This window comes from Streptomyces sp. NPDC031340 (assembly GCF_055569945.1).
The window spans coordinates 7,071-64,741 of record NZ_JBVIIE010000012.1 but is presented as its reverse complement, the minus strand read 5'-3'; the positions used below and the strand labels follow the sequence as shown (position 1 = coordinate 64,741).

Annotated in this window: 43 protein-coding genes, 3 tRNA genes and 2 pseudogenes (1 of these 48 only partly in view); 29 read left to right on the top strand and 19 right to left on the bottom strand. The window is 71.3% G+C overall.

What is annotated here, in order from left to right:
- The 7 genes from ACZ5GT_RS11475 to ACZ5GT_RS11445 form a co-directional block, all read left to right on the top strand.
- On the top strand, positions 1 to 1,083 hold the 3' portion of the coding sequence (locus ACZ5GT_RS11475) for an ATP-grasp domain-containing protein (RefSeq protein ID WP_469019184.1). Its footprint begins 210 nt before the window's first position; the window shows 1,083 of its 1,293 coding nt (coding positions 211-1,293); the start codon falls outside the window, past its left edge; it ends in the stop codon at positions 1,081 to 1,083.
- Positions 1,080 to 2,060, top strand: a complete 981-nt coding sequence (locus ACZ5GT_RS11470; RefSeq protein ID WP_469019181.1) for a peptidase — start codon at positions 1,080 to 1,082, stop codon at positions 2,058 to 2,060. Before ACZ5GT_RS11475 ends, ACZ5GT_RS11470 begins: the two co-directional genes overlap by 4 nt.
- Before the next feature lie 3 nt (positions 2,061 to 2,063).
- The gene (gene asnB / locus ACZ5GT_RS11465; RefSeq protein WP_469019178.1) at positions 2,064 to 3,890 is read left to right on the top strand and encodes an asparagine synthase (glutamine-hydrolyzing); all 1,827 of its coding nucleotides are present in this window, start codon (positions 2,064 to 2,066) and stop codon (positions 3,888 to 3,890) included.
- Positions 3,887 to 4,717, top strand: a complete 831-nt coding sequence (locus ACZ5GT_RS11460) for a hypothetical protein (protein ID WP_469019175.1) — start codon at positions 3,887 to 3,889, stop codon at positions 4,715 to 4,717. Before asnB ends, ACZ5GT_RS11460 begins: the two co-directional genes overlap by 4 nt.
- Positions 4,718 to 4,727: 10 nt before the next feature.
- Positions 4,728 to 5,627, top strand: coding sequence for an aminotransferase class IV (locus tag ACZ5GT_RS11455; RefSeq protein ID WP_469019169.1), 900 nt, complete (start codon positions 4,728 to 4,730; stop codon positions 5,625 to 5,627).
- 20 nt (positions 5,628 to 5,647) lie between these two features.
- Complete coding sequence (locus ACZ5GT_RS11450; RefSeq protein WP_469019166.1) at positions 5,648 to 6,598, top strand: AEC family transporter; 951 nt, start codon at positions 5,648 to 5,650, stop codon at positions 6,596 to 6,598.
- 75 nt (positions 6,599 to 6,673) lie between these two features.
- Complete coding sequence (locus ACZ5GT_RS11445) at positions 6,674 to 7,636, top strand: TauD/TfdA dioxygenase family protein (RefSeq protein WP_469019163.1); 963 nt, start codon at positions 6,674 to 6,676, stop codon at positions 7,634 to 7,636.
- A gap of 37 nt (positions 7,637 to 7,673) precedes the next feature.
- Here the strand turns inward: ACZ5GT_RS11445 and nirD are convergent, their stop codons facing one another.
- From nirD to ACZ5GT_RS11430, 3 genes are read right to left on the bottom strand one after another with little or no spacing between them, the layout of a single operon-like run.
- On the bottom strand, positions 7,674 to 8,039 hold the full coding sequence (nirD, locus tag ACZ5GT_RS11440) for a nitrite reductase small subunit NirD (RefSeq protein ID WP_469019160.1): 366 nt from the start codon (positions 8,037 to 8,039) through the stop codon (positions 7,674 to 7,676).
- Positions 8,036 to 10,678 (bottom strand): nitrite reductase large subunit NirB, encoded by a 2,643-nt coding sequence (gene nirB / locus ACZ5GT_RS11435; protein WP_469019157.1) that lies wholly within the window; start codon positions 10,676 to 10,678, stop codon positions 8,036 to 8,038. Before nirB ends, nirD begins: the two co-directional genes overlap by 4 nt.
- Positions 10,679 to 11,950 (bottom strand): NAD(P)/FAD-dependent oxidoreductase, encoded by a 1,272-nt coding sequence (locus tag ACZ5GT_RS11430; RefSeq protein WP_469019152.1) that lies wholly within the window; start codon positions 11,948 to 11,950, stop codon positions 10,679 to 10,681.
- 225 nt (positions 11,951 to 12,175) lie between these two features.
- Here ACZ5GT_RS11430 and ACZ5GT_RS11425 point away from each other — a divergent pair, with 225 nt between their 5' ends.
- Positions 12,176 to 12,808, top strand: coding sequence for a hypothetical protein (locus ACZ5GT_RS11425; RefSeq protein WP_469019149.1), 633 nt, complete (start codon positions 12,176 to 12,178; stop codon positions 12,806 to 12,808).
- Here the strand turns inward: ACZ5GT_RS11425 and ACZ5GT_RS11420 are convergent.
- Positions 12,746 to 13,483, bottom strand: coding sequence for a class F sortase (locus ACZ5GT_RS11420; RefSeq protein WP_469019147.1), 738 nt, complete (start codon positions 13,481 to 13,483; stop codon positions 12,746 to 12,748). The two genes, ACZ5GT_RS11425 and ACZ5GT_RS11420, sit on opposite strands and share 63 nt — an antisense overlap.
- A 119-nt stretch (positions 13,484 to 13,602) precedes the next feature.
- Positions 13,603 to 14,130: a hypothetical protein gene (locus ACZ5GT_RS11415; RefSeq protein ID WP_469019144.1), complete on the bottom strand. Its 528-nt coding sequence runs from the start codon at positions 14,128 to 14,130 to the stop codon at positions 13,603 to 13,605.
- A gap of 389 nt (positions 14,131 to 14,519) precedes the next feature.
- Between ACZ5GT_RS11415 and ACZ5GT_RS11410 the strand changes: the two genes are divergently transcribed.
- The 3 genes from ACZ5GT_RS11410 to ACZ5GT_RS11400 all read left to right on the top strand — a co-directional run bounded on the left by ACZ5GT_RS11410 (position 14,520) and on the right by ACZ5GT_RS11400 (position 16,254).
- Positions 14,520 to 15,182: a hypothetical protein gene (locus ACZ5GT_RS11410; RefSeq protein ID WP_469019664.1), complete on the top strand. Its 663-nt coding sequence runs from the start codon at positions 14,520 to 14,522 to the stop codon at positions 15,180 to 15,182.
- Positions 15,183 to 15,574: 392 nt separating this feature from the next.
- Positions 15,575 to 15,847: a hypothetical protein gene (locus tag ACZ5GT_RS11405; protein WP_469019141.1), complete on the top strand. Its 273-nt coding sequence runs from the start codon at positions 15,575 to 15,577 to the stop codon at positions 15,845 to 15,847.
- Positions 15,844 to 16,254, top strand: a complete 411-nt coding sequence (locus ACZ5GT_RS11400; protein WP_469019137.1) for a type II toxin-antitoxin system VapC family toxin — start codon at positions 15,844 to 15,846, stop codon at positions 16,252 to 16,254. The genes ACZ5GT_RS11405 and ACZ5GT_RS11400 overlap by 4 nt, the downstream gene beginning before the upstream one ends.
- Before the next feature lie 106 nt (positions 16,255 to 16,360).
- Here ACZ5GT_RS11400 and ACZ5GT_RS11395 read toward each other — a convergent pair whose 3' ends face one another.
- Entirely contained in the window at positions 16,361 to 19,846 is a 3,486-nt protein-coding gene (locus ACZ5GT_RS11395; protein ID WP_469019134.1) for a DNRLRE domain-containing protein, read from the bottom strand.
- A gap of 546 nt (positions 19,847 to 20,392) precedes the next feature.
- Between ACZ5GT_RS11395 and ACZ5GT_RS11390 the strand changes: the two genes are divergently transcribed.
- Both ACZ5GT_RS11390 and ACZ5GT_RS11385 read left to right on the top strand, forming a co-directional pair.
- Complete coding sequence (locus tag ACZ5GT_RS11390; RefSeq protein WP_469019131.1) at positions 20,393 to 27,604, top strand: polymorphic toxin-type HINT domain-containing protein; 7,212 nt, start codon at positions 20,393 to 20,395, stop codon at positions 27,602 to 27,604.
- A complete protein-coding gene (locus ACZ5GT_RS11385; RefSeq protein ID WP_469019129.1) occupies positions 27,489 to 27,995 on the top strand; it encodes a DUF5958 family protein in 507 nt (168 codons plus the stop codon). Before ACZ5GT_RS11390 ends, ACZ5GT_RS11385 begins: the two co-directional genes overlap by 116 nt.
- 568 nt (positions 27,996 to 28,563) lie before the next feature.
- Here the strand turns inward: ACZ5GT_RS11385 and ACZ5GT_RS11380 are convergent.
- Positions 28,564 to 28,752: pseudogene (locus ACZ5GT_RS11380) on the bottom strand (helix-turn-helix domain-containing protein); the annotation flags it as partial.
- Positions 28,753 to 29,169: 417 nt separating this feature from the next.
- On the opposite strand from ACZ5GT_RS11380, the gene ACZ5GT_RS11375 reads away from it, so the two are divergent.
- The 4 genes from ACZ5GT_RS11375 to ACZ5GT_RS11360 all read left to right on the top strand — a co-directional run bounded on the left by ACZ5GT_RS11375 (position 29,170) and on the right by ACZ5GT_RS11360 (position 31,233).
- A complete protein-coding gene (locus ACZ5GT_RS11375) occupies positions 29,170 to 29,553 on the top strand; it encodes a type II toxin-antitoxin system RelE/ParE family toxin (RefSeq protein WP_469019127.1) in 384 nt (127 codons plus the stop codon).
- On the top strand, positions 29,550 to 29,888 hold the full coding sequence (locus ACZ5GT_RS11370) for a helix-turn-helix domain-containing protein (protein WP_351892542.1): 339 nt from the start codon (positions 29,550 to 29,552) through the stop codon (positions 29,886 to 29,888). Before ACZ5GT_RS11375 ends, ACZ5GT_RS11370 begins: the two co-directional genes overlap by 4 nt.
- Before the next feature lie 14 nt (positions 29,889 to 29,902).
- Positions 29,903 to 30,139 carry a helix-turn-helix domain-containing protein gene (locus ACZ5GT_RS11365; RefSeq protein WP_469019124.1) on the top strand — a complete coding sequence of 79 codons (237 nt, stop codon included), beginning with the start codon at positions 29,903 to 29,905 and terminating at the stop codon, positions 30,137 to 30,139.
- A 338-nt stretch (positions 30,140 to 30,477) separates the two neighbouring features.
- Entirely contained in the window at positions 30,478 to 31,233 is a 756-nt protein-coding gene (locus ACZ5GT_RS11360) for a DsbA family protein (protein ID WP_469019121.1), read from the top strand.
- Between the two features lie 66 nt (positions 31,234 to 31,299).
- Here the strand turns inward: ACZ5GT_RS11360 and ACZ5GT_RS11355 are convergent, their stop codons facing one another.
- The gene (locus ACZ5GT_RS11355; protein ID WP_469019116.1) at positions 31,300 to 32,949 is read right to left on the bottom strand and encodes a M4 family metallopeptidase; all 1,650 of its coding nucleotides are present in this window, start codon (positions 32,947 to 32,949) and stop codon (positions 31,300 to 31,302) included.
- A gap of 315 nt (positions 32,950 to 33,264) precedes the next feature.
- Here ACZ5GT_RS11355 and ACZ5GT_RS11350 point away from each other — a divergent pair, with 315 nt between their 5' ends.
- Both ACZ5GT_RS11350 and ACZ5GT_RS11345 read left to right on the top strand, forming a co-directional pair.
- Positions 33,265 to 33,918 carry a TetR/AcrR family transcriptional regulator gene (locus ACZ5GT_RS11350; protein WP_469019110.1) on the top strand — a complete coding sequence of 218 codons (654 nt, stop codon included), beginning with the start codon at positions 33,265 to 33,267 and terminating at the stop codon, positions 33,916 to 33,918.
- A 241-nt stretch (positions 33,919 to 34,159) separates the two neighbouring features.
- Positions 34,160 to 35,095, top strand: coding sequence for an alpha/beta hydrolase family protein (locus ACZ5GT_RS11345; protein WP_469019106.1), 936 nt, complete (start codon positions 34,160 to 34,162; stop codon positions 35,093 to 35,095).
- A 31-nt stretch (positions 35,096 to 35,126) separates the two neighbouring features.
- Here ACZ5GT_RS11345 and ACZ5GT_RS11340 read toward each other — a convergent pair whose 3' ends face one another.
- Both ACZ5GT_RS11340 and ACZ5GT_RS11335 read right to left on the bottom strand, forming a co-directional pair.
- Positions 35,127 to 37,274, bottom strand: a complete 2,148-nt coding sequence (locus ACZ5GT_RS11340; RefSeq protein WP_469019101.1) for a molybdopterin oxidoreductase family protein — start codon at positions 37,272 to 37,274, stop codon at positions 35,127 to 35,129.
- Positions 37,275 to 37,396: 122 nt separating this feature from the next.
- Positions 37,397 to 38,083 (bottom strand): SanA/YdcF family protein, encoded by a 687-nt coding sequence (locus tag ACZ5GT_RS11335; protein ID WP_469019096.1) that lies wholly within the window; start codon positions 38,081 to 38,083, stop codon positions 37,397 to 37,399.
- 235 nt (positions 38,084 to 38,318) lie between these two features.
- On the opposite strand from ACZ5GT_RS11335, the pseudogene ACZ5GT_RS11330 reads away from it, so the two are divergent.
- The 5 genes and pseudogenes from ACZ5GT_RS11330 to ACZ5GT_RS11310 form a co-directional block, all read left to right on the top strand.
- Positions 38,319 to 39,125 (top strand): annotated as a pseudogene (locus ACZ5GT_RS11330) (sirohydrochlorin chelatase); the annotation flags it as partial.
- Between the two features lie 269 nt (positions 39,126 to 39,394).
- Positions 39,395 to 40,717 carry a deoxyguanosinetriphosphate triphosphohydrolase gene (locus tag ACZ5GT_RS11325; RefSeq protein ID WP_469019093.1) on the top strand — a complete coding sequence of 441 codons (1,323 nt, stop codon included), beginning with the start codon at positions 39,395 to 39,397 and terminating at the stop codon, positions 40,715 to 40,717.
- 136 nt (positions 40,718 to 40,853) lie between these two features.
- Positions 40,854 to 42,116, top strand: coding sequence for an NAD(P)/FAD-dependent oxidoreductase (locus ACZ5GT_RS11320; protein ID WP_469019089.1), 1,263 nt, complete (start codon positions 40,854 to 40,856; stop codon positions 42,114 to 42,116).
- Positions 42,117 to 42,145: 29 nt separating this feature from the next.
- Positions 42,146 to 44,053, top strand: coding sequence for a DNA primase (gene dnaG, locus ACZ5GT_RS11315; protein ID WP_469019086.1), 1,908 nt, complete (start codon positions 42,146 to 42,148; stop codon positions 44,051 to 44,053).
- Between the two features lie 102 nt (positions 44,054 to 44,155).
- Positions 44,156 to 45,499, top strand: coding sequence for an RNA polymerase sigma factor (locus tag ACZ5GT_RS11310; RefSeq protein ID WP_469019083.1), 1,344 nt, complete (start codon positions 44,156 to 44,158; stop codon positions 45,497 to 45,499).
- Positions 45,500 to 45,571: 72 nt separating this feature from the next.
- On the opposite strand, the gene ACZ5GT_RS11305 is transcribed toward ACZ5GT_RS11310, so the two are convergent.
- From ACZ5GT_RS11305 to ACZ5GT_RS11290, 4 genes are all read right to left on the bottom strand, one after another.
- Complete coding sequence (locus tag ACZ5GT_RS11305) at positions 45,572 to 47,500, bottom strand: ABC transporter ATP-binding protein (protein ID WP_469019080.1); 1,929 nt, start codon at positions 47,498 to 47,500, stop codon at positions 45,572 to 45,574.
- Positions 47,500 to 49,233, bottom strand: a complete 1,734-nt coding sequence (locus ACZ5GT_RS11300; RefSeq protein WP_469019077.1) for an ABC transporter ATP-binding protein — start codon at positions 49,231 to 49,233, stop codon at positions 47,500 to 47,502. The genes ACZ5GT_RS11305 and ACZ5GT_RS11300 overlap by 1 nt, the downstream gene beginning before the upstream one ends.
- 120 nt (positions 49,234 to 49,353) lie before the next feature.
- On the bottom strand, positions 49,354 to 50,808 hold the full coding sequence (locus ACZ5GT_RS11295) for an FGGY family carbohydrate kinase (RefSeq protein ID WP_469019074.1): 1,455 nt from the start codon (positions 50,806 to 50,808) through the stop codon (positions 49,354 to 49,356).
- Positions 50,809 to 51,087: 279 nt separating this feature from the next.
- The gene (locus ACZ5GT_RS11290) at positions 51,088 to 51,393 is read right to left on the bottom strand and encodes a YtxH domain-containing protein (RefSeq protein ID WP_469019070.1); all 306 of its coding nucleotides are present in this window, start codon (positions 51,391 to 51,393) and stop codon (positions 51,088 to 51,090) included.
- 160 nt (positions 51,394 to 51,553) lie between these two features.
- Between ACZ5GT_RS11290 and ACZ5GT_RS11285 the strand changes: the two genes are divergently transcribed.
- From ACZ5GT_RS11285 to ACZ5GT_RS11275, 3 genes are all read left to right on the top strand, one after another.
- Positions 51,554 to 51,626, top strand: a tRNA-Asn gene (locus tag ACZ5GT_RS11285).
- A gap of 5 nt (positions 51,627 to 51,631) precedes the next feature.
- Positions 51,632 to 51,704 (top strand) — tRNA-Asn (locus ACZ5GT_RS11280).
- Between the two features lie 167 nt (positions 51,705 to 51,871).
- Positions 51,872 to 51,945, top strand: a tRNA-Ile gene (locus tag ACZ5GT_RS11275).
- A gap of 162 nt (positions 51,946 to 52,107) precedes the next feature.
- Here ACZ5GT_RS11275 and ACZ5GT_RS11270 read toward each other — a convergent pair.
- From ACZ5GT_RS11270 to ACZ5GT_RS11255, 4 genes are all read right to left on the bottom strand, one after another.
- The gene (locus tag ACZ5GT_RS11270) at positions 52,108 to 52,776 is read right to left on the bottom strand and encodes a response regulator (RefSeq protein ID WP_469019661.1); all 669 of its coding nucleotides are present in this window, start codon (positions 52,774 to 52,776) and stop codon (positions 52,108 to 52,110) included.
- A gap of 5 nt (positions 52,777 to 52,781) precedes the next feature.
- On the bottom strand, positions 52,782 to 53,972 hold the full coding sequence (locus ACZ5GT_RS11265) for a sensor histidine kinase (protein WP_469019067.1): 1,191 nt from the start codon (positions 53,970 to 53,972) through the stop codon (positions 52,782 to 52,784).
- On the bottom strand, positions 53,969 to 54,808 hold the full coding sequence (locus tag ACZ5GT_RS11260; protein WP_469019064.1) for a lysostaphin resistance A-like protein: 840 nt from the start codon (positions 54,806 to 54,808) through the stop codon (positions 53,969 to 53,971). The genes ACZ5GT_RS11265 and ACZ5GT_RS11260 overlap by 4 nt, the downstream gene beginning before the upstream one ends.
- A 149-nt stretch (positions 54,809 to 54,957) precedes the next feature.
- On the bottom strand, positions 54,958 to 55,665 hold the full coding sequence (locus ACZ5GT_RS11255; RefSeq protein ID WP_469019061.1) for an SDR family oxidoreductase: 708 nt from the start codon (positions 55,663 to 55,665) through the stop codon (positions 54,958 to 54,960).
- Here ACZ5GT_RS11255 and ACZ5GT_RS11250 point away from each other — a divergent pair.
- Together ACZ5GT_RS11250 and ACZ5GT_RS11245 are read left to right on the top strand one after the other, a co-directional pair.
- Positions 55,658 to 56,098: a MerR family transcriptional regulator gene (locus tag ACZ5GT_RS11250; RefSeq protein ID WP_469019058.1), complete on the top strand. Its 441-nt coding sequence runs from the start codon at positions 55,658 to 55,660 to the stop codon at positions 56,096 to 56,098. The two genes, ACZ5GT_RS11255 and ACZ5GT_RS11250, sit on opposite strands and share 8 nt — an antisense overlap.
- A 135-nt stretch (positions 56,099 to 56,233) precedes the next feature.
- Positions 56,234 to 57,472 carry a sensor histidine kinase gene (locus ACZ5GT_RS11245; protein ID WP_469019052.1) on the top strand — a complete coding sequence of 413 codons (1,239 nt, stop codon included), beginning with the start codon at positions 56,234 to 56,236 and terminating at the stop codon, positions 57,470 to 57,472.
- On the opposite strand, the gene ACZ5GT_RS11240 is transcribed toward ACZ5GT_RS11245, so the two are convergent.
- On the bottom strand, positions 57,396 to 57,671 hold a 276-nt coding region (locus ACZ5GT_RS11240; protein WP_469019049.1), incomplete at its 5' end, for a hypothetical protein. The genes ACZ5GT_RS11245 and ACZ5GT_RS11240 overlap by 77 nt on opposite strands.

Here is a 57,671-nt window from a genome sequence, read left to right as displayed (position 1 = left end):
CTGAAGGACGCCACCGATCCCGACGCCCTGCTCGCCTGCGTCCGGGCCGTCCACCGGGAGCGGCCGGTCGACGGGTTCGTCGCCACCGTCGACGCGCTGGTGGTCCCCGTCGCCCGGATCGCCGAGGAACTCGGGGTGCCGTTCACCGACGCCGCCGCCGCGGCCGCCGCCAAGCAGAAGGACCGCTGCCGCCGGATCCTCGCGGAAGCCGGCGTCGACCGCACCCGGCACGCCGTCGTCGACGGCGCGGAGGAGGCCACCGCCTTCGCGGCCGCCACCGGCTACCCGGTCGTCGTCAAACCCGCCCGGGGCTCCGGCAGCGAGGGCGCGCACGTCGTCGCCGACGAGCGGCACCTGGCCGACGTCCTCGGACGCGCCGACGAGGCCGTCTACGCGGCGGGCATCCTCGTCGAGGAGTACCTCGGCGGACGCTTCCTGTCCGCCGAGATCGGCCTCTCCCACGGCCGGTTCCTGCGGCTGGCCGTCAGCGAGCGCTCCACCTGGCACCGCCACGAGGCCCTGGAGACCGGTACGACGATCCCGGCGGGCATCACCGCCGACGAGCACGACCGTGTGATGGAGTTCGCCGAAGCCGTCGTCGGCGCGCTCGGCCTGCGGCTCGGCATCTTCCACGTGGAGATCATGCTCGGCGCGGACGGCACGCCCCGGCTCATCGAGGTCAACCCGCGCCTGATGGGCTCCTGCCTGCCGAACCTGTTCCGGCTCGCCGGCGGCGGGGACATCTTCGAACTGCTGGTACGCATCCACCTGGACGAGCCGGTCGAGCGCGGCCCGAGCGCCTTCACCCACTACGCGACCGTCCGCTGGTTCGGCGCCGCCGACACCGTCCCGAAACCCGACCGCGTGCCCGGCCTCGACTGGGCCGCCGCCGAGTACGGCGACAGTCTGCACGCGTTCACCGTCCGCTTCCCCGACGGCGACACGCTCGTCCCCTGCCGGGGCAACCTCGGCAACTTCGGCGAGGTGCAGGTCGTGCACGCCGACCGTGCGACATCGATCCGCATCGCCGAGGACATCGTCCGCGGCATGGCCGACCGGCTCGGCTTCGAGGTGACCGGATGACGGCCACGACCGGGGACCGGATGACGGCCACCACCGCCTTCTACGACCAGACCCGCAGGCAGCTCGCCCGGTTGGGCCTGCCCGAAGGGGACCCGCAGCGCGTCCCCGACTCCGGCGGGACGTTCCCCGACGGTGGGCACTTCCGCATCGAGGTGCCCACCGTGAACTCCGTCCGGGCCGCCGAGACGCTGCTCACCGAGAGCCGCCGCCGGGGCTTCACCATCAACCGGATCACCGAGACCCGCGGCATGTGCCGGCACACGGCCCGCGAGATCGGCGAGTACGTCGCCCTGGGCGAGGAGTACGGGGCCGAGATCCTCATGTCGGTCGGACCGCGCGCCGCCTACGACATCGGCGGCAGCGTCCAGACCCCGGAAGGCTCCCGCATCGCCTACCGGCTGCGCGGCCAGGAGCAGATCGTCCGGGCCGTCGAGGACGTCAAACGCGGCATCGGCCTGGGCGTACGCGGCTTCGTCGTCTACGACGAGGGCCTGCTGTGGGTGCTCGGACGCCTGCGCACCGCCGGCGAACTGCCCGCCGGCATCCACCTGAAGGTCTCCGCGCACTGCGGACAGGGCAACCCGGCCTCGGCGCAGATGCTGGAGATGCTCGGCGCGGACAGCTTCAACCCGGTACGTGACCTGACCCTGCCCATGATCGCGGCCCTCCGGCAGGCGGTCGCGATCCCGCTGGACTGCCACGTGGACAACCCCAGGGCGTCCGGCGGGTTCATCCGCACCTACGAGGCCCCCGACATCGTCCGCGCCGCCGCACCCGTCCATCTCAAGACGGGCAACAGCGCCCTCGACGGCCACGGCGTCAGCCCCACCCCCGAGCAGCTCGACGACATCCTGCGGCAGGTGGAGATCGTGACCGAGTTCCTCGGCCGGCACCATCCGCGGGCCCGCCAGAGCGGCACCCGCTCCGCCGGCCTCGCCCTGGAACCCGCGGGCGCCGTCCCGGTCAAGGAGGCCTGACCCATGTGCCGCATCTACGGCTGCTTCGGCGGCGAACGCGCCGCCCCCGGCGTACTGGAGGCGGTGGCCGCGGCGATGCTCCCGGGCGGACCCGACGAACAGACCGTCCGGCGCGGCGACGGGTGGGCGCTCGGCACCGACCGGCTGGCCGTCCAGGGCGTCGAATCCGGCCACCAGCCCTTCCGGCGCACCCGGCTGACCTGCGTGTTCAACGGCGAGATCTACAACCACCGGCAACTGCGCGCCGAGCTCGCCGCACACGGGTACACCTTCGACGGCGACTGCGACGGCGACGTCCTGCTGCCGCTGTACGAGCTGTACGGGGACGCGTTCACCTCCCGCCTGGAGGGCATGTTCGCCGTGGCGCTCGTCGACGAGCGCGAGGAACCCGTCCTCAAGCTCTTCACCGACCACGCCGGCATGAAGTCGCTCTACTACTACCTGTCCGCCGACGGCCGCCGGCTGCGCTTCGCCTCCGAACTGACGGCCCTCAGCCGCTTCCCCGACTTCCCCGGCGAACTCGACCCGCTCGCCGTCGACCGCTACCTCGGCGGCAAGGCCGTCTGGGGACCGGGCACCGTCCACCCCCGGGTCCGCACCCTGGAGCCCGGCTCCACCCTGCGCTTCACCGACGGGCGGACGACGCTCACCCGCACACCGCTGCCACCCGCGGAGCCCGCCTGGCCCGGCGGCGAGCCGACCGTCGCGGCCGCGGCCGGACTCCTCGACGAGCTGCTGCGCACCGAGATGGGCCGGATGCTCGACGCCGACGTCCCCGTCTGCGTCATCACCAGCGGCGGGCTGGACTCCAGCTACACCACGGCCCTCGCCGCCCACCTGGTTCCCGAGGTCGCCTCCTTCAACATCGCCTACCACGGCGACTGGCCGGCCGACGAACGCCATCACGCCGCCGAGGTCGCCCGCCACTGCGGCACCCAGCACCACCAGGTGCTCCTCGACCCGGCCGGCTTCCCCGAACTCGTCGAGCGGTACGTCCGCCACCTCGACCAGCCCAACAACGCCCCGCACGGCCTGAGCACGTTCGCCCTCTTCGAGGCCGTCCACCAGGCCGGCTTCAAGGTGGCCCTGACCGGCGACGGGGCCGACGAACTCTTCGCCGGGTACGCCCGGTTCGTCAAGGCCGACCGGGACGGCGCCGCCACCTGGCACCGCACCTACCAGGGCACCATGGCGGTGGCCGACACGGCCGCCCTCGACCGGCTCTACACCCCCGACTACCTGGCCCACGTCAAGGATGCGGGAGGCCTGTTCGGCGACCGCAGCGGCGACGAACTCGACCGCCGGGTCCGCTCGGGGCAGCACGGCAAGCTGGAGACCCTGCTGCGCTACGACCAGGAGCAGCGGTTCCCCTACTACATCCTGCGCCGCGTCGACCACCTGAGCATGGCCCACTCGGTGGAGGCCCGCATCCCGTTCCTCCAGCCGTCCGTGATGCGGCTGGCCCGCGCGACTCCCGCCCACGTCAAGGTGGCCGGCGACAGCGTGAAGGCGCCGGTGGCCGAAGCCGCACGGCGCTGGGTGCCGCGGAGCATCGTCGAGCGGCCCAAGCAGCCGTTCACCCTGCCCGTCACCGCGATGATCAGGCCGGGGGAGGCGCTGTACGACATGATCGGCGACCTCCTCCTCGGCCGCGACGCCCGCTGCCGCGACTACGTCCGGCAGGACACCGTCCAGGACGTCTTCCGCACCCAGACCGAGAACCCCGCAGCGCACGCCGCCGAACTCCTCTGGTCCCTCCTGGTACTGGAGACATGGCTGCGCGCCCGCGGCCTCACCCCCGCCCCCCTCCCGGAAAGAGCGAGCCGATGACCGACGCCACCGAGACCACGCCCGCCATCACCTCCGTGCTGGACGGCGTCACCCGGGACGACATACGCCGCGACCCGTTCCCGCACGTCGTCGTCCGCGACGCGCTGCCGCAGGACCTCTACGACGCCCTGGCCAAGTCGATGCCGACCGCCGAGTACATCGGCGAGCGGATCGGCAAGCCGATCACCTCCAACGAGCGCTACAACTACATGTCGGAGCCGATCCTGGCCGATCCGGCGATGGCGCGGGTGTGGAAGGACTTCGTGACCCACCACGCCTCGCCCGCCTTCTACCGGCAGTTCCTCGACCTGTTCCAGGAGGACCTGCTCGCCCATCTCCCCACCGCCGAGGAGCAGACCGGCCCGCTGCGCGAGCTGCGCGTGGGCCGCCGCAACCGGGACACCTTCGAGACCCACGACATCCTCATGGACTGCACGGCCGTCATCAACTCCGCCGTCACCGGCAGGCCGTCCTCCTACCGCGGACCGCACGTCGACAAGCCGTACAAACTCTTCGGCGGCCTCTTCTACATGCGCCTGCCCGAGGACGACACCGAAGGCGGCGACCTCGTCCTCTACAAGTACCGGCCCGGCGCGCACAAGTTCCACACCAGCGCCTCCGAGTACGGCGACAACCGCTTCGACATCGACCCGAGCTACGTCGAGGAGGTCACCACCGTCCCCTACCGGAGCAACACCCTGGTGATGTACCCCATCAACCCCCTCGCCCTGCACGGGGTTTCGGTGCGTGCCCTCACCCACCACCAGCGCCGCTTCGTCGCCCTCGTCGGCGACCTCCAGCACCCGCTCTTCGACCTGGCGCTCTGAGAGGCACCCCGTGATCCCCTTCGACCAGCGCACCGGCAGGATCTGGTACGACGGCGCCCTCGTGGACTGGGCCGACGCGAAACTGCACGTGCTCAGTCACGGACTGCACTACGCCTCCAGCATCTTCGAGGGCATCCGCGTCTACGGCGGCAGGCCCTTCATGCTGAAGGAACACATCGCCCGGCTGGGCGCCTCCGCCCGCATCCTCGACTTCGACCTCGAGTACGGCGCCGGCGAACTCCACGAGGCGACCCGCGCGGTCGTCGCCGAGGCGGGCATCACCGAGGGCTACGTCCGGATGAACGCCTGGCGCGGCTCGGAGATCATCCAGACCGCCGCGCTGAGGACGAGCGTCCACACCTCGGTGGCCGCCTGGGAGCTCCCGGAGGGCTACTACGCCGCCACGGACGCCCTGCAGAAGGGCATCTCGCTGGTGATCGGCCGCTACCGCCGCCCCTCGCCCGAGTACGCGCCGGTCAAGAGCAAGGCGGCTGGCAACTACATGATCGGCACGGTCAGCAAGAACGAGGCACTGCGCGCCGGCTTCGACGACGCGCTCCTCCTCGACGACCGCGGCAACTTCGTCGAGGCGACCGGAGCGCACCTGTTCTTCACCCGGAACGGCGTGCTGCACACCCCGACGACCCGCTGCACCATCGAGGGCATCACCCGGGCGTGCGTGCTGGCGATCGCCGAGCGGGAGGGCATCGCCTGCGTGGTCGGCGACCTGCCGCCGGAGTTCGCGGGTGAGGCGGACGGCGCGTTCCTGTGCGGCACCGCCTGCGAGATCCTGCCGGTCAGCCGCATCGGTGATCATTACTACGACCTCGGCGGCAATGACGTACTGCGCGGGATCGTCTCCGGATACCGGGAGCTGGTCGAGGGACGCGTCGACGTGAGCATGCGGTAACGGAGAGCGGGGGCACGTGCATGGGAGCGGTGGATGCTGTGGAGAAGCTGGCGCCGGTGGTGCTGGCCTTCGGCTGCGGGGTCGTCCTCGCGAGGCGGAAGGTGGTGCCCGCCGAGAGTTCGAAGGTCTTCGCGGACTACGCCTTCCTCTTCGCCGTGCCCTGCTTCCTGTTCGGCAACATCTACCGCAGCGACCTGGGGAAGCTGTTCGACTGGCGGGCGATCACCGGCTACGCGGCCGCGGCCGCCGTCGCGGCCCTCCTCACCGGGGCGGTGGCCGCGGCCACCGGAGTCCGCGATCCCCGCGGTGTGGCGCTGCGCATCATGGCGGCCGTCCAGGTGAACACGGCCTACTTCGCCGTGCCGGTGTTCATCATGCTGTTCGGGAACGCGGCACCGATCTTCCCCGTCCTGCTGTTCCAGGTCTGCGTGCTGTCCCTGGTCGTCATCTCGATCATGGAGCTGGGGCGCCCGGACCGGGTCGGCAGCCCCGCACGACGGCTCGGCTCCGCCGTCACCGCCTCCCTGATGACCCCCGTCGTCGTCGCCTGCAACGCCGGCATCGTGCTCAACCTGATGCCCGTGACCGTGCCGGGAGTGGTGCTCGACAGCTTCTCGTTCGTCGGCGACAGCGCTTCGCCCGTGGCGCTGTTCGCCCTGGGACTGCACCTCGGCGGCAGCGGCCTGAGGGTGCGGGGCACCACCCGGGAGGAGATGTGGATCATCGCCTTCAAGTGTGTCGCGTTCCCGCTGATCACCTACCTGGTCTGCCACGACCTCTTCGGCGTCGGCGGCCAGTGGCTCGGCTACCTCGTCCTGATCGCGGCGATGCCCGCGCCGCAGAACCTGTTCATCTTCGCCCAGCGCTACGACGTCGGGGTCGACATGTCCGCCGCCCTGGTCGTCAAGAGCTCGGTCGTCGCGCTGCTGCTGCTCCCGCTGTGGGCGCAGTGGGCGGCGCACGCGGCCTGAACGACGCAGGACCCGTGCGCCGGCGGACCGCTCTCGGACACCCATCCCTGTCCACCCCTCCGGAAAGGCAGCACCGTGCCGAACAGCGCGCAGCTCACCAGAATCACCGTCCGGCAGGCCGCCGGCCGCATCGGCGCCGAGATCTCGGGCGTCGACCTCCGTGACGAGCTCGACGAAACCACGGTGCGGGAGATCCGCCAGGCGGTCCTGACCCACCGTGTGGTGTTCTTCCGCGGCCAGGACCTCACCCACGCCCAGCACATCGCCTTCGGCCGCCGCTTCGGCGCGCTGACCCGGCGCCCCGGCAAGAAGCACGGCGTCCACCCCGAGGGCCACCCGGAGATCCTCACCGTCGACCCCAAGCGCGACACCGAGCGCTACGGCCCCGACTTCGAGGAGCACTACCGCCGCAAGTGGCTCTCCCCGCTGGCCGGCTGGCACAGCGACCTGACCCAGGCCGTCAACCCGCCCAGCCTGTCCATCCTGCGCGCCGAGAAGACCCCGGCCTTCGGCGGCGACACCCAGTGGACCAACACCGTCGCCGCGTACGAGGGCCTCTCCGCGCCGGTGCGGGAGTTCGTGGACGGGCTGACGGCGGAGCACGCCTTCTTCACCGCCGTCCATCTGCGCCACTCCGACGAGCGGGACCGCGAGATCCTCAAGATCTACTGCGAGGACCCGCAGGCCGCCGTCCACCCGGTGGTCCGCGTCCACCCCGAGACCGGCGAGAAGGCGCTGTTCGTCAGCCCGGGCTCGACCACCCGCGTCACCGGGTTCACCGAGCTGGAGAGCCGCCACCTGCTGGACCTGCTCTTCCAGCACCTGACCAGCGCCGAGTACACCGTCCGCTTCCGCTGGGAGCCCGGCTCCATCGCCTTCTGGGACAACCGCACCACCTGCCACCTCGCCCCCACCGACTTCGGTCACCTCGACGCCGAACGCGTCATGCACCGCGTCACCGTCCTCGGCGAACCGGCACGGGGACCCCGGGGATTCGTCTCGCAGCTCGTGGCGGGGGAACCGATGCGCGCCTGGTAGACAGCGCGGCCCGCGGGGCTCCGTTCGCAGTCCGTTCTCAGGCGGCCCGTACCCGGTACGTGGTCACCCGCACCGACTCGTCGTCCAGGCACTGCCCCGACGCCAGGTCGAACCGCTGCTTCAGCAGAGGGGAGGCGACGAACGGGCGGCCCTGGTGGCTGCCGGTCAGCCCGCGGGAGAGCACCGCCGCGCCGCAGAACGGGTCGCGGTTGTCGATGCCGTACAGCCGGCCGTCGCGGTCGCGGAACAGGGCGGCCTGGCGGCCGTCCGGCAGCAGGGCGGCCACGCCCCGGCCGGGGAGCAGCCGGTCGAGCTCGCAGACCGTGAACCAGTCGTCGTCCAGCCGGAGCTGGATCTTCAGGTCGGTGGTCTCGGGTGCCAGGGTCTCGGGTGCCAGGGTCATCGCCGGGCGCTTCCTTCCAGGAGGTCTTCGGTGAGGTCTTCGGTGACGTCTTCGGTGGGACGCATGCCGATGGACAGCAGCGGCAGGTCGGGCTTGATCTGGCCGCGCTCGGGCACGAAGCCGACGACCGGGTCGGGGGTGTCGGGCGCGTTGACGAAGGACACGAACCGGGCCAGCTTCTCGGGGTCGTTGATGGTCTCGGCCCACTCGTCGCGGTAGTTCGCGACGTGCGCGGCCATCAGGGACTCCAGCTCCTCGCAGATGCCGAGGGAGTCCTCCACGACCACCTCCCGTACGTGGTCCAGCCCGCCGGGGATCCGCTCCAGCCAGGCCGAGGTGCGCTCCAGGCGGTCGGCGGTGCGGATGTAGAACATCAGGAACCGGTCGATCAGGCGGACCAGTTCCGCGTCGGACAGGTCCTGGGCGAGCAGGTCCGCGTGGCGCGGGGTGGCGCCGCCGTTGCCGCCGACGTACAGGTTCCAGCCGCTCGCGGTGGCGATGACGCCGAAGTCCTTGGACTGGGCCTCCGCGCACTCGCGGGCGCAGCCCGACACCGCCGACTTCAGCTTGTGCGGGGAGCGCAGGCCCCGGTAGCGCAGCTCCAGGTCGATCGCCATGCGCACCGAGTCCTGGACGCCGTAACGGCACCAGGTCTGCCCGACGCAGGACTTCACGGTGCGCAGCGCCTTGCCGTAGGCGTGGCCCGACTCGAAGCCGGCGTCCACCAACCGCGCCCAGATCAGCGGCAGTTGCTCGACGCGGGCGCCGAACAGGTCGATCCGCTGGCCACCGGTGATTTTCGTGTAGAGGCCGAAGTCGCGGGCGATCTCCCCGATCACGATCAGGCCCTCGGGGGTGATCTCACCGCCGGGGATGCGCGGCACGACCGAGTACGAGCCGTTCTTCTGGAGGTTGGCCAGGAAGTGGTCGTTGCTGTCCTGCAGGGCCGCCTGCTCGCCGTCCAGGACGTAGCCGCTCGCGCCGATCGTCGGGGCGAGGGAGGCGATGACCGAGGCGACGGCCGGCTTGCAGACCTCGCAGCCGTCGCCGCCCCGGGCGCCGTCGCGGCCGTAGCGGTCGAGCAGTTCCTGGTAGGTGTTGACGCGCAGGGCGAGGACGATCTCGTACAGCTCCTCGCGGGTCTGGGAGAAGCAGCCGCACAGGCCCTTGTCGACCTCGACGCCGCTCGCCTCCAGCTCGGCGGTCACCAGCTGGCCCAGCACCTTCACGCAACTGCCGCAGCCGGTACCGGCCTTGGTGCACTTCTTCACCTCGGGCACGGTCGTGCACCGGTGCTCGGTGACCGCGCCGCGGATGGTGCCCTTGGACACGTTGTGGCACGAGCAGATGATCGCCTCGTCCGGGAGGGCGGACGGGCCGAGCTGGGCGCCGCCGCCCGAACCGGCGGGCAGCACCAGCGACTCGGGCGATACCGGCGGCACCGACCCGGTCAGCGCGCGCAGCGTGCCGTACGCCTCCGCGTCGCCGACCAGGATGCCGCCGAGCAGCGTGCCGTCGCGGCCGATCACCAGCTTCTTGTACAGGCCCGCGCGGGAGTCGGAGTAGACGACGTCCAGGCAGTCCTCGGCCGTGCCGTGCGCGTCGCCGAAGGACGCCACGTCCACGCCGAGCAGCTTCAGCTTGGTCGACAGGTCGGCGCCGGTGAACCCCGGCTGCCCGGCCTCGTCCTCGGCGATCGTCGCGGCGGCCGTCTCGGCCTGCTCGTAGCCGGGGGCGACCAGGCCGTACACCCGGCCGTCGACGGCCAGCGCGCACTCGCCGATCGCGAACACGTGCGGGTCGGCGACGGTCCGGCACCGCTCGTCGACCGCGATGCCGCCGCGCTCGCCGACCGTCAGGCCCGAGGCGCGGGCCAGTTGGTCGCGGGGACGCACCCCGGCGCTGAACACCACCATGTCGGTGACGAGTTCGGAGCCGTCGGACAGTCTCATGCCGGTGACCGCGCCGGCGGCGTCCGTCAGGATCTCCTGCGTGCCGACGCCGGTGTGGACGCTCAGCCCCATCTCCTCGATGGTGCGCAGCAGCGCCGCGCCGCCGCCCTCGTCGACCTGGACCGGCATCAGGCGCGGCGCGAACTCCACGATGTGCGCGTCGAGTCCGAGCCCCTTCAGCGCGCCTGCGGCCTCCAGGCCGAGCAGTCCGCCGCCGACCACCGCGCCGCTCGTCGCGCGCCGCTTCGCGTACTCCTCGATGGCGAGCAGGTCCTCGATGGTGCGGTATACGAAGCAGCCCTCGGCGTCCTTTCCGGGCACCGGCGGGACGAACGGGTAGGAGCCGGTGGCCAGCACCAGCACGTCGTAGCCGACGACGAGACCGGAGCGGGCGGTCACCTTCCGCGCCGCCCGGTCGACGCTCTCCGCCGGGTCGCCGACGTGCAGTTCGATGCCGTGCGACTCGATGAACTCCATGTCCGTCAGGGACAGTTCTTCGGGTGTGCGGCCCGAGAAGTAGGAGGTGAGCCGCACCCGGTCGTACGCGGGACGCGGTTCCTCGCACAGCACGACCACGCGGTGCGTGGCGGTCAGGCCGCGCTCGGCGAGCGCCTCGAGGAAGCGCTGGCCGACCATGCCGTGGCCGACGAGCACGATCGTGGGGGTGGCCCCCGGGGTGGCGGTCATTCAGGAGCCTCCATCGTTGGTGAGCAGGTGGAGCAGGGGGCCGCCGTCGGAGGGCAGCGGCTCCGCCCCCTCCCAGGCGCGGGCGAGCGCGCCGACGGTGCCGAGTTCGCCGACGAGGACCCCGCCGACCAGGCGGTCGTCGCGGACGACGACCTTGCGGTAGGTGCCGCGGGTGGCGTCGGCGAGCTGCACGACGTCGTCGCCGGGGCGGGCCTCCGTCTCGCCGAACGCGGCGAGGTCGAAGTCGGCGTGCCCGGCGGGGCCGAAGCTGCCGTGCTCGGCGGGGTCGAAGCCGGCCTGCCCGGCGAGGGTGAGCCGGGTCAGCGAACGGGTTCCGCTGTACCGGGCGTTCGCGTCCCCGGCCAGCGACTCGGCCAGCACGTCGGCCTGTTCGAGCGCCGGGGCGGCCAGCCCGTACACGGTGTCTTCGTGCTGCGCGCAGTCGCCGATCGCCCGGATGTGCGGGTCGGAGGTGCGCAGTCCGGCGTCGACGACGACGCCCTTGCGGACCTCCAGCCCGGCGGCCCGGGCGAGGCCCACCCTCGGGTGGACCCCGCAGGCCAGCACCACCAGGTCGGCGTCGAGCGCGTAGCCGTCGTGCAGTTCGACCGAGCGGACCGCGCCGCCGACGCAGCGCACGTCCCGCACCCGGCACTCGGTGTGCACCTCGACGCCCAGCTCAGCCAGATGCCGGCGCACGAGCCGGGACGCGGTCGGGTCGAGCTGACGTTCCATCAGGCGCTCGGACTGCTGGGCGAGGACGACCTGCGCCCCACGCCGGGCCAGCGCCCGCGCGGCGGACACTCCGAGGAGCCCGCCGCCGATGACCACCGCCCGCACACCAGGCCGCACGGCCTTCGAAAGCCCCAGGCAGTCGTCCATCGTGCGGAACGCGTGCACGCCCTCGGGCAGTTCGTGCCGCTCGCCGGTGAACAGACCGCGCAGCGGCGGCAGCACCGGGTTGGAGCCGGTGGCCAGCACCAGCGTGCCGTACCCGATCACGGTCCCGTCCGCGCACCTGACGGTCCGCGCGGCCCGGTCGATGCCGGTGACCCGGGCGCGGACCGGTTCCGCGGGTGCGACTCCCGGCAGCGCGATCACGTCGGGGCTGTAACGGCCCGCGAGCACCTCGGCGAGCAGCACCCGGTTGTACGGGCGGTGCTCCTCCTCGCCGATCAGCGTGACGGGCGTGCCGAGCTCGCCGAGCCGCCGGGCGAGACGGACGCCCGCGAGCCCGGCGCCGATCACCACCACACGCGTATTCGAGGTCATGTCCAGGAGCGTGCGGGGTCGGTGTTACCCGGCAGCATCCCCCCTGTTTCCCGTGCGGAACGCTGCCCTCAGTACCGGAGGGCGGGGGGTGTGAGGCGGGGACGGGTGCGCCGGGGTGGGGTCAACCCGACCCCGGGGTCTCGTGTAGGCACCATCGTCTACGACCGGGGGCCGCGCGAGCCTGGTGTCACCACAGTCGCACCGGCTCACACAGGGGGAACCACGATGGCCACCACGACGGACAGGACGACGGACAGGACGACGAACAGCACCCGGCGCATCCCGGTGCGCGCGGCCGCCGCCCGCGCCCGGGGCATCGTGGGCGAGCCGTTCACCGCCGGCACCTGGCGTCGTGCCGCCTACCAGGTGATCGCCTTCCCGGTGGGCCTGGCGTGCGTCCCCCTGGCCTTGTGCGGGGCGCCGACGGGCCGGTGGCAGCGCGCCCTGATACGGCGGCTGCTGGGCACCGACCTCGCGGGCGGACCGCGCGCCGGGCTGGCCCACGCGCTGCTCGCCGCGCCGCTCAACCTGGTCACGGCCGCGGTGACGCTGTACGGCTGGTCACTGGTGCCGATGAACCTGGGCTGGCCCCTGCGGGCCGGCTCCGACTACTCCGACGCGTGGGGCGGGCCCACCTTCGCTGGCGCCTGGGCGTTCCACGCGGTCGTGGGCGGGCTCGGTTTCCTGCTGCTGATGCCGTGGCTCGGGCGCGGCCTCACCCGGCTGCAGACCGGCCTCGCCCGCAGGGTCCTGGCCGGCCCGACCGACGTGCCGGCCGTGAGTGGCCCGACGCCGTCAGCGGCTGCCGGTCAGGTGCGCGAAGACGACCACGTTGCCCCGGTAGCCGGTCGCCCGTGAGTAGCCCCCGCCGCAGGTGATCACCCGCAGCTCGGGCCGCTTCGCCGCGCCGTACACCTTCTCGTCGGGGAAGTGCCCTGCGTCGTAGACCTCCACGGCGTCCACGGTGAAGACGGCGACGCTGCGGTCCCGCCGGTCCACCTCCACGGCGGCGCCCTTCTTCAGGGCGCCGAGACGATAGAAGACGGCCGGCCCGTCGGCGTTGTCGACGTGGCCCGCGACGATCGCCGTGCCCGTCTCGCCCGGCGCGGTGCCGGCCTCGTACCAGCCGGCGAGGTTGCGCTCCGCGGCGGGCGGCACGTCGAGGCTGCCCGCCGGGGTCAGGCCGAGCCCCATGAGGGGGGCGTCGACGCGGATCGCGGGAATGCGGATGCGTTCGGGCGGCGAGGGCGCCAGCGCGGGGACGCCGGGCCGGTCGCCGTCCCGCGCCGAGTGCGCCTGGGCCGCGGACGGCTGCGGCGGCGGGTGTCCCTCGGTGCCGCTGCGCAGCAGCCACGCGCCCGAGCCCAGGGCCACCGCGGTGACGGCGCCTATGACCAGGTTGCCGAACCGACGCCGGCTGCCGCGCCTGCGGAACGCGGGGGTGCCGGTCCCGGGCGCACCCGTTTCCGTAGCGTCGGCTGCGCGTGCGCCGAACCGGGACGTGCCGATCCCGGACACGCCGAACCTGCGCATGGCGGACCCTCCTCCTGAGCTGGGACGAGAACCCCGTACCCCCTCCGGGCCGCGAGGGGCGTCGGACTCGGAGGGGGAGGGGAGATGCGGTACCGGCGACGGGCAGCGGAGGGTGCCCGTCAGATCCCGTCGCCTCTCGCCCGGCGATGCAGGAGCCAGGTACCGCCCGCGGCGGCGACGGCGAGAGCCGTCACGCCGGCCGCGGTCTGCACGGGATCGGGGCCCAACGCGCCGCCGACCCCCGTCTTGACACTTCCTCTGGGGCGCACCCGCTCACCGGCCGGGTCCATCGAGACGACCAGGTCGCCCGAGACCTCCCGCCCGCCCCCGCCGCACTTCGCGACGATCTCGTACGTCCCCGGCTGCGCGCCCGTCGGCACCTCGAACCGGCCGCTCGCGACGCCCGCGGTCGCGTCGGACGTCAGCGGGAAGGAACCGCCGCCCACCGCGTCGGCGTCACCCGTGGCCGTACCGTGGCCGCCGCACGCCGCCGCGTGCACGGTGACCTGCCCGCCCGGCAGGACGGAGGCCGGGTACACCACGACGTCGTCGTCCTCCCCGGCCGCGTGCGCGGCGGGCGCGGCGGCGAGACCGGCGGCCGCGAGGGCGAGCGCGGTGCCGGTGAGCAGACGGGCGGTACGTCGCATGGTGCTCCTTCGAGCTCTCAGGTGTCCCTGCCCTTCCGAGGTAAGAGCCACCGGCCCGCCCGCGCTTGCTGAAGAGCCGTCAGAAAGGGGTTGAACGGGTGTCGCCCCCCGCCGTTCCTCGACACCCACCGCCCCCGCGTTTGAGCAGGTCACCGGTGTCGGACGGGGGAGCCGGCGGGGAGGGTGAGGAACGGTGCGGGGCGGGGGTGTGAACGGGTGACCCGCGGTGTACCCGGCGTCGTGTCCCGCGCGCCCGGTTCCGCGTGCGGCCGTCACGGGTCGGCAACGACACGCGCCCGCCGCAACTGCGGGTGGCCGAAAATCGTCCGTCCCTGAGACAGACATCGGCCCGTACGGGCCGCAACCCTCGAAAGGGACCCGTCGTGGCAATGACCAGGAAGTCCTCCCGTCACAGACCCGTCGCCGCCCTGCGCACGACCATGATGGGCGCGTCCGCTGCCGTAGTCCTGGCGCTGACGCTCACCGCCTGCAACGGGGACGGCGCCGCCGAGGCATCCCCGACCGCCGGACACACGTCCGCCGAGCCCGGCGGCGCGGACGCGGGAACCGGCTCCTCCCCTGCGGGAACCAAGCCGGCCGCGAAGCCCGCCGCGTCCGACGGCGACGGCAAGCCGCCTTCCTCCGCGGTCACCCCGTCACCGGCGGCCCCGGCCGCCCCGACTCCCACCGGCGACCCCGACAACTGCGATCACAAGATGCCCATCTCCCCCGACGAGGTCGCGGTCTACCGCTACACCCCCGAAGGCGGTTCCCTCAGCCTGATCGTCAAGTACGGCAACTGGGGCTGCGCTCCCAAGGACTCCGACGGCGCGCCCTTCGTGACGGTCGGCAAGGAGACGTACCTCCCCATGGACCAGGCCGCGTACGTCACCGTCACCAACCCCATCGTGGAAAGCACCGAGAACCAGCCCATCGGCGTGCAGGAATTCCTCGACTGGCTGGAAGCGCACCCGAACAGCGGCCTGGTCTTCACCTACCACCTCGGGGCTGACGGGGCCGTCGACCGACTGGAAGAGGTCTTCACCCCCTGAGGCACCGCCACGCCCTTCCGCCCCGGCGTCCACGCGTACACCGCCGTGGACTGCTGCCGTAGTGGCGGGGGCGGTCTGCGGTCGGGGTGAAGCATCCACTTCGTTCATGCCGTGCGGTGGGGGGCGGCCGGGCTGGGCAGCCTCGGCCCGCCCGATCACTCAGGCTGACCGGGAAGAGTGAGGCTACGGGCAACGGGCGAGTCGTCACCAGGCCGGCCGTCGCAGGCCATGACCTGTGCCGCAAGGCGCGCCCCCATCCGCTGACCAGAACGACGGAGACCGTGCCGATGCCGGTGTGTATCAGACGGCTCGCTTCCGGCAGGTGTGCACGCGAGGGTGAAGCTGCTGGAAGACGGGGACGGGGGCAGAGGGTGTGCTCCTAGACTGGCCGGGTGACCGAAGCATTCGACTACGAGGACATGCACTACCTGGTGGACCGGCTCACGCCGACGCAGGTACGCCGCTTGCGTCTGCTCGTGACCCAGGACGAGGAACTGTCGCAGGCCGCCGCTGCGGCGCTGCCTTCGCGTCCAGACGAGGAGCGGCCCGTCCCGGCCGGGTTCCTGGCGTTGATCGGCTCGGTCGACGGGCCGGAGGATCTGGCCGAGCGACATGACGACTACATCCGGGAGCGAATGCGCGAGCGGTTCGGCGACCAGGCGTGAACGCGATTGTCTTCGACACCGGCCCGCTCGCCGCGGCCTTGAACGCCGGTGACCGCCGCCACGCGGAGTGCGCGTCTCTTCTGGTCTCGTCGACCGGCCGCCGTCTGCTGCCCAGCCCGGTGCTGACCGAGGTGTGCTGGCTGCTGGAGCGCTGGCCCAAGCTGGAAGCCGCCTTCCTCGCCGAAGTCGCCCGAGGTGCCTTCGAACTGGTCCACCTCACCCCTGCTGACTTGGAGCGCATGGGCGAGCTGGTCCTGCAGTACGCCGACTTCCCCCTCGGCGCCGTCGACGCGTCAGTGATCGCCGTGGCCGAACGCTTCGGAGTGGAACGCATCGCGACCCTTGACCGCCGCCACTTCAGCGTCGTCCGCCCCCAGCACGCCCCGGCACTCACCCTCCTGCCCTGACGGGTCTCCGCTGCTCGGGTCTCTGTAGACGCCCAGTCGCCCCGGCATCTCGGGGCCGGTGCCTCTACGGGCACCGGCCCCAGGGGCCCGGGACACCTGGACGGCGTCAGCCGATGGCGATGCGCGTCTTCCAGAAGTCGTGAGGGCCGTAGACCTCCGTTCCGGAGGCGGTGAGGGCGGTCTTGCCGCCGGCGTAGAAGCGGACGGATCCGTCGGCCATGACGGCCCAGATGTCGGGTACGGCGTCGCCGTTGACGCTGGGCGTGCCCATCAGGCGCGGAACGCTGCCGCTCGACCAGCCGGAGGCGGCGTACTCGGTGTCGGCGCCGCCCGAGGAGTTCGCGGCGGAGGCCAGAGAGCTCAGATCCACGCCGCCGCCGCTCGCGGCGATGCCCTTGCGGAGCAGCAGCCTGCCGGAGACGTCGCTGCGGTAGACGAGGTCGCAGACACCGTCGCCCGAGACGTCCTGGGCGATGACGAGGTCGCGGTCCTTCCAGGCGGAGGCGGACAGACGGACGGCCTGGTCGACGGTGGCGCCGTGGTACCCGGTGAAGGCCCACAACTCGTCGTCCGTCCCGGCGCTGTTCTTCACCGTGGCGAAGAAGTCGGCGCGTCCGTCACCGGTGACATCACCCGCCGCCAAGATCTGGGTGAAGTCGGCCGGGGCCGGCGCACCCTCGGGCAGCAGAATCTCCTTCCGCCGGTCGATGTCCACGGCGCCGTAGCCATCGCCCGGATAGACCCAGAGCCTGCCCCCGACGCGGACCACGAGGTCCTGGAGGCCGTCGCCGCCGTAGACGTCGCCGTTGTGAGTGATCAGCGCGCCCTTGAAGTGTCCCGAGGGCGCGGCGACGTACGGCGGGAGGTCGTCCCCGTTGGGATCCTTGTCGGGGTTGGCCCGGTACGCGCCGGGCATGGAGTAGTCCAGGTCCCCGGTGCCCTTGGTCAGGTCGTCCTTGTCCGCCTGGGACGGGTAGAGGGCCAGGTTGCCCGCCTCGGTGACCGTGAACAGGTCGGGCAGCGCGTCGCCGGTGAAGTCGCCGGCCTTGTCGACCTGGTCGCGTGGGGTGACGTAGAAGAAGTACTTGGCGGGCTGCGAGACGTTGCCCGAGCCGTCGACGGTCCTCACGAAGAGGACGTTGGGCCCGGCGGCCGGAGGCTTGGCGTTCGAGATGGTCCCGCTGACGCTCGTGTCAGCACCCGCGACCCGGCTGACACTGCCCGTGTAGCTGGGCGAGTTGAAGCCGTACTCGTAGCGCACCACGTCGGTGTTCAGGGCACGCACGGTGAAGGATCCCGGCGTGCCGAACTTCTTGACGCTCCAGGTGGCGTCCTCGGCGCCGCTGCCGAAGCCGTTCTCGCTGCCGTCGGCGTCGGGGAAGTCGGTGGAGCTGACCTTGGGCGGGCGGGGCGCGGTGGTGTCGAGCACGAACCGGCACGGCTTCTTCGGATACCAGCTCGAGCGGCCCTCGGCGTCGTCCACCGCCTGCACCCGCCAGGAGTAGGTGGCCCCGCTCTTGAGGCCGCTGGTGGAGAAACCGTCCGTTTCCCCCAGGGCCGTGCCCTTGTCGGCGCCCACGGAGACCTTGCCCGTCGACTTCAGCAGGTCGCCGGTGTTGTCCCACTGCCCGACCTGCCACAGGTCGAAGTTGAAGAAGTCGAGGTTCTTGTCCTTGTCCGTGGCCTTGGCGATGAAGGTCAGGTCACCGGACCCCATGCGCTGGTAAGGCGTGGTGGTGGTGCACTTCCCGTCGGGCCCCAGGCCGAGCGAGTTGGAGACGATCGAAGGTTTGCGGTTGTAGACGAGATCGAGGTACGGAGGGAAGTCGCCGTCGGCCTGGAACTTCTTCCAGGCGTACTGTGCGTTCTCGTCGCGGGCGCGCATCCCGAAGGTGATCATGTCCTGGCCCTTGTCGGCGGCCTTCTGGGCGCCCTTCTTCACGTCGAAGGTCTCGAACGCGTCATGGCAGCCGGACTTGTAGCCGTGGGCGAAGCTCTTGGTGGCGAGTCGGTTGCCGTCGTGCAGCTCGGGGGCGTTCTTCCAGTTGGTGTGCGAGTCGATCTCACCGGTGAGGTGCACACTCATCGAGCGGTCCTGACAGGACCAGGAGTACGTCTCCAGCATGTACAGCTTCGCTTTGGTGATCTTCGTGCCCTTGAGGTCCTTGTCGAACTCGATGTTGAAGTACGAGCGCGACGTCCCCCAGGTGTCGGACTCGAAGCCGACGCGGGCCTCGTGCGTGCCGCCCTTGTTGAAGCCCTTGCCGTTGTAGAAGGTGGCGTTGGGGTGGCGGTCGTAGGCGGTGGTCCAGTTCTGGACGTGCTTCTTGACCGAGGGGTCGATGAAGACCGGGTAGGTCGTGCTCGGGTCGGCCAGGAAATCCTGGTCGGGAGTGAGCGTCCACTGCCCGGCGGACAGGTCGGCCTCGACGACGTTGCCCTGCGAGTCGGGGGACGGGCCGTCCAGGGAGGGCAGGCTGAGAGTCGCGGCCGAACCGGTCTGTGAGGGTGCCGGTGTCGGCTCCGCCGGCACGGACGGCAGCGGGGACTCCGAGACGGTGGGTTCGGGTCCGTCGGAGGCCGACGGCAGGACCTCGACCTCGGCATCGCTCTGCTCGTCGGACTCCACCTCTTCCTCCTCCGAGGGGCTGGGCGTGTCCGAGGGCGACTCGCTCGCGGAGTCCGTCGGGTCCGGCGACTCCGGCTCGGTGGGCTGGGCGGTGGCACCGACGGCGCCGTCGGTGACGGCGGGCTGGCCGCTGCTGTCCCACATCAGGGGGGTGGGGGAGACGGCGACCTCGTCGCCGTACGCGTTCAGGGCGCTGACCATGCCGGACGCCGGGTCGAGGCGGAAGGTGAGATCGGCGGAGTGCAGGCCGTAGGCGAGTTGCTGGACGTGCGGGTCGGACGCGGCCTCACGGGTCTTCAGAACGACGAGCTGCGCGAAGCCGTCGTTGTCGGCGGTGAGGACCAGGTCGCCGCCCGGGAAGATGTCCGGGTACAGGGCGCGGTTCCCGTCGATGATCGGTGTGGGCACGGCACCCGGCCAGGTGAGCTGAATGGCGTGGTCGCCGCCGTCGCCCACGTACAGCGTGACCAGCGGAGTCCCGGTGTCGGCCGCGGCGGCGGCCTTCAGCAGGGAGACACGGCGCACGGTCGAGCGGGAGGCGCGTTTCCCGTCGTCGCCGTGGGAGCCGGCCGAGAACACCATCCGGGTGTTGGTGGCCTTCGGCTCCCAGCCGGACCTGGTGCGGTGCAGGCCCGGGTCGATCTTCTTCCACTCGCCGCCGACCTTGGCCCGGACGGGGGAGGAGTACAGCCGCTTCTCCATGAGCCCGTCGGGGCGGGCCCAGGTGGTCGACCGCGTCGTCCGGGCGGTCGTCACCTCGACGTTCCTTCCCGTCCTGGCGGCTTGCGTCAGTGCGGCGGACTCGGTGACCGTCTTCGGGTGACGGCCGGGGCCGTCCGCACCGTCCGTGCCGTCACCGTCCAGCCGGAAGCCGGCGTAGACGATGCCGGTGGTCGCCACCGCGGCCGAGAGCAGTGCCGCGACGGTCCGACGGCCGGGCATACGGCGCCAGTTGCGCGTCATCGGGCGGATTCCCCTTCCCCCTGGTTCCCCCTTGAAGCCGGCGCGCGACGCTACGTGGCCGGGCCAGCCGATGATGACCTATGAAGGAACTGTCGTCACCCTGTGGGGATTTGACACGCGAAGGGCGAACGGTGGTGTGTCGCGACCCAGTTGTATCGACCGGACGGGCCGATCGTCGACGATGTGCGCGGATCACCTCTCCGATAACGGAGTAAATCCTCATGAATACAAGGGAGTTGACCTCCGTTTCGGTGGGCCGTGTGTAAGTACGCACCGAAGGGCGGCTAGGTGACAGTAGGGGTCGTGTGGGGGGCTATCCGCATCTCGCCCCTGTTCGCTGCGTAGCGATGTGTTACGTACCGTGATGATGATCACAGCGGGGTGCCTCCTCTGGCTTTCCCCACAGGGTGATCACAGAATCTCCACTGCCTGATACATCGTCACGCGTGGTCCGTCACCGGTCCCGCTTCCAAGTGGTCCGGGGGGGACCCCGTCGTGCTCGATCGTCATTCACGTGCCCGCAAGCGCCGTCTCGCACGGACCGTCGTGCCGATCACGGCAGCCGCGTTGCTGGTGGGGCTGCTGCCCGCGACATCGTTGGCGATACCTCCTGACCCGGCGGCGGAGGAAACGGGCCGGGAATCGCTGGTCCTGGAGCACCTCAAGACCGAGACTCCCGTTCCCGGCAAGGACTTCAGCAGGAACCTGGAAAGCCTCAAGGCGAAGGTACCTCCGGACCTCCTCGCCGCGCCGGCCAACACCACGACGCCGCCCTCCAACCTCACTGGTTCCGTCGACTTCGGCTCATCCGCGACGGCGGCGACAGCCTCTGTCCATTCGGCCCAGCAGGCTGCCCTGAGCCCGGTGGGTACCCTCCCGGTGAGCCTCGGCCAGGCCCCCGACCAGCCGACGCCGACCGGAACGTGGCAGGTCAGCATCCCTGACCGGGCGTCCGCGGTCAGCCAGGGCGTGGACGGCGCGGTGCTGGTCGTGCAGGCCCCGGACACCGGTGCCGTCCCGGTCTCCGTCAAGCTCGACTACGCCGGGTTCAAGAGGCTCTACGGCGCGGACTGGGCCTCTCGCCTGCGCTTCGTGCAGTTCCCCGACTGCTACCTGACGACGCCGGACGACGAGGCGTGCCAGACGTACGAAGAGCTGGAGACGACCAACGACACGGCGTCCGCGTCCATCACCGCCACCGTCGACCCCGCCGCTGACGACACGGTGACGCCCGCCTCCGCGACGACCTCTCCCACGACCGGATCGGGTGCCGTCCAGGCGTCCTACCGCACGTCCACCGGGGCGACGCAGACGGCGACGGGCGGCAGCACGGCCGTGGTCGGCGCCGTCGACTCCGGAAGCAGCGGCGGGGGCACCTTCAAGGCGACGCCGCTCGCCTCCGACGGAAAGTGGGAGGCGGGGGGATCGTCGGGCGCGTTCACCTGGTCGTACCCGCTGAACATCCCCAGTCCGCCCGCCGGACCCACTCCCCAGATCTCCTTCGAATACAGCTCCCAGACGGTGGACGGCCGCACCGCGGTCTCCTCGCCGCAGGCATCCTGGATCGGCGAGGGCTGGTCCTACGACGCCGGCTACATCGAACGCCGCTACCGTTCCTGCAAGGACGACCGCAAGACACTCGACGCCGGCACGCCCAACAACACCGCCAAGAAGGACAAGACGTCCGACCAGTGCTGGGTGTCCTACAACGCGGTGATGTCGCTGAACGGCAAGACCACCGAACTGATCCGCGACGCCGCCCCGGGAAGCGACCCCGAGAAGGACACCGAGCGCTACCGGCCGCAGCAGGACGACGGCACCCGCATCGAACACCGGGTCGGCGGCAGCAACGACGACAACAACGGCGAATACTGGGTCGTCACGACCACGGACGGCACCCAGTACTTCTACGGCCTCAACAGCGTCGGCGGTGGCCACGCCGACACCGACTCCGTCTCCACCGTCCCCGTCTTCGGCAACCATCCCGGCGAGCCCTGCCACGCCGACGCCTTCGCCGATTCGCGCTGCGGCTCCGGCAAGCAGCAGGCGTGGCACTGGGGCCTGGACAAGGTCGTCGACGTCCACGGCAACACGATGATCGTCAATTGGACGCAGGAGACGAACTACTACGCCGTCCGCAAGAAGTTCAAGTCCCCCGAGCAGTACGACCGCTACGCCTATCCGACCCTCATCGAGTACGGCATGCGCCCGGACAGCCTCACCAAGCCGTCCGCGACGGTCGCGTTCGGCGTCAAGCAGCGCTGCCTCAAGTCCGAGACGGCCTGCACGGCGGCCAACTTCGCCAAGACCGACGATCCAGGCGCCTACCGCCCCTGGTGGGACACTCCCGGCAACCTCAACTGCAAGTCGACCTCCAAGCTGTGCCCGCCGTTCCCGTCCTTCTGGACGCAGATGCGCCTGGACACGGTCACGACGAAGGCCGCGCGCGCGGGCCAGACCGGCCTGGGCCCGGTCGACAAGTACACGCTCCACCAGTCCTTCCCCGCGGACTGGTACGACTCCGCCCCCGGCCTGTGGCTGAACTCCATCACCCGTACCGGCTACGCGCCCGGCGACACCACCGGCACGGTGCAGTCCAAGGACGGGGTCAGTTTCGCCGCCTACACCGTCGGCTCGACCTCACCCCTGCACGCCCGGCTCAGGGACCGTCAGCTGCCCAACCTGGTGCTCACCGGAAAGAGCGACCAGCGGCCCGGCTTCACCCGTCCCCGCATCGGCACCGTGTCCACCGAGTACGGCGGCGACATCGAGGTGGAGTACAAGGGCGGCTGTGCCGCCGAACCGGCCGAGGACAAGGGCAAGGCGAACGGCACCTGCTACCCGGTGCGCTGGTCGCCGGACGGGGACGAGAAGACCCCGGCGAAGGCGTGGTTCAACAAGTACGTCGTCCACTCCGTCACCGAGACGGACAAGGTCACCTCACATGGCCCGCCGGTCGTCACGAAGTACACCTACTCGGGTCCGGCCTGGGCCAAGAGCGACGACGAGTTCACCCGGCCCGCGCTGCGCACCTACAGCGACTGGCGCGGATACCGCCAGGTCAAGGCCGTCAAGGGCCGCAAGTCCGTTTCCGAGCAAGGCGACGTGAACGCCCAGTCGCTCACCACGACCCGCTACTTCCAGGGCGCGGGCGGTGAGGTAAAGGACTCCGAGAAAACCTACACGCTGCTCGCGGACGACGCTCCCCAGTACGCCGGCATGACCGCGGAGAGCATCACCTACCTCAACTCCGACGGCCAGGTACTCAAGCGCACGCTGAACTTCCCGTGGTCCAAGCAGACCGCGTCCCGCGCACGCGAGAACGAGGACGGCACCGCGGCGGACCCCCTGCTCGCCCACCGCATCGGCATCAAGCGGACGGACGAGATACAGACGGTGGACGCCGGCGACGGCAGCTGGCGGGCCGTCCGCACCCTCACCACCGTCGACGACACCTACGGGCTGCCCAAGCAGGTCGAGACAGCGGTGGTCAAGCCCGACGGCACCGGCGAGACCCTCTCCAACCAGACGTGCACCAAGACGTTCTACGTGCACAACACCACCGCATGGCTGATCGGCCTGCCCAAGGAACAGCGCACCACCGCCACCTCCTGCGCGGGCTACGACACCGCCGACCCGGCCACCGAGCTCAAGTCGGCCGTCCAGACGAGCTACGACAACCTGGCCTACGAAGCGACGCCGACCAAGGGCCTGGTCACCTCGGTGGCCGAGATCAACGGCACGGGCACCGCGTACTCGGTCGTCACCGATATGACGTACGACCCGCTGGGCCGGGTGCGCACCGTCAAGTCGCCCGGTGCGGGCACCACGGAGACCAGGTACACACCGGGGGACGAGGGCGGCCCGGTCACCGAGACCAAGCTGCTCGACGCCCTGGGGCACACCACCACGACCACGTTCGACCCGGGGCGCAGCCTCCCGCTGACGGTCACCGACCCCAACGGCCGCGTGACGCGCAACGAGTACGACGCCCTCGGCCGGCTCGTCAAGGGCTGGTCCGCGTCGCGTTCCTCCGGGGGCAAGTCACCGGACGTCGTCATCGACTACCAGCCCACGATCGCCACGAGCAGTGAGAACCGTCCCGCCGCCGTGATCGTGAAGACCCTCAAGGACGACGGCTCCTACGCCACCGGGATCACCCTCTACGACGGCCTGATGCGCGAGGTCCAGAAGCAGACCGAGGCCCACGGCCCCGGCCGGATCATCGCGGACACCACCTACGACGACCACGGCCTGGTCTTCGAGCAGACCGGCGGCTACCTGGCGAAGGGCGCCCCGGAGACGAAGCTCTTCGCGCCGAAGTCCAAGTCCCTGATCCCCAGTTCGGTCAAGCACCGCTACGACGGCCTGGAACGCGAGGTCCGCGCGTCCACCTACCACGACGGCGACTACCAGTACGCGACCTCCACCTGGTACAGCCTGAGCAGCACGTATGTGAACCCGGCGGGTTCGACGACCCCGAGGACGCGGACGTACTACGACGCCCTGGGACGAGTGACGTCGGTCAAGCACTACACCCAGGAAGCCGGGGACTCGGAGACCGGCCGCACGACCGCCTACGCATACGACGCCCGCGGCAACCGCCGCAGCGTCACCGACCCGGCGGGCAACGTCTGGTCGTACACCTACGACGCCCGCGGCCGGGTGACGTCCGCCACCGACCCGGACACCGGCACGACCGAGACCTGGTACGACGCCGCGGACCGCCCCGACCACGTCAAGAACGCGCGCGGGCAGGAGACGTTCACCGAGTTCGACCTCCTCGGGCGTGTCAAGTACGTGCGCCAGGGCTCCGCCACCGCCACCCCCGTCAAGGAGTACACCTACGACGACGCGCCGGGCGGCATCGGCCGGCCGTCGGGCAGCAAGCGGCACACCGACAACGGCGACTACACCAACCGCGTCACCGGCTACGACGCCGACTACCACCCCACCGGCAGCGAGACGGTCATCCCGGCCAACTCCATGACGACCGGGCTGGCCGGCACGTACACCTACTCCTACACCTACACGCCGACGGGCAATCCCCAGTCGGTCACGGTGCCCGCTGCGGGCGGACTGGCGCGGGAGAAGGTCGTCACCCGCTACAACGCCGACGGCCTGCCGGAGTCCACCTCCGGCCTGACCTGGTACACCTCCGACGCGACGTACTCGCCGTACGGCGAGGTGCTGCGCACGGTCTCCGGCTCCCAGCCCTACCGCGTCTGGACGACCAACTTCGTCGACCCGCACACGGGCCGCCTCGCCCGCACGGTCGCCGACCGGGAGACGGACGGCCCCCACCGCATCACGGACAGCTTCTACAGCTACGACGTCTCCGGCACGATCACGTCCAACGCTCGCCAGCTCAGCGAGGCGACGGGTGACAGCTGGGACACCCAGTGCTTCACGTACGACGCGATGGGCGAGCTGGTGCATGCCTGGACGTCGAACGTCACGCCGAACCGGTACGGCACCGGCTGCAAGGCCGCGAACGGCAAGACCTGGGGCTACCGCACCGACTACGGCCCCTCATCCGGCCCGGTCGCCGACGCCCCGAACGCGGCCGCCCCGGGCACCGCGCTGACCGACTCCCTCGCGGCGGCGGCCCCGGACACGTCGACCGTCTCCACCGGCGCGACCGCCTACCGCCAGTCCTTCACCTTCGACTGGCTCGGCAACCGCGCCACGCTGACCGAGCACGACACGGCCGACGCGACGAAGAACGTCACGTACACCCACGGCTACGGCAAGACGATCCCCGCCACCCCGACGACACCGGCGTACAAGATCCAGCCGCACACGGTTACCTGGATCAGCTCCACCCCCTCGGGCAAGGGCAGCGCCTACACCTACGACGCCACCGGCAACACCACCATCCGTGACCTGCCCGCCACCACGCAGAACCTGGTCTGGTCACCGGAGAACAAGCTCGACTCCATCACCGACGACGGCAAGAAGACGACGTACGTCTACGACGCCGACGGCAACCGCCTGCTGGAGAACACCGCCTCCGGCTCGACGCTGTACCTGGGCGAGACCGAACTCACCACGGACGCCACGGGCACCATCACCCGCGCCTCACGCTCCTACGCCCAGGCCGGCGCCCCCACGGTGGTCCGCACCACGACCAACGGCGCGACCACCGGCCACAAGCTCAACGTCCTGATCGCCGACCACCTCGGCACGGCCAACACCACCGTCGAACTCTCCACCACCCAGCCGGTCACCCGCCGCGCCTTCAAGCCCTACGGCGAGACTCGCGGCCCGAAGCCCACGACCTGGCCCAACAAGCGCGGCTACCTGGGCGTCGGCATCGACGACACGGCCACCGGCCTGACCCACATCGGCGCCCGCGAATACGACCAGTCCTCCGGCCGCTTCCTCTCCGCCGACCCCATCATCGACATCGCAGACCCGCTCCAGATGAACGGGTACGCGTACAGCAGCAACAGCCCCGTCAGCAACAGCGACCCCAGCGGACAGTGCGCAGACCTCGACTGTCCGACCCGATCGACACCCAACCATGAAAACCGGACTCCGACACATCCGGCTTCTTCGGGGCCGCCAAGGTACTCGCAGAACTATCAAGCCGCTTCGGCTGCTGGAAATGTCTACTCACCCGGCTTCCTGAAGAAGCATTACGAGGTCTATCCGGGCGTCTTTGTCCCCAAGTGGAAGAACGCCAGCAAGCTCGCGGATCAGATGTACAAGGAAGTGCAAATCGCTTGTCTGGGTTTTGGGGACAATTGCATGCTCGAGGCCGAGGACCAAGACCTTGCGCAAAGGGACCTCAGGCATCTCTTGTGGCTGGCCTGTGCGCGTCTCGGTCATGACAGTGGCTGTGGTGGCAAGGTCCCCAGTTTTGGGGAAGCCGTCGCCAATCTGGTCGCCGCCACTGGTGGAATGGGCGAGGGGCCCGGTGGACTCCATGGGGTAGGCGAAAGTACTGGGAAAGGTAGGAGCACGGGGACTCTGTGCAGCTTTGATCCCTCCACCCCAGTGCTGCTTCAAGGCGGAAAGACCAAACCCATAGGCAAAGTGGAACCCGGCGACACGGTCGCGGCGGCCGATCCCCAGACAGGCAAGCGCAAGGGAGCACGCACAGTCACGGCCCGCCTCGTCCACCGCGACAACGACCTTGTCGATGTGACGATCCGCGGCACCGACGGCCACAGCGCTGTCCTCCACGCCACCTCCAAGCATCCCTTCTGGGACGACACCGCTAATGCCTGGGTGCCTGCTGGCCGCCTTCGGCCCGGCCACATGCTCGCCACTGCTGCTGACCAGCAAGCGAAGGTGATCGGCGTTCAGGCCAGGCCCGGCCAAGCCGACATGTACAACCTCACCGTCGAGCAACTGCACACGTACTATGTGCTGGCGGGTGCCACGCCCGTACTGGTACACAATTCCGGTGGGTTGTGTGGCCCTGGCCTTAGAACGGCATCGGAAGCCGGTATCAGCCCGAATGATGCCAAGCGAATTCAGAATGCCGCTGATAAAGCAGGGCAGCCAATCATTGTGGTCGGGAGCCGTGCGAACGGAACGCCCAACCCGACATCGGACTGGGATTACATCCTGTCGGGTCCGTCCAGAACTCGTCACAGCGTCAAGAATTCGCTGCCGAGAGGTACGGGTGACGGTGAAGGGAGTGGGCGCGGTAGAGATTTCTGGCAGAACTACAATCCGAACCGCCCAGACTACGCGGAGCTGGACCCAAGCAGGCCGTACGTTGTATTTGAGCCACGGAGCAGGTGAGCACTTGCGAGCATCAGAGCGGATCATCAACGAGGTTGCCCAAGGACTCCGAAGCCTGGAGGACGCTGTGGCCTGGTTCTCTTCGCTAGAGCAGGTTGAGCAGAGGGCGGTGCTGCACGAGGTTGTTCGTTACTCCATGCAGGCCCATGCGACAGTGAACGACGCACGTGATGGGCTGCTGCGATCAGGCGTCAAGCCGACCATGACCCCGGCAGTATTGATTGTTCGAGAACCGATTCTCGAACAAATGGGGAAGATTATAAATCTGCCCCCCGGTGAGTACGTGAAGTCCTTCCGCGTCCTCTTGTCCACGTTCGCTGTGGCTGACACGCGGCGAAGGGAAACGGAGTGCCGAGGAACTTGTAGGCACGCCTGGCACAACCTGTCGTAGGCGCCGGCGTCCCCGGTGCCTCAGAGAGGGCGTTGCCGGGGATGGGTCTGTACGGTGAGCCGTCGAGGTCCCGCAGAGCCCGGTCGACCACCCGCAGCCCCACGTCGTACCGGCCGGACGACATGGTGGTCTGCGCGCGAAGGTAGGCGTACATGGCGGCCAGCCCGGGCTCGTCGGCGTGCGGCGCGGTCCACGCCAGCCGGTCCAGCGCGACGGTCGCGAGATCCAGGAAACCGAGCTTCCACGCCATGGTGAACACGCACCGGAACGTCTCCGCCAGGCACTCGTAGGCCAGCCGCTGATCCTCCCTGGTGCTGGTGTGCACGGCCTGCACCGATTCGTCGATCAGCACGGGCAGGTCGCGCACCATGTCCGTGTACTGCGCCTGGCGACGCTGCTCCCGAGCCCGCCGGACATCCGTCCAGATCAATGCGGCCGGACGCGGAGCCGTCTGCCAGTCCAGCGGGATGTCCCAGTTCTCCAGCGCTTCGCGGATCGGCTGGATCAGCGCGTCCATCCGATCGCGGCGCAGTTCCTCGGCGTACGGCTGCCCCAGCAACTCGGACATGGAAACACCCAACGCGCGGGCACAGGCCGCGACCAGAGCCGGGGAGGCAGGCTTCTGCCCGCATTCCACCTTCGACAACAGCGACTTCGACACGTGAGCCCGTATCGCCAGCCCCTGCTGCGTCAGACCGCGCTGCTTGCGGATACGGGCGATCCGAGCGCCGGCGTGCTCCTCGATGCTCCGCGACACGGCGAACTCCGTTCAGCGGCGACACCCAGACGGTACCCTCCAGCGCACCGTCGCCGGGCACGGCGAGCATGGTTGGTAGCGACGGACCCGCGCTTATGGGCGTTGCAGCCGGCGGGGGCGAAGCTCCCGGCCGTCCGTCGGGGGCCGACTCCTCCGCCCCGGCCCCGCGCCGCCAGACTGGGCGACGCGCCAGCCCGGCCGTACGCTGCCTCTCCCGATCGGGCCCGGTCCTGCCGAAAGAAGCCGACCCTGCGCCGCCTCGGCAGGTTGCCGCTGGTTTGCGGCGGCGCCGTGGCATCAGGACGAAGGGGAGTGCCGGGGGTGTACGACGCTGGAGTGGCTGCGGTCGCGGCGACGGCACACGACCTGAACTATGAAGTGGCGCTCTCGCACCCCGTGCCATATATCATCGGCGCTATGGATGGCGGGCGGTACTCGATCGAGATCGAGCCGGAGGTGCGGCTGTGGCTGGAGAACATTCCCGCCCATCACTACAAGCAGGCCGAACGCGTCGCCGACCTGCTCGCCGAGCAGCCCACCACGCTCGACGAACCGCACTCCCGCCACCTGGGTGGCAAGCTCCGCGAGCTGCGCTTCCGCCTGGGCGATGCCCATCAGCGGATCACCTACTGGCTGGCGCCCGGCCGACGTGTCGTGCTGCTCACCGTGTTCCGCAAGACCAAGATGCGCGAGCAGGCCGAAGTGGACCGCGCCCACGCCGCACAGCGATTGTGCGAGGCAGAGCATGAAGCCGCCGCCGAGCACGACCTCTACAGCCGCAGCCTCAAGGAGAACCGATGAACCACAGCGAATGGAGGACCCGTCGCCACCGTCGGCTGCTGGGCGAACGCCTGGACGCTGACCCCGAGTACGACCGGGTCTACGAAGAGGCCGGCCTCGCCATGACGTTGGGCAAGGCCGTCTACGACCGGCGTAAGCAGCTGGGTCTGAGCGAGGCCGACCTCGCCGAGCGCATGCACGTCGACGTCGATGACATCGAAGGCATCGAGACGGCCACCGAGCTGCCGCCCATCGCAGTCATCATGCGCCTGGCCCGCGCACTGGACCTCACGGTGGACGTGCACCTCGCCGGCGGAGACGAGCCCACCGTCACCATCGTCGCCCCAGCGGCCTGAGGCGGGGAGGGACCATGCAGGACCCGCCTTCCGCGCTCGCCCGTGAGCTCGGGCAACTCGTCCACGACCGGCGCATCGAGCTCGGGCTGTCCCAGGTCGAGCTGGCCGAGCGGTGCGGGATGAAGCAGCCGCAGATCTCCCGCTTCGAAGGCGGCGGGACCATGCCCACGCTTCCCCTCCTGCGCCGCCTGGCTCAGGCTCTCGGCGCCGACCTGACCATCAGCCTCACCCCGCACGACGAAGCCGCTTGACACACATTCGAATTCCTGGCACTCCCCAGGCGATGTAGACCACTGACGGCAGTAGCGACGGCAACACCGGCGGACACCAGCGCATAAACACGGACGTCGATTTCGCCTCGCGAACTTTCAAGGCTTTCAAGTGGTGCTGCTGTCGCAACGGCGCCGCTGTGCGTGATCGTGCGGTTGCGTAGAGGCAGCAGGGAGCGGTGACCGCCGTCCGTGCTGCCCCTCGGTGACCGGTCATCCCTTGAGGCTGCATGACAGGGCGGCTGAGATGATCTCGCTGTGGCCGGTATGCGTGTGTCCGGCGTGCTGATCAGGGCTGTTCAGGCAAGGGGTGGGGACGTATGGGGATTCATGGCGGACGGCGTCTCGTGACGGCTGTCGTGGCTGTCGCGCTGGCTGCGGCGGCCGTCAGCGGTTGTGGGGGGCGGGCCACCGCGCGGGACGGGAAGGACGCCTACGCCGGTGTGGGCGACCTTCCCGAGAAGCTTGCCGCGGACGGCACCACCATCGTCGTCGGCGACCCCGAGGCGCCTGTCACCCTGGCTCTGTACGAGGACCCCCGGTGTCCCGTCTGCGAGGAGTTCGAGTCCGCCGACGGCGGCGGTCCCGCGGCCCGTGACGCCATGCTGCGGCACGGGCTGCGGACGGAGTACACGATGGCCTCCTTCCTGGACGAGAAGCTGGGCGGTCACGGCTCCCAGAAGGCCGTCAACGCCCTGCGTGCCGCGCTGGAGGAAGGCAAGTTCGCCGAGTACCACGAGGTTCTCTACCGCCATCAGCCCGAGGAGTCCGTCGACGGCTTCACGGACGCCCACCTGCTGCAACTGGCGAGCAAGGTCGACGGGTTGCGCGGCCCGGCCTTCGACTCCGCCGTCCGGACCATGAAGTACCGCGACTTCGTCGCCGAGTCGGAGCAGGCGTACGACCAGGCCGGTGACGCCACCGAACCCAGGGGGCCGGGCACGCCGACCGCCGTGATCAACGGGACGCGCATCCCGGTGGCGTACTCGGGGCTCCTCTACGACCGGCAGCGGTTCGACCTGCTGCTGACCCAGATCGAGCAGGACCCCGAGTCGTGGGCCGACTGGAGCTTCTGACGGGCTCGCACCGGGCTGTGGGCGCCGCGGCCGCCATCGGCCGCGGCGCCCTGGCCCAGGCATCGGTCAGCCCACGCTCACCGCGCTCCAGGCCGCCGCCACCGCGTTGTACTCCGCGCTTCCGGAGCCGTACAGGTCCTTCGCCGCGTTGAGGGTGGCTGTCCGCGCGCCCGCGTAGTTGGTCGAGGACGTCATGTAGACCGTCAGGGCGCGGTACCAGATCTTGCCCAGCTTGTCCCGGCCGATTCCGGTGACCGTGGAGCCGTTGCAGGTGGGGGAGTTGTAGCTGACGCCGTTGACGGTCTTCGCGCCGCTGCCCTCCGCCAGGAGGTACGCGAAGTGGTTGGCGACGCCCGAGGAGTAGTGGACGTCCAGGTTGCCGACCGAACTGCTCCAGCAGTCGGCCGAGTTGCCGTCTTTGGACGGCTTGTCCATGTAGCGCAGGGCGTCCCGGCCGAAGCCCGAGCGGACGATCTCCTCGCCGATGAGGTAGTCGCCCGGGTCCGACGCGTTGCCCGCGTACCACTCCACCAGCGAGCCGAAGATGTCGGACGTCGCCTCGTTCAGGCCGCCGGACTCGCCGGAGTACGTCAGCCCGGCCGTCTTGGACGTGACGCCGTGCGTCATCTCGTGGCCGGCCACGTCCAGCGCCACCAGCGGACCGAACGTCGTCCCGTCACCGTCGCCGTACGTCATGCAGAAGCAACTGTCGTCCCAGAAGGCGTTGTTGTAGCTGCTGCCGTAGTGGACGCGGTTGTACGAGCCCTTGCCGTCGCCGGCGATGCCGTTGCGGCCGTGGACGTTCTTGTAGTAGTCCCAGGTCTCGTTCGTGCCGTACTGGGCGTCCACCGCCGCGGAGGAGCGGTCGGCGGTGGTCCCGGTGCCCCAGTGGTTGTCGGCGTCGGTGAAGACGGTCGCCGGGGCGCGGCTGATGCAGATGCCGAAGATGCACAGGTCGGTCTTGTTGGCCGCGTCGCCGGTGTACGTGTTGCCGCGGGTGGGGTCGGTGAGCTGGTACGTCGATCCCGACAGGGTCGTCTCCAGCGGCACCGTCCCGCTGTACAGCGACTGCCCGTCGCCGGTCGCCGTCTCCAGCGTGTCCCAGGCGTCGATCTGGGCGCCGGTGCGGGCGTTCGTCAGCACCGTGCGGGCGACCGGGTTGCCGGCGGAGTCCAGCGCGACCGCGTTCGTGCGCCAGGCCAGCTTCGGGGTGCCGTGCAGGGCGTCGACGACCAGTTCGGGCTTCGCCTTGAGCTTGCGCAGCGTCTCGCCCAGGTTGGCGGCGCGCAGGGCGTGCGCCGCGATGTCGGCGGCCTTCGGGGCCGACACGGACGGCGTGACCGAGGCGAGCGAGACGCCGCTGCGCGTCGCGCGGCTCGCGCCGCGGTACGCGCCGTCGGACGCCAGGTGGACGACGAAGTCACCGCCCAGGACGGGCAGGTTGCGGTACGTGCGGTCGTAGCGGACGTGCTGCGTGCCGTCCTTGTCGACGATCACGTCCCGGACGGTGGTGTCCTCGGCGGAGGTGAGGCCGAGATTCGTGGCGTGCGCGGCCAGAGCCGAGGCCGCGTGCTGGAGGGCGGTGGCCCTGGTCGGTCTGTCGGCCGCGTGGGCGGCGGGGGAGAGCGTGGCTGCCAGCAGGGTGGCGGCGGTGGCCGCTACGCCGGTGGCGGCGAGACGTCGGGAACCTCGGATGTGGTGCCGTATCCGACTCATCTGTCTCCTCGGGAAGGCGCCTCTGAGCGCGTGCGAGCGCAGGCAGGAACGCAGAGACCCGTGCAAGCGCGGTGCACGTGCGTGGGGGCGGCGCTGATGGTCACTCAGATTTAAGTGGGCATGACACCTCGTGTCCATACCGCGTACGGGGAGGGTCCCGGACGCCGTGTGCCGCCTTCCCGCAGAAGTGGCCATCCCTGTCGGACACGTTGACTTGCGGCGAGGGGTACCCCCACCATGACCGGGCGGTCACATGAACGCCCGGTCACGTGAGCGTCCGGTCACACCCATGTCCGGCCACCTGAAGGAGCGTCCATGCCCACTCCCACCTGGGCCCGGCTGTCGCCCGTCCGTCGCGAGCGGATCCTGGTCGCGGCGATGGACGAGTTCGGCACCCACGGCTACTCCACGGGCAGCCTGAACGTCATCGCCCGTGAAGCCGGGGTCGCCAAGGGCTCCCTGTTCCAGTACTTCTCGGGCAAGCTGGACCTCTTCACCTACGTGGCGGAGCAGACCTCGCTGCGTGTCTACAGGCACATGCGGCCCTGGCTCGACGGCTACGACGGCACCGGCGACTTCGCCACGCACCTCGTCGACGCGCTGGAGGCCTGGCTGGAGTACTTCGCCGGGCAGCCGCTCGAGCGGGGGGTGGCCGCCGCCACCAACATGGAGCTGGACCCGGCGGTGCGTGACGCGGTCAGGCGACCGGTGAACGCCATGTACGTGGCCGGTCTCCGCGTTCTCCTGGAACGGGCCGTCGACGCCGGGGACCTGCGCAAGGACGCCGACCTGGAGGCGCTGCTGTCACTCCTCCTGGTGCTCCTGCCGCACCTGGCTCTTGTCGCGCACGTCCCGACACCGAACAGCCCCGTACAGCTCACCGGGGTCGAACCCCAGGTCCGGCGCGCAAACCTCGAGCGTCTCGTCATCCCGCTGCTCGCCGATTTCCGAGCGCGGGACGACCGATGACGGAACCGACCGTGCAATCGCAATCGCAGTCTTCGGTTGCCGGTTGCGGTCGCCGGCACGGCAACCGGCGCGTCCTCCACGGCCGTCGGCATGCTCGGTGAGCTTTTCCCCTGAACACCGCTCGGGCTCTCGGGTGTGCCCGCGGCGGACCGGCCTACGGGCCGGAGTCCCAAAACACCCGGACAGCACGGAGACGTACCACCGGACATCACTGCTTCGTCCCCACAGAAAAGGTGATCTCGTGTTCCGTACACTCCTGCGGTCCTTGACCGCGCTGCTGCTGTGCGCGGCAGCAGCCTTCACCCTCGCACCGGCCGCCCACGCGTCGCAGGCAGCCGCCCCGGTCCTGGCTGCGGACCCCTCCACCACGGGCTCGTTCCCCGTCGCCTACACCGATCTCACCGTCTCCGCCTCGGGCCGCTCGTTCAGCGCACGTGTCTGGTACCCCGGCACGACGGCCGGGGCGGACGCGCCGGTCGCCGCCGGCGCCCACCCCGGACTCGCCTTCGGACACGGCTTCTTCCAGGCCATCACCCAGTACGAGAGCCTGCTCAAGCACTACGCCTCCTGGGGCATCATCACCGTCGCACCCAAGTCCCAGGGCGGTCTCTTCCCCAGCCACTCCGCGTTCGCCGACGACCTGAACGCGGCGCTCACCTGGCTCACCGCCCAGAACAGCACCACCGGCTCACGGTTCGCGGGCGCGGTCAGCACCGACCGGCTCGCCGTCTCGGGGCACTCCATGGGCGGCGGCGCCGCACTGCTCGCCGCGAGCCGGAACCCGGCCGTCAAGTCCGTCTCCACCCTCGCGGCGGCGGAGACCAACCCCTCGGCCGTCAGCGCCTCCAGCTCGCTGAGCATGCCGGTCCAGTACGTCGGAGGCAGCGCCGACACCGTCGCCGGCGTCGCCGACAACCAGCAGAAGATGTACGACGCCAAGCCGTCCGCCACCCAACTGCGCGTCATCACCGGCGGGTTCCACTGCGGCTTCGAGGACAGCTCCGGCTTCGGCTGTGACAGCGGAACCATCACCCGCGCCGCCCAGTTGAAACTGACCTACGGTGTCACGACCGCCTGGCTGCTCTACACCCTCGGCGTCGACTCCTCCCTGAACGACCAGGTGTGGGGCTCCGCGGCCCAGAACCTCGCCGGTGTGGTGTACTCCGCCAAGCCCTGACTCCGGCGCGCGACGGTGAGCGGTCGGCCCGTCACGGCCGCACCGCCTCCGTCGCCTCGACCGCCTCCACCCGCACCGCGCACACCTTGAACTCCGGCATCCGCGACGTCGGGTCGAGCGCCGGGTTGGTGAGGGTGTTGGCGCGGCCCTCGCCCGGCCAGTGGAACGGCATGAAGACGGTGTCCGGGCGGATCCCGGTCGTGATGCGGGCCGGCGCCACCGCGCGGCCCCGCCGCGACACCACCGCCACCGGGTCGCCCTCCACCGCCCCGAGCCGCGCCGCCAGCCGCGGGTGCAGCTCGACGAACGGGCCCGGCGCGGCGGCGTTCAGCTCGTCCACGCGGCGGGTCTGGGCGCCCGACTGGTACTGGGCGACGACCCGGCCGGTGGTCAGCAGCACGGGGTACTCGTCGTCCGGCTCCTCGGCGGCCGGCCGGTGCGACACGGGCACGAACCTCGCCCGGCCGTCGGCGGTGGCGAAGCGGTCCAGGAAGAGGCGGGGCGTGCCGGGGTGCGCGGCCGCCCCGTACTCGGCGGCCCCGTCCTCCTCGAGCGGGTCCGGGGAGGAGTCCCCTTCGGCCGGGCACGGCCAGAACACCCCGTTCTCCTCGGCCAGCCTGCGGTAGGTGATCCCGGAGTAGTCCGCGAGGCCGCCCGCGCTGGCCCGGCGCAGCTCCTCGAAGACCTCCTCGGGGTCGGTCGGGAAGCCCTTCTCCACGCCGAGCCGGGCGGCCAGTTCGTGCATGACCTCCAGGTCGCTGCGGACGCCGTCCGGCGGGCTGATCGCGCGCCGCCGCAACAGCACCCTGCCCTCCAGGCTGGTGGTGGTGCCGGTCTCCTCGGCCCACTGGGTGACGGGCAGGACCACGTCCGCGAGCGCCGCCGTCTCCGACAGGACGACGTCGCAGACGGCGAGGAAGCCGAGGGACCTGACGCGCTCCTCGACGTGCGCGGCCCGCGGCGCCGACACCACCGGGTTCGAGCCCATCAGCAGCAGCGACCGGATGTCCGTGCCCAGCGCGTCCAGCAGCTCGTAGGCGCTGCGTCCCGGTCCCGGCAGGCTGTCCGGGTCCACGCCCCACACCTCGGCCACGTGCCGCCGCGCCGCCGGGTCGTCCAGCTTGCGGTAGCCGGGCAACTGGTCGGCCTTCTGGCCGTGTTCGCGCCCGCCCTGCCCGTTGCCCTGCCCGGTCAGGCAGCCGTACCCGGACAGCGGGCGGCCCGCCCGGCCGGTCGCCAGGCACAGGTTGATCCACGCGCCCACCGTGTCGGTGCCCTTGGACTGCTGCTCGGGTCCGCGGGCGGTGAGCACCATCGCGGCCTCCGGCTCGCAGAACAGCCGTACGGTCTCCCGCAGTTGCGGCACGGACACGCCGGTGATCCGCTCCACGTACTCCGGCCAGTGCGCCATCGCCGCCGCCCGCGCCTCCTCCCAGCCGGCCGTCCGCTCCCGCACGTACGCCTCGTCCACCCGGCCCTCCGCCACCACCAGGTGCAGCAGGCCGAGCGCGAGGGCGAGATCGGTGCCGGGCCGGGGCGCGAGGTGCAGGTCGGCCTGCTCGGCGGTCTTCGTGCGGCGCGGGTCCACCACGATCAACGTGCCGCCGTTGTCGCGCAGTTCGCGGAAGAACCGCAGCGACGGCGGCATGGTCTCGGCGAGGTTGGAGCCGACCAGGATCACGCAGCCGGTCTTCGGGATGTCCTCCAGCGGGAACGGCAGCCCGCGGTCCAGGCCGAACGCCCTGGTGCCCGCGGCCGCCGCCGACGACATGCAGAAGCGCCCGTTGTAGTCGATCTGCGAGGTGCCCAGCACCACCCGCGCGAACTTGCCGAGCGCGTACGCCTTCTCGTTCGTCAGGCCGCCCCCGCCGAACACGCCGACCGCGTCCGGGCCGTGCTCGGCACGGGTGCGGCGCAGTTCCCCGGCGACCCGGTCCAGCGCCTCCTCCCAGGTGGCGGGCACCAGCGTGCCGCCGGAACGCACCAGCGGGGAGGTCAGGCGGACGCCCGCCCTCAGGACCGCCGGCGCCGTCCGCCCCTTGCCGCACAGCGCACCCCGGTTCACCGGGAAGTCCGCGCGCTCGCTGACCTCGACCGTGCCGTCCGGGGCCGGCGTCAGGTTCATCCCGCACTGCAGGGCGCAGTACGGGCAGTGGGTGGGCGTCGCGGAGTTCTGCATGCCGTTCAGCGTGCGCAGGCCGTGTTACGCGCCGTGCGGGTCCCGGTTACGCGGGCGGCACGGTGACCTCCCCGCGGTCCCGCGCCGGCCGTGAGGTGCGGAGGGGCGCGGAAACGGCCCCGTCACCGCGCCGCGGCCAGCGCCTTCGTCACGCCCGGTTCCTTCGGGCCGAGGAAACGGGGGTCCGGCTGGAACAGCGCGTCCAGGGCCGCCTTGCCCGCCGCGAAGACCTCGCGGGTGTTGCCGTAGTACCAGGTGGTGTCGTGCTTGGCGCCGACGCCGATGCCGTACGAGCGCACGCCCGCCGCCCGGCACAGCGCGACCGCGCGCCGGATGTGGAAGTCCTGGCTGATCAGCACCGCCCGGTCGACGCCGAAGATCTTCTTGGCGCGGACGCAGGAGTCCCAGGTGTCGAAGCCGGCGTAGTCGCTGACGATCCGGCCCGTCGGGACGCCGTGCTTCGTCAGGTACGCGCGCATGGCGTCGGGCTCGTCGTAGTCCTCGCGGCTGTTGTCGCCGGTGACGAGGACGACCTCGACGCGGCCCGCGCGGTACAGCGTCGCCGCCGCGTCCAGCCGGTGCGCGAGGTACGGGGACGGCTCGCCGTCCCACAGGCCCGCGCCGAAGACGACGGCGACCTCGGTGCGCGGCACGTCGGCCGTCGTGCGCAGCCCGTCGCCCGTCGTGACGTGCAGCCACGCCGCCGGGGCCAGCGCCAGCACGCACGCGGCCATCACGGCCCGCACCAGCCGCCGCTGCCCGGCACGCGTGCGGGGCAGGCGCGGTACGCGCAGCTTCGGTCGGCGCATCGTGCGGTCCTCTCCCGGACGTCGACGGTCCCCTGCCGGACGTCGTTCCCGACAGGGGAAGACGTCCGGCAGGAGCGTACGGTTCAGTCCACGGCGTGTGACCGCCTTCACGTCCGGGGCCGGAAAGCGCAGGTCACAGACGCTCACACACCCATGGCACCCCGGGTGAACCCCCGGAAAACCCCCGTCATTCCGGTGCAACGGCGGGGCAATGTCACGCCGCCACCATCGGTGCATGAACCGGAACGACAGCTTGCCCGCGAGCCGGCTCCGCCTCGTCTCCCCCTACGGCGGGCGGTGCCCCGACCCTCCCTCCGCGGCCCCCGCCCTGGTCGTCGTGGCGCACGGCAGCCGCGACCCGCGCGCGCTGCGCACCGTACGCGCGCTCCTCGACCGCGTCCGCGAGCTGCGCCCCGGCCTGCCCGTGCACCTGGGCCACATCGAACTGAACGAACCCCTGCTGCCCGACACGCTCGCCGCGCTCGGCGCGTACCGTTCGGCGGCGGTCTGCGTACCGCTCCTGCTCAGCCGTGGTCATCACGTCAAGAAGGACATCCCCGCGATGGCCGCCGCCGCACCGGCACGCACGCGCGTGGCCGTGGCGCTCGGCCCGCACCCCCTCCTGGCGGAGGCCCTGCACGACCGTCTGGCCGAGGCCGGCTGGCGCGCCCCCGCCGACGCGGCGGACCGCCGCTCCCGCGCCGTCGTGCTCGCCGCGGCCGGCTCCCGCGACCCCGAGTCCGCGGCGGACACGGGCCGCACCGCCCGGCTCCTCGCCGCACGCCTCGGCGTGCCCGTGATCCCCGCCTACGCCTCCGCGGCCGCCCCCACGGTCGCCGACGCCGTGCGCGCCCTGGCCGCCCGGGGCCGCCACCGCGTCGCCGTCGCCTCGTACTTCACCGCCCCCGGCCGCTTCGCCACGGAGTGCGCCGAGGCGGCGCCGTGGATCGTCTCGGCGCCCCTGGGCACGCACCCGGCGATGGCCCGTCTCCTCCTGCACCGCTACGACCAGGCCCTCGCCGCACCGGGCACCCGGCCGGAACCGGAGTTCGCCACGCCGGGCATCCAGCCGGAACCGGAGCTCGCCACCCCGGACACCCGGCCGGAACCGGGACTCGCCACCCCGGGCACCCGGCCGGAACCGGAGCTCGCCACCCCGGACACCCGGCCGGAACCGCAACTCACCGCACCCGCCACGCCGACGGCACCGGAACTCGCCCCGGCCTGACGCGCCGACGAAACGGAACTCACCCCAGCCTGAAACGGCCGCCGACGTCCCGAATGTCGGTGCCTGCCTCTACTGTCGGGTGCATGGAAGGCAGCACCGCAGCCCAGGCCCACGACCATCGCGTCCCGCCGCCCGAGAACCGCGTACCTCCCGCCGGATACGACGTGTCCGACGTGGAGCGCTGGGCCCCCGAACCCGACAAGCGCCCCGGCCGCACCGCCTTCCAGCGCGACCGCGCCCGCATCCTGCACAGCGCCGCGCTGCGCCGGCTGGCCGGCAAGACGCAGGTGGTCACGCCCGGCACCCGCAGCCTCGCCTGGGACGCCAGCCCCCGCACCCGCCTCACCCACTCCCTGGAGTGCGCGCAGGTCGGCCGCGAGCTGGGCGCCGCCCTGGGCTGCGACCCGGACCTCGTCGAGGCCGCCTGCCTCTCGCACGACCTGGGCCACCCGCCGTTCGGCCACAACGGCGAACAGGCGCTGAACGAGTTCGCCGAGGACTGCGGCGGCTTCGAGGGCAACGCCCAGTCGCTGCGGCTGCTGACCCGCATCGAGCCCAAGCGCTTCACCGCCGAGGGCTCCGTCGGCCTCAACCTCACCCGAGCCGCCCTCGACGCCGCCACCAAGTACCCGTGGCCGCGCGGCGCGCACCCCACCGACCCGGCGTCCCCGAAGTTCGGGGTGTACGAGGACGACCGGCCGGTGTTCGACTGGATCCGCAAGGAGACCCCCGGCACGCGGACGTGCTTCGAGGCGCAGGTGATGGACTGGGCCGACGACGTCGCCTACTCGGTGCACGACGTCGAGGACGGCCTGCACGCCGGGCACATCGACCCCGACAGCCTGCACGCGCGGCCCGAGCGGCAGGCGGTCTTCACGGTCGCCGTCGGCCGGTACGTGCCCGCGGACACCGACCCCGCCGAGCTGTCCGCCGCCCTCGACCGCCTCCAGGCCCAGGAGTGGTGGCCGCACCGCTACGACGGCTCCGCGGTGGCGCAGGCCCGTCTGAAGGACGCCACCAGCCAGCTCATCGGCCGTTTCTGCCTCGCCGCCGAGGGCGCCACGCGCGCGGCGTGGGGGAGCGGGCGGCTGACCCGGTACGGCGCCGAGCTCGTCGTACCGCGCGAGACCCGGATGGAGTGCGCGGTGCTGAAGGCGGTCGCCGACCGGTACGTGATGCAGCGGGCCGAGCAGGAGTTGCTGCGGGCCGACCAGCGGATCGTGATCGGCCGGCTCGCGGAGGCGCTCACCGCCCGCGCCCCGGACGGGCTGGATCCCCAGTTCCGGGCGCTGTTCGACCGGGCCCCGGACGACCGGGCCCGCAAGCGGGTGATCGTCGACCAGATCGCGTCGCTCACGGACGCCGCGGCCCGCTCGCTTCACGCCCGTCTGACGGGGCACCCGTGAGGGACCCCGGGGTCACATGGGATGCGGGCGCGCCCGAAAGTGACCCTCTGTGGCCTGATCGGGCCACTCCCCCTTCCCCCATCACGCTGCGTGCGGGAGGCTCGCATGTGGCGGCACCCCTACGAGGAGGCATCAAGTGGTCGACGCGGATCAGACATTCGTCATCGTGGGAGGCGGGCTCGCCGGCGCGAAGGCGGCGGAGACGCTCCGGGACGAGGGCTTCACCGGCCGCGTGATACTGATCTGCGACGAGCGCGACCACCCCTACGAGCGCCCTCCGCTGTCCAAGGGCTACCTGCTGGGCAAGGATGAGCGCGACAGCGTCTTCGTCCACGAGCCCGCCTGGTACGCGCGGCACGACGTCGAACTGCACCTCGGCCAGACCGTCGTCGCGATCGACCGGGACGCGAAGGCGGTCCGCCTCGGCGACGGCACGCTGGTCCGCTACGACAAGCTGCTGCTGGCCACCGGCGCCGAGCCGCGCCGCCTGGACATCCCCGGCACCGACCTGGCCGGCGTCCACCACCTGCGCCGGCTGGCCCACGCCGAGCGGCTCAAGGGGGTCCTCGCGGCCCTCGGCCGGGACAACGGCCACCTCGTGATCGCGGGCGCCGGCTGGATCGGCCTGGAGGTCGCCGCGGCGGCCCGCGAGTACGGCGCCGAGGTCACCGTCGTCGAGCCCGCGCAGACCCCGCTGCACGGCGTGCTCGGCCCCGAGCTGGGCAACCTGTTCGCCGAGCTGCACCGCGCGCACGGCGTCCGCTTCCAGTTCGGGCGGACCCTCACGGAGATCGTCGGGCAGGACGGCATGGTCCTCGCCGTCCGCACCGACGACGGCGAGGAGCACCCGGCGCACGACGTGCTCGCGGCGATCGGCGCGGCCCCGCGCACCGCCCTCGCGGAGGCGGCGGGCCTGGAGATCGCCGAGCGGGCGCACGGCGGCGGCATCGTGGTCGACGAGCGGCTGCGCACCTCCGACCCCGACATCCACGCGGCCGGCGACGTCGCCTCCTTCCCCCATCCCCTCTTCGGCACCCGGCTGCGCGTGGAGCACTGGGCCAACGCGCTCAACGGCGGCCCCGCGGCGGCCCGCGCGATGCTCGGCCGGGACATCGTGTACGACCGTGTGCCCTACTTCTTCTCCGACCAGTACGACCTCGGCATGGAGTACTCCGGCTGGGCGCCGCCGGGGTCGTACGACGAGGTGGTGATCCGCGGCGACGCGGGCAAGCGCGAGTTCATCGCCTTCTGGGTCAAGGAGGGCCGGGTGCTCGCCGGGATGAACGTCAACGTGTGGGACGTCACGGACACCGTCCAGCGGCTGATCCGGGCGAGGACACAGGTGAACACGGAGGCGCTGGCGGACCCGCACGTACCGCTGGAAAGCCTCGTCCCGTAGCTGTCGGTGCGCCGCCGTAGACTTCTGGCGTGGCTGGACGGATCAACGACGAGGACGTGAAGGCGGTACGGGACGCGGTCCCGATCGACGCCGTCGTGTCCGAGTACCTCCAGCTGCGCAACGCCGGCGGCGGCAACCTCAAGGGCCTGTGCCCCTTCCACGACGAGAAGTCCCCGTCCTTCCAGGTCAGCCCCAGCAAGGGCCTCTTCCACTGCTTCGGCTGCCAGGAGGGCGGCGACACCATCACGTTCGTAATGAAGGTCGACCACCTCTCCTTCTCCGAGGCGGTCGAGCGGCTCGCCGCCCAGGCCGGCATCACCCTGCGTTACGAGGAGGGCGGGTACAACCCCGCCCACCAGCGCGGCGAGCGGATCCGCCTGGTCGAGGCCCACAAGATCGCCGCCGACTGGTACGCGGAGCAGCTCGCCACCGGCCCGGAGGCCGACGCCGGCCGCACGTTCCTCGCCGAGCGCGGCTTCGACCAGGCCGCCGCCCAGCACTTCGGCGTCGGCTACAGCCCCCAGGGCTGGGACCACCTCACCCGCTACCTGCGCGGCAAGGGCTTCACCGACAAGGAACTGATCCTCTCCGGCCTCTCCCAGGAGGGCCGCCGCGGCCCCATCGACCGCTTCCGCGGCCGCCTGATGTGGCCGATCCGGGACATCGGCGGCGACGTCGTCGGCTTCGGCGCCCGCAAGCTGTACGAGGCGGACAACGGCCCGAAGTACCTCAACACCCCCGACACTGCCATCTACCGCAAGTCCCAGGTCCTGTACGGCATCGACCTCGCGAAGAAGGAGATCGCCAAGACCTCCCGCGCGGTCGTCGTCGAGGGCTACACCGACGTCATGGCCTGCCACCTCGCCGGCGTCACCACCGCCATCGCGACCTGCGGCACCGCCTTCGGCGGCGACCACATCAAGATCCTGCGCCGCCTGCTGATGGACAACGGCAGCGCGCGCGTGATCTTCACCTTCGACGGCGACGCGGCCGGCCAGAAGGCGGCCCTGCGCGCCTTCGAGGACGACCAGAAGTTCGCCGCCGAGACGTACATCGCCGTCGCCCCCGACGGCATGGACCCCTGCGATCTGCGCCTCGCCAAGGGCGACGAGGCGGTCGCCGACCTGGTCGAGCCCCGAACCCCGCTCTTCGAGTTCGCGCTCCGCCAGATCGTCGTCCGCTACGACCTGGACACCCCGGCGGGCCGCGCCGCCGCCCTCGACGAGGCCGCCCCGATCGTCGCCCGCATCAAGAACACCGGCGCCCAGCACGAGGTCGCCGTGCAGCTGGCCGGCATGCTCGGCATCCTCGACACGCAGTTCGTGGTCAAGCGGGTGGCCCAGCTGGCCCGTTGGGCCCGCGAGCGCGGCGGCGCCCCGGCCCCGGGCCCGGGCCAGGCGCGCGGCCCCCGGCAGTACGAGGCCGCTCCCCGCCCGACCGGCGGCGGCCCCGCGCTCAACCTCCGCAACCCGGTCTACGCCACCGAACGGGAACTGCTCAAACTCGCCCTCCAGCGTCCGGACCTGGTCGCCCCGGCCTTCGACGCGTACGGCGTCGACGAGTTCACCGCGGCGCCGTACGCGGCCGTGCGCCAGACCGTCCTCGACGCGGGCGGCGCGGAGTACGGCGTGCAGGACCCGCAGGAGTACCTGGTCCGGGTCCGTGAGGCGGCGCCCGACGACACGGTCCGCGCCATGGTGACGGAGCTGGCGGTCGAGGCGATCATGCGCAGGACCGTCGACGAGGTGTACGCCGGCACCGTGCTGGTGACGGTCCGCCGCCGCGCCGTGGAGCGCCGCATCCGCGACATCCAGTCCCAGCTGGCCCGGCTGGCCGCGGGCGGGGACCCGGCCCACCTGGCGGCCGTGCAGAACGAGCTGTGGGTGCTCCAGCAGTACGACCAGGCACTGCGCGAGCACGGAGCCGCCGCTCTGTGAGCCGTCCGCCCGGCACGGTCACCGGGCGGTCACCGGCCGGACGCAAAAAGTCATCGCACGCCCCTCGGCGCGGCGATGTGTCTTACTCCACACTGGGTTCCGGTGCCTGAGTCCTCGGAGCGCGGCCGATCCGTCCCTCGCGGGTCCACGACCCCCGCGGCTTTGCTCATCGCGTACGGGACGGACAGCGGCGAGGCCGCCGACTCCGCCCCCGACGTACCGCTGCCGCACACCTCAGCAGCGATCACCCTGGAGGTCGCCCCCGTGCAGACCCGGACCCTCACCCATACCGACGTCAGTACGGACGGCACGGAAGCGGACCCGGAGACCGACGTGCTCGCCGCGGTCCCCCCGCAGATCCGTGCCGTGCACCCCCTCCCGGCGGACCCGGACGGCCCGCCCGCCGAAGAACTCGAGACCGCCGACCCTCCCGAACCCGCCGAACCCGCCGAGAACCCCGAATCCGACGAGCCCGACGAGCCCGTCGAAGCCGTCGAGGCGCCCGAGCCGTCGCGTGTCCGCGCCGACACCGGCAGCCCCTCCTCGGACCTGTTCCGCCAGTACCTGCGCGAGATCGGCCGCGTCCCGCTGCTCACCGCCGCCGAGGAGGTGGAACTCGCCCGCCGCGTCGAGGCGGGCCTGTTCGCCGAGGAGAAGCTGAGCAACACGCCCGACCTGGACAGCGAGCTCGCCCTGGACCTCGACCGCCTCGTCGTCATGGGCCGCATGGCCAAGCGCCGCCTCATCGAGGCCAACCTGCGGCTCGTGGTGTCGGTGGCCAAGCGGTACGTCGGACGCGGCCTGACCATGCTCGACCTGGTGCAGGAGGGCAACCTCGGCCTCATCAGGGCCGTGGAGAAGTTCGACTACGCCCGCGGCTACAAGTTCTCCACCTACGCCACCTGGTGGATCCGCCAGGCCATGTCCCGCGCCCTCGCCGACCAGGCCCGCACCATCCGCGTCCCGGTCCACGTCGTCGAACTCATCAACCGCGTCGTCCGCGTCCAGCGGCGGATGCTCCAGGAGCGCGGCTACGAGCCCACCGCCGACGAGGTCGCCGCCGACCTCGACCTGCCGCCCGAGCGGGTCGGCGAGGTGCTGCGGCTGGCCCAGGAACCGGTCTCCCTGCACGCCCCCGTCGGCGAGGAGGACGACGTGGCGCTCGGCGACCTGATCGAGGACGGCGACGCCGCCTCCCCCGTGGAGTCGGCGGCGTTCCTGCTGCTGCGCGAACACCTCGAAGCGGTGCTCTCCACGCTCGGCGAACGCGAGCGCAAGGTGGTGCAGTTGCGCTACGGGCTGGCCGACGGGCGTCCGCGCACCCTGGAGGAGATCGGCCGCATCTTCGGCGTGACGCGGGAGCGGATACGGCAGATCGAGTCCAAGACCCTCAACAAGCTCCGCGACCACGCCTTCGCCGACCAGCTGCGGGGCTACCTGGACTGAGACGGGGCCGCCCGGAACGAAGCCCGGCACGAAGCCCGGAACGCCCGAGCGGCCCCGCACAACCGCCGAGCCTCAGTCCACCTCGGCGACCGCCTGCGCGAACTGTGCCTTGTACAGCCGCGCGTAGGCGCCGTCGGCCGCCAACAGCTCGGCGTGGGTGCCCTGTTCGACTATCGCGCCGTTCTCCATCACCAGGATCGTGTCCGCGTCCCGGATGGTGGAGAGCCGGTGCGCGATCACGAACGAGGTCCGCCCGTCCGCCAGTTTGGCCATCGCCTTCTGGATCAGCACCTCGGTGCGGGTGTCCACGGAGCTGGTGGCCTCGTCCAGCACCAGGATCGTCGGGTCGGACAGGAACGCCCGGGCGATGGTGATCAGCTGCTTCTCACCCGCGCTGACGCCCGAGCCCTCGTCGTCGATCACGGTGTCGTAGCCGTCGGGCAGGGTGCGCACGAAACGGTCGGCGTGGGCCGCCCGCGCCGCCTCCTCGATCTCGCCGCGGGTCACCTCGCGGGAGGCGCCGTAGGCGATGTTCTCCGCGATGGTGCCGCCGAACAGCCAGGTGTCCTGCAGCACCATGCCGATGTGCGCCCGCAGTTCGTCCCGGGACATCCGCGCTATGTCGACGCCGTCGAGGGTGATGCGCCCGCCGGAGACCTCGTAGAACCGCATGAGCAGGTTCACCAGCGTCGTCTTGCCGGCGCCGGTGGGGCCGACGATGGCGACCGTGTGCCCGGGCTCCACCTTCAGCGACAGGCCCTCGATGAGCGGCTTGTCCGGGTCGTAGCGGAAGGACACGTCCTCCAGCGCGACCCGCCCGCGCAGCTCGGCCGGCTTCTCGGCCGGCACCGGATCCGCCTCCTGCTCCTCCGCGTCCAGGAGTTCGAAGATCCGCTCGGCCGACGCCACGCCGGACTGCACCAGGTTCGCCATGGAGGCGACCTGCGTCAGCGGCATCGAGAACTGCCGCGAGTACTGGATGAACGCCTGCACGTCACCGATCGACAGCGCGCCCGACGCCACCCGCAGCCCGCCCACGACCGCGACCAGCACGTAGTTGATGTTCGACACGAACATCATCAGCGGCTGCATGATCCCGCTGTTGAACTGCGCCCGGAAACCGGCCTCGTACAGCGCGTCGTTCTGCTCGGCGAACTGCTTCGCCGACTCCTCCTGCCGGCCGAACACCTTCACCAGCGTGTGCCCGGTGTACATCTCCTCGACGTGCGCGTTCAGCTTGCCGGTGGAGCGCCACTGCTGCACGAAGTGCGGCTGCGAGCGCTTGCCGACCCGGGTGGCGACGACGAACGACAGCGGCACGGTCACCAGCGCCACCAGCGCCAGCAGCCAGGAGACGTAGAACATCATCGCCAGCACGCCGATGATGGTCAGCAGCGAGTTGATGAGCTGGCCCATCGACTGCTGCAGCGTCTGGCCGATGTTGTCGATGTCGTTGGTCGCCCGGCTGAGCACCTCGCCGCGCTGCCGCTTGTCGAAATACGACAGCGGCAGCCGCGACAGCTTCGTCTGCACGTCCTCCCGCAGCCGGTACATCGTCCGGTTGACGGCCCGGTTCACCAGCCGGGTCGCCACCGCCATCAGCAGACCGGCCGCCAGGAACGTGCACAGCGCGAGCAGCAGCACGCTGCCGACCGCGCCGAAGTCGATGCCCTTGCCCGGCGTGAAGTCGGTGCCGCGCAGCATGTCGGCGATGTCGCCCTGGCCGCGCTCCCGCATGGAGTCGAGGACCTGCTGCTTCGACACCCCGGACGGCATCTTCCGTCCGATGATCCCGCCGAAGACCAGGTCGGTGGCCCGGCCGAGGATCTTCGGCCCGACCACGTTCAGGCCGACGCTGAAGACCACGCAGGCCAGCAGCGCGTAGATGGTCAGCCGTTCCGGTCTGAACTGGGCGACGAGCCGTTTGCCCGACCCCTTGAAGTCCATCGAGCGCTGATCGGGGCCGCCCCCGGCCATCATCCGCCCCATAGCGCTGGCCATCAGGCAGCCTCCGCTTCCGTCAGCTGGGAGAGCACGATCTCCCGGTAGGTCTCGTTGCCGGACATCAGCTCGTGGTGGCGGCCCGTGCCGACGACCCGCCCCTCGTCGAGGACGACGATCCGGTCGGCGTCGCGGATGGTCGCCACCCGCTGCGCGACGATCACCACGGTCGCCTCGGCGGTCTCCTGGGCCAGCGCCGCGCGCAGGGCCGCGTCGGTCGCGTAGTCGAGCGCGGAGAACGAGTCGTCGAACAGGTAGATCTCCGGGCGCTGCACCAGCGTGCGGGCGATCGCCAGCCGCTGGCGCTGACCGCCGGAGACGTTGGTGCCGCCCTGCGCGATCGGCGCGTCCAGGCCGCCCTCCAGCCCGCTCACGAAGTCCTTGGCCTGCGCCACCTCCAGCGCGTGCCACAGCTCCTCGTCGGTGGCGTCCGGGTTGCCGTAGCGCAGGTTGGTCGCGACGGTGCCGGCGAACAGGTACGGCTTCTGCGGCACCAGCCCGACGGTCTTGGCCAGCAGCTTCGGCTCCAGCTCGGACACGTCGGTGCCGTCGACGAGCACCTGGCCCTCGGTGGCGTCGAACAGCCGGGGGACCAGCCCGAGCAGCGTGGACTTGCCGCTGCCGGTCGAACCGATCACGGCCGTCACCTCGCCGGGCCGGGCCACCAGGTCGATCGCCTTGAGCACCGGCTCCTCCGCGCCCGGGTAGCGGAAGCCCGCGCCGCGGATCTCCAGATGGCCGTGCCGGCGCAGCTCGGTGACCGGCGCCGTCGGCGGGACCACGCTGGAGGAGGTGTCCAGCACCTCCTGGATGCGCTCGGCGCACACCTCCGCGCGCGGCACCATCATGAACATGAAGGTGGCCATCATCACGGACATCACGATCTGCATCAGATAGGCGAGGAACGCCGTCAGGTCGCCGATCTGCATGCCGCCGCTGTCGATGCGGTGCGCGCCGAACCACACCACCGCGATCGACGACAGGTTCACCGTCGTCATGACCACCGGGAACATCAGCGCGAGCAGGTTGCCCGTCTTCAGCGACATCTCGGTCAGGTCCGCGTTGGCCTTCCCGAAGCGCCGCTGCTCGTACTCGTCCCGGACGAAGGCACGGATGACGCGGTTGCCGGTGATCTGCTCGCGCAGCACCCGGTTGACCGTGTCGAGGCGCACCTGCATGGCCCGGAACAGCGGCCGCAGCCGCCGCACGATCAGCGTGACGCAGATCCCCAGCACCGGCACGACGGCGACCAGCACGCCCGACAGCGGCACGTCCAGGCCGAGCGCCAGCACGATGCCGCCCACGCACATGATCGGCGCGGACACCATCAGCGTGAACGTCATCAGGGCCAGCATCTGGACCTGCTGCACGTCGTTGGTCGTGCGGGTGATCAGCGAGGGCGCGCCGAAGTGGCCCACCTCCCGCGCCGAGAACGACTGCACGCGGTCGAACACGGCGCCCCGGACGTCCCGGCCGAGCGCCGAGGCGGTGCGGGCGCCGTAGTACACGGCGCCGATGTTGCACACCACCTGGGCCAGCGAGATGCCGATCATCAGGGCACCGAAGGAGAGGATGTAGCCCGTGTCCCCCTTGACGACACCGTTGTCGATGATGTGGGCGTTCAGCGTCGGCAGGTAGAGCGTGGCGCACGTCTGCAGGAACTGCAGCAGCACCAGCAGGGCGATGGGTTTCTTGTAGGGCCTCAAATAGGCCCGCAGAAGTCGTATGAGCACGCTGCGTCTCTCGGAGTCGGCGTCGTCGGGTGGAGCGGGCGTGTGCCCGAGGCTCCTATCGTCGGACACTCCACCCGTGTTACCTCAACCGATTAAGCCGTCAGGGCGTGTTGCGCCGCCTCACGGGCGAAAGGCGCCCGGATGGGTCTGGTCCCGCACCGACACGAACTGCTGCCGCACCGCCTGCCCCACCGCCAGATCGTCCCCGGGTTCGAGGATCTGCGCCGCCGCGCCCTGCCAGGCCGGCGGGGTGCGCGGGTCGAGGGCGCCCTGTGACACGCCGAGCGCCCAGGCGGCCTGCCGGGCGGCGCCGATCGCCGCGTAGTCCGCGGGCTGCGGCACGGCGATCTGCGCGCCGAACAGCGACGGCGCCACGGCCTGCACGGCGGGCAGCGCGGCGGCCGCCCCCAGCAGGAACACCCGCCGCACCTCCACCCCGCGGCCGCGCAGCACGTCCAGCGCGTCGGCGAGCCCGCACAGCATGCCCTCGAACGCGGCCCGCGCGAGGTGCTCCGGCTTCATCGACTCGCGCCTGAGGCCCGCCAGCGTCCCGGCGGTGTGCGGCAGGTTCGGCGTCCGCTCGCCCTCCAGATACGGCAGCAGCACCAGCCCGTGCGAGCCGGGCGTGGACTTCATCGCCAGCTCCGACAGACTCTCCAGGTCCGCCAGCCCGAGCAGTTCGGCGGTACCGCGCAGCGCCCGTACGGCGTTCAGGGTGGTCACGACCGGCAGGTGCAGGCCGGTCGCGTCGGCCAGCGCGGTGATCATCCCGGCGCCGTCGACGAGGGCCTCGTGGTGGACGGCCATGACGGAACCGGAGGCGCCGAGCGACACCACCGCGTCGCCGAGCCCGATCCCGAGCCCGAAGGCGGCGGCCATGGTCTCCCCGGTCCCGGCGGAGATCAGCAGCCCCTCGGGGGTGGTGCCGGCCGCGTCCGCCGGGCCGATCACCTCGGGCAGCATGACCTGGTGCCCGAGCGCCAGCTCGACCAGGTCGGGGCGGTAGCCGCCGGTGGCCGCCGACCAGTAGCCGGTCCCCGAGGCCCCACCGCGGTCGGTGGTCCGCCGGACCGGCCGCCCCAGCAGCTGCCACACCAGCCAGTCGTGGGCCTGCATGAGGACCGCGGTGCGCAGGGCGGCGTCGGGTTCGCTCTTGGCGAGCCAGCGCAGCTTCGTCACCGGGTGCGCGGCCTGCGGCACGCTCCCCACCGCGTGCGCCCACGCCTCCCGCCCGCCGAGGGCGTCGATCAGGTCGGCCGCCGCGACCTGCGTCCGCTTGTCCCCGCCCACCATCGCCGGGCGCACCGTGTTGCCCTGCGCGTCCAGCGGCACGACCGCGTTCTGCTGCGCCGATACGCCGATGGCCTGCACGCCTTCCAGCAGCCCGCCGCCGGCCGCCTCTCCCAGGGACAGCAGCCAGGCCTGCGGGTCGACGTCCGCGGGCCGCCCGCCGCCCTCGACGGCCTCGATCGGATGCGGCGCATAGCCCTGCCTCAGCACGGCCCCCGTGTCCGTGTCACAGACGACGATGCGAGTGAAAGCGGGTGAACTGTCCAACCCGGCGACTATCCCCATGGCCGGAATTCTGCCGCACCGCCGCGGCTGCTCGACCCGCGGTGCGCCACGGGGACACGAGGGCGGCCCGGGCGCGGCGGCCGCGGACCCGTCCTGGCTGGTGGGCGCGGCTTCCCGTCGCCCTCCGGGCCGCGCGGGTCTCCGCGCGCGGGTCTCAGCGTCCGTTCGGGCCGCGCGGGTCTCCGCGCCTACCGGGCCTCAGGGACTGTCCGGCGGATCATGCCGCACCTGGGCCGGAAGGTGCCGCCGGTCTCCTCCGGCCTGATCCGCCGGCAGGCGCTAGGTGGCGCTGGTGCCCCAGTCGTCGGCCGCCGCGGTGCCGGCGTTGCGGTCACGCAGCGAGCGGACCCGCTCGGCGACGGAGTCGGGGACGCGGTCGCCGACCTTCTCGCTCACCGCCTGGTACGCCTTGCCCGCGAACTGGCGGCCCTGCTGCGCCGCCGACTCCGCCGTGTTGCGGACCGCCGGGTTCTGCGCGATCTGGCGTGCGGACTTCTTCAGCTGCTCGTAGCGTTCGCGTCCGGCCTTGGTGCCCAGGACGTAACCCAGAGCCAGCCCGACGACGAACGTGAGCTTGTAGCGCATGGCGGCCAGCCTTCCCTCGTGTGGTCTTCGGTGCGGCGTCGGTGCCGGGGTGGGGAACCGATTGGCGGAGCACCCCCCTGCTTGCGCTAATGTATGTGTCGCAGCGAGCGTCCGCCCCCTGGCGAATACCCAGGTCGGCACGTTCGATGCAACGAGGCATTCCTCCGTAGCTCAATTGGCAGAGCAGCCGGCTGTTAACCGGCAGGTTACTGGTTCGAGTCCAGTCGGGGGAGCTCGGTCCTCCGTAGCTCAATTGGCAGAGCAGCCGGCTGTTAACCGGCAGGTTACTGGTTCGAGTCCAGTCGGGGGAGCATGCTGAACGAGGACCCCTGCGGGGTCCTTTTTCATGTTCGGCGCAGCAGCGCAGGCCGCGGCGCGGTCCCCACGGGCGGCGAAGTCGACCACCCGAGGCAGGAGATCGTATGAGCGGCTATGCTGCGGCAGACGGCGCGCACACATGTACGCGACACGCCGTTATGGGGCGGTAGCTCAGCCGGTTAGAGCAGCGGACTCATAATCCGTCGGCCGTGGGTTCGAGTCCCACCCGCCCCACCGTGCACTACGCGGGCAGACCTGCCCGACCAGCGAAGACAGCGAGGCCCCCGCTCCCGCGGGGGCCTTTTCGCGCGGCAGGACCGTTTGCGGCGAGATCGTCGGCCCGGCCAGTGTCCGGCCAGCGCCCGGCCGGCGTTCGGTCGGAGTGAGAACCGGCCCTCAGGTCACCAGGCCCTGGCGGTAGGCGTAGACGACGGCCTGGACGCGGTCGCGCAGTCCCAGCTTGGCGAGGATGCGGGAGACGAAGGTCTTGACGGTCTCCGGGCTGATCACGAGGGCCGCGGCGATCTCGCTGTTGGAGAGGCCGTCCGCGATCAGCCGCAGCACCTCCAGCTCGCGCGGGGTCAGCGGGACGCCGGGCGGGGTGCCGCCGCCGTCGGCGGGGCGGATCCGGGCGGCGTAGCGGCCCACGAGCTGCCGGGTCACCTCGGGGTCCAGCAGGGCCGCGCCGGTGGCCACGGTCCGGATACCGTGCAGCAGCCGGTCCGGCGGCGCGTCCTTGAGCAGGAAGCCGCTGGCGCCCGCGCGCAGCGCCTCGTAGACGTACTCGTCCAGGTTGAACGTGGTCACCACGAGCACCTTCACCGGATGCGGCACTCCTGCACCGGCCAGCAGCCGGGTGGCCTCGATGCCGTCGAGGACCGGCATCCGGACGTCCATCACCACGACGTCCGGGCGCACCCGGCCGGCCAGGTCGACCGCGGCCTGCCCGTCCCCGCACTCGCCCGCCACTTCCAGGTCGGGCTGGGCGTCGATGATCGTCGCCAGCCCGGTGCGCACCAGCACCTGGTCGTCGCAGACCAGGACCCGGATCGGTGCCGTGCCCACGCCGCTCACGCCGGGCTCCCCACCGGTATCCGGGCCCGGACGACGAACCCGCTTCCCGCCTCCCGGCCCGCGCTGAACTCGCCGCCCAGCACCGCCACGCGTTCCCGGAGACCGGCCAGGCCCCGTCCGCTCCCGCCGGGCGACGCCGTGGCCGGGCCGGAGCCGTCCGTGCCGACCTTCACCGAGATCTCCTTCTCGCCGTACCGGACCTGGACCGAAGTGGGGCTGCCATGGGCGTACTTGAGGGCGTTGGTCAGGGCCTCCTGCACCACCCGGTAGGCCACCAGGTCGGCGCTGCCGGCCGACTCGGCCGGCGTGCCCTCCTCGGCGAACTCCACCGGCTGCCCGGCCCGGCGGGTCTGTTCCACCAGCGTGCGCAGCCGGCCGGCCGACGGTGTCCTGTCGGTGCCGGTGCCGGTGCCGGTGCCGGTGCCAGTGCCGGTGCTGTGGTCGGGGTTGAGCAGGTCGAGCAGATGGCGCAGGTCGGAGATGGCCCGCCGCCCGGTGTCGGAGACGTGGGTCAGGGTCTGGTCGAGGCGGTCCGGCGCGGCCGTCAGATACCGGGCCGCCTCCGCCTGCACGACCATCGCCGTCACATGATGGGTCACCACATCGTGCAGCTCGCGGGCGATCCGGGTGCGCTCGGCGGTCCGGGTCTCCTCGGCGACGCGCCGCCGGCGGTCGGCCTCCGCGGCCCGGGTGGAGCGCAGCCACGCCCCGACGCCCCAGGCGAGGACCAGCGCCAGATAGAACGTCACGAACCCGCTCGCCTTCTCGCCCCCCGACCCCAGCCGGTGCAGTGCGACCGCCAACGGCACGTAGGCCACGGAGAACAGGAGCGCGGCGGGCCGCCGGTGCCGTTCCAGATGGGCGCCGGTGCTGATCAGGGCGATCGGCAGCGCGGTGCTCGCGAGCGAGTGGTAGCCGCGCAACTGGTCGACGGCGAAGCCGAGACAGACCAGGGCGAGGGAGACGGCCGGCCAGCGCCGACGCACGGCGAGCGGCAGGCACTCCAGGCCGAGCATCGCGATGGCCGCCGCGTCGAAGGGGCGGGTCGGCAGGTCCCCGACCTGCGTCCCCTTGTCGTGCAGCACCGGCAGGAACGACCCGGCCAGCAGCAGCAGTCCGAGCGGCAGATCCCGGACCGTGACGTCGAGCCGGTGCCACCATCCGGGCGGCTGCCGAGGACTGATCATCGGGGCAGTGTAGCGACGGCGCCGGCCTGGACACCCCGGCGCCGGCGCGGCAGCAGATGCCCCCGCCGCTCGGCCAGCCACAGGAACGCGGCCGTCACCAGCAGCCCGAACAGCACCGAGTACACGCTCGCCTCCGGCCCGAACTGCCCGCCCGTGACGAGCTGGGAGCCCGAGGTGGTGGCGTCCAGCAGCCCCTTCTGGGCTCCGCCGTTGCCGGAGACCTCGGTGCCGAAGACGCCGGACTCGGCGAAGTTCCAGCCGAAGTGCAGGCCGATCGGCAGCCAGAGGGTGCGGGTGGCGGCGTACGCGGCGCCGAGCATGCCGCCGGCCTCGATCGCGATGGCGAGGGCGCCCCACAAGGTCGCGTCCTTGTTGAACAGATGCATCATTCCGAACAGCATCCCGGTCGACACCAGCGCGACCCAGGTCCCGGTGCGTTCCTCGACGATCCGGAACAGCACGCCCCGGAACAGCAGTTCCTCCGTCACCGCGGCGGCGGCCATGAACCCGACGACCCCCGTCGCGCCCGTCACCGACCCCGCCCCGTGGACGGTGTAGTCCCCGAGGAAGGCGATGTTCCCGATGACGCACGCGAAGGTGCCCCCGCCTATGAGCGCCCCCCGTCCGAACGCCGCCCGGGCGCCGTCCCGCCCCACCTCGGTGCTCGGCCGCCGTTCGGTCCGCCGTACCACCCAGCCGTAGACCAGCACCGCGAGCACGGCCGTCAGCAGGCCGAGGACCAGGGTGAGCAACCAGTTCCCCTGCACCGCGGCGACGCACTGCGCCCCGACGGCGGCGACCGCCGCGACGGCCAGGAACTGCCAGACCAGCCTCATGATGACTCCCTCACAGGATCCGCGGCCCGGGTGCCGCGGCTGGCCCGAACGCTACGGATCGGCCGCCCGCGAATCGTCACCGCTCAGTGGACACCTGCGCGTAGCTCGCACGGGGGACACCCCGGACCGGCCGCCGGGAGACGTCGCGGTCAGGAGTTCAGCAACTGGTGCAACTGCTTGTCGAACTCCCGCGGGTCCCGGCTCAACGATGCCTTGACCATTTCGGTGAACTCGTCGACCACCACCTCGACGGCGCCGGCCTCGACGCCGTCGAGGGTGATCCGGGCGACCTCGGCCGGGTCCGTCTTGGGCACGTCGTAGCCCTTCATCATGTCGGTGTCAGCCGCCCCGAGATGCACCGAGGTGACGAGCGTGCCCTGACCGGCCAGCTCCTGGCGCAGCGCTTGACTCATGCTCCAGACGGCTGCCTTCGAGACCGCGTAGGCGCTGCTGCCGGGGAAGACGAACCATGATGCCGAAGAAGCCATGTTCACCATCGCGCCCCCGCCGTTCGCCGCGAGGACCGGTGCGAAGGCGCGGGCCATCGACAGCGTGCCCCAGAAGTTGACGTTCAGTGCGGCATGGACCGCCTGAAGGTCGCCGAGCAGGGTGCCGCCTCCGATGCCGGCATTGTTGACCAGCAGGTTCACATCGCCCGCCGTGCGGGCTGCGGCTGTGACGGCGTCCGGGTCGGAGATGTCCAGGGCGAGGACCTCGACGCCGTCGAGATCGACGGACTCGGGACGACGGGCGGTCGCGTAGACCTTGGCGCCTCGCTCGACGAGCTGGGCGGCGAGGTGGCGGCCGATGCCGCGGTTGGCTCCGGTGACGAGCGCGGTGGCTCCGTTGATGTCCATGAGACGTACGCTAGAACCTCACGTCGACGTGAGGATCAAGCCCGGAGTGACGGAAGGTGTCATGCGTATCGGAGAGGTGGCCGAACGCGCTGGAGTCAGCGTCCGTGCGATGAGGTACTACGAAGAGCAGGGGCTCGTCATCGCCGACCGCAGCCCCGCCGGCCACCGGCGGTACCCCGAGTCCGCCGTGGAACGGGTGAAGTTCATCCAGCTCCTCTACGCGGCCGGTCTGGCCAGTAAGGCGATCCGGCAGATCCTTCCGTTCCTGGACACGCTCGTCGCCACCCCGCGGATGACACGCCGGCTCATGGACGAGCGTGCCCGTATCAGGGGCCAGATCGACGCCCTGACCAGGGCGCACGATCGACTCGATGAGCTGATCCGCCTCTCGGCCGAGTACGAGAAGGCCCCGGCTACCTGCTCGGCGACGTAGCTGACGACCTTCCCCAGGCCGGGCCGCGATGGGTGACGTTGCCGTTCCGGGCCGTCATCCGGCCTGCGGATTAAGCGAGTTGGGGCAAGCCCCGGGGCCGGTGCCCTGGCGTCCGGCTGCCGTAGCCTGGCGGCCATGGTGCGTGGTTTTCCGCTTCGGCCGTGGATGCACACGGCCTACGACGTCGCCGTCGCGGGGGTGGTGGCCTGTTCGGCCTCCTACTACGCGGAGGGGTACGACCAGGCGATCGGCTGGGCGATGGCGCTGACGCTGGTGTTCCGGCGGCGGCGGCCGATGGCCGTGCTGGGTGTGGTGTCGGCGCTGGCGTTGCTCCAGTACCTGCTGGCCGTCGTTCCGGACGTGGCCCGGGCGGGTGCGCCGACGGGCTACGACATGGCCGTCCTGGTGGCGATGGTGTCGGTGGTCACCCACGCCCGCGCCATGTGGCAGGTCTACACCGCCGGCGCGGTGGTCGTGATCGGCGTGGTGCTGGGGTTCGGCGGAGTCGAAAGCCTGTTCACGCCAGGTGCGGCGTCGATGGAATTCGTGCCGTTCGTGGCGTTCCTCGGTATCTGCGTGGCGGTGTGGCTGACGGCCGTGGTGCTGCGGACCCGGCGGCTGTACGCGGCCGGCCTGGAGGAGAAGGCCGCCGCGGAGGAGCGGGAGCGGCGGCATCTGGCGCGGCTCGCCGCGGCCGAGGAGCGGGCGGAGATCGCCCGGGAACTGCACGACGTGGTGGCCCACAGCCTGGCGGTGATGATCCTCCAGGCCGACGCGGTCGGCTACGTGCTCAAGACCGACCCGGACAAGGCCGGTACGGCGTTGCAGACCATCGCCGCCACCGGCCGGGACGCGCTGGAGGACATGCACCGGATCGTGCGCGTCCTGCGCGCGGGCCGGGCTCCGGGCGACGGCGAGGAGGAGGGGCCCGAGCTGGGCGACGGCCGGCGCCGGGCGTCGCTGGCCGGTCTGGAGACCCTGGTGGAACGGGCCCGTACGGCCGGACTGCTGGTGACCCTGACGGTCCACGGCGACCGGGACCGGTTGCCGACCGCGGACCAGCTGACGGTGTTCCGGGTCGTCCAGGAGTGCCTGACCAACGCGTTGCGGCATGCCGGCCCCGGCGCGGAGGTCGCCGTCACGCTGAGCTGTGAGGAGGACGTCGTGCACATCGAGGTGTCCGACGACGGAGGCGGCCGGCTGGGGGCGCCCGCGCCCGCCGGAGCGGAGGGCGTGGCCGGCGGCGGCAACGGCCTGGTGGGCATGCGTGAGCGGGTGGAGGTGTCCGGTGGTCGTTTCACCGCCGGACCGCGCCTCGGCGCCGGATGGCGGGTCGAAGCGGACCTTCCGACGAAGGCGGTGGCGGCGACGTGAAGCGGGGGAGCACGGACATGAACACGGACCCGAGCGGGGACCGGAGGACCGGCCCGAGGACGGACATGGGCACGGATCCGAGTACGGATCCGAGTACGGACCCGAGTACGGATCCGAGTACGGATCCGAGTACGGATCCGAGTACGGATCCGAGTACGGATCCGAGTACGGATCCGAGTACGGATCCGAGTACGGATCC

What these genes read in the sequence shown, in the direction of transcription:
- ACZ5GT_RS11375 (WP_469019127.1), top strand. Translation starts at nt 29,170, where the DNA reads ATGGATGGCGGGCGGTACTCGATCGAGATCGAGCCGGAGGTGCGGCTG.
- ACZ5GT_RS11350 (WP_469019110.1), top strand. Translation starts at nt 33,265, where the DNA reads ATGCCCACTCCCACCTGGGCCCGGCTGTCGCCCGTCCGTCGCGAGCGG.
- nirB (WP_469019157.1), bottom strand. Translation starts at nt 10,678, where the DNA reads ATGACCGCCACCCCGGGGGCCACCCCCACGATCGTGCTCGTCGGCCAC.
- ACZ5GT_RS11295 (WP_469019074.1), bottom strand. Translation starts at nt 50,808, where the DNA reads ATGGGGATAGTCGCCGGGTTGGACAGTTCACCCGCTTTCACTCGCATC.
- asnB (WP_469019178.1), top strand. Translation starts at nt 2,064, where the DNA reads ATGTGCCGCATCTACGGCTGCTTCGGCGGCGAACGCGCCGCCCCCGGC.
- ACZ5GT_RS11360 (WP_469019121.1), top strand. Translation starts at nt 30,478, where the DNA reads ATGGGGATTCATGGCGGACGGCGTCTCGTGACGGCTGTCGTGGCTGTC.
- ACZ5GT_RS11290 (WP_469019070.1), bottom strand. Translation starts at nt 51,393, where the DNA reads ATGCGCTACAAGCTCACGTTCGTCGTCGGGCTGGCTCTGGGTTACGTC.
- ACZ5GT_RS11365 (WP_469019124.1), top strand. Translation starts at nt 29,903, where the DNA reads ATGCAGGACCCGCCTTCCGCGCTCGCCCGTGAGCTCGGGCAACTCGTC.
- ACZ5GT_RS11250 (WP_469019058.1), top strand. Translation starts at nt 55,658, where the DNA reads ATGTCCATGAGACGTACGCTAGAACCTCACGTCGACGTGAGGATCAAG.
- ACZ5GT_RS11430 (WP_469019152.1), bottom strand. Translation starts at nt 11,950, where the DNA reads ATGACCTCGAATACGCGTGTGGTGGTGATCGGCGCCGGGCTCGCGGGC.
- ACZ5GT_RS11355 (WP_469019116.1), bottom strand. Translation starts at nt 32,949, where the DNA reads ATGAGTCGGATACGGCACCACATCCGAGGTTCCCGACGTCTCGCCGCC.
- ACZ5GT_RS11370 (WP_351892542.1), top strand. Translation starts at nt 29,550, where the DNA reads ATGAACCACAGCGAATGGAGGACCCGTCGCCACCGTCGGCTGCTGGGC.
- ACZ5GT_RS11260 (WP_469019064.1), bottom strand. Translation starts at nt 54,808, where the DNA reads ATGAGGCTGGTCTGGCAGTTCCTGGCCGTCGCGGCGGTCGCCGCCGTC.
- ACZ5GT_RS11425 (WP_469019149.1), top strand. Translation starts at nt 12,176, where the DNA reads ATGGCCACCACGACGGACAGGACGACGGACAGGACGACGAACAGCACC.
- ACZ5GT_RS11415 (WP_469019144.1), bottom strand. Translation starts at nt 14,130, where the DNA reads ATGCGACGTACCGCCCGTCTGCTCACCGGCACCGCGCTCGCCCTCGCG.
- ACZ5GT_RS11420 (WP_469019147.1), bottom strand. Translation starts at nt 13,483, where the DNA reads ATGCGCAGGTTCGGCGTGTCCGGGATCGGCACGTCCCGGTTCGGCGCA.
- ACZ5GT_RS11325 (WP_469019093.1), top strand. Translation starts at nt 39,395, where the DNA reads ATGGAAGGCAGCACCGCAGCCCAGGCCCACGACCATCGCGTCCCGCCG.
- ACZ5GT_RS11460 (WP_469019175.1), top strand. Translation starts at nt 3,887, where the DNA reads ATGACCGACGCCACCGAGACCACGCCCGCCATCACCTCCGTGCTGGAC.
- ACZ5GT_RS11410 (WP_469019664.1), top strand. Translation starts at nt 14,520, where the DNA reads ATGACCAGGAAGTCCTCCCGTCACAGACCCGTCGCCGCCCTGCGCACG.
- ACZ5GT_RS11305 (WP_469019080.1), bottom strand. Translation starts at nt 47,500, where the DNA reads ATGGCCAGCGCTATGGGGCGGATGATGGCCGGGGGCGGCCCCGATCAG.
- ACZ5GT_RS11395 (WP_469019134.1), bottom strand. Translation starts at nt 19,846, where the DNA reads ATGACGCGCAACTGGCGCCGTATGCCCGGCCGTCGGACCGTCGCGGCA.
- ACZ5GT_RS11335 (WP_469019096.1), bottom strand. Translation starts at nt 38,083, where the DNA reads ATGCGCCGACCGAAGCTGCGCGTACCGCGCCTGCCCCGCACGCGTGCC.
- nirD (WP_469019160.1), bottom strand. Translation starts at nt 8,039, where the DNA reads ATGACCCTGGCACCCGAGACCCTGGCACCCGAGACCACCGACCTGAAG.
- ACZ5GT_RS11265 (WP_469019067.1), bottom strand. Translation starts at nt 53,972, where the DNA reads ATGATCAGTCCTCGGCAGCCGCCCGGATGGTGGCACCGGCTCGACGTC.
- ACZ5GT_RS11340 (WP_469019101.1), bottom strand. Translation starts at nt 37,274, where the DNA reads ATGCAGAACTCCGCGACGCCCACCCACTGCCCGTACTGCGCCCTGCAG.
- ACZ5GT_RS11450 (WP_469019166.1), top strand. Translation starts at nt 5,648, where the DNA reads ATGGGAGCGGTGGATGCTGTGGAGAAGCTGGCGCCGGTGGTGCTGGCC.
- ACZ5GT_RS11470 (WP_469019181.1), top strand. Translation starts at nt 1,080, where the DNA reads ATGACGGCCACGACCGGGGACCGGATGACGGCCACCACCGCCTTCTAC.
- ACZ5GT_RS11245 (WP_469019052.1), top strand. Translation starts at nt 56,234, where the DNA reads ATGGTGCGTGGTTTTCCGCTTCGGCCGTGGATGCACACGGCCTACGAC.
- ACZ5GT_RS11255 (WP_469019061.1), bottom strand. Translation starts at nt 55,665, where the DNA reads ATGGACATCAACGGAGCCACCGCGCTCGTCACCGGAGCCAACCGCGGC.